This is a genomic window from Buttiauxella cochleicola, assembly GCF_021282405.1.
Taxonomy (GTDB): domain Bacteria; phylum Pseudomonadota; class Gammaproteobacteria; order Enterobacterales; family Enterobacteriaceae; genus Buttiauxella; species Buttiauxella massiliensis.
This window is the reverse complement of record NZ_JAJSOU010000018.1, coordinates 1-57,671: the sequence shown is the minus strand read 5'-3', so window position 1 is coordinate 57,671 and position 57,671 is coordinate 1. Positions and strand designations below refer to the sequence as shown.

The 57,671-nt window shown below is 49.2% G+C and carries 48 protein-coding genes, 1 pseudogene and 1 riboswitch (1 of these 50 running past the window's edge); of the genes and pseudogenes, 27 read left to right on the top strand and 22 right to left on the bottom strand.

The window, feature by feature from the left end:
• Positions 1-297: the final stretch of an undecaprenyl-diphosphate phosphatase gene (gene bacA, locus LVQ79_RS19695; protein WP_232866263.1), read on the top strand. 522 nt of this gene lie to the left of the window's left edge; 297 of the gene's 819 nt are visible here — the last part of the coding sequence; its start codon lies off the left edge, out of view; the stop codon is at positions 295-297.
• 79 nt (positions 298-376) lie between these two features.
• On the opposite strand, the gene LVQ79_RS19690 is transcribed toward bacA, so the two are convergent.
• The gene (locus tag LVQ79_RS19690) at positions 377-1,630 is read right to left on the bottom strand and encodes a multifunctional CCA addition/repair protein (protein WP_232866262.1); all 1,254 of its coding nucleotides are present in this window, start codon (positions 1,628-1,630) and stop codon (positions 377-379) included.
• Positions 1,631-1,690: 60 nt separating this feature from the next.
• Positions 1,691-2,311: a TIGR04211 family SH3 domain-containing protein gene (locus LVQ79_RS19685; protein ID WP_064516062.1), complete on the bottom strand. Its 621-nt coding sequence runs from the start codon at positions 2,309-2,311 to the stop codon at positions 1,691-1,693.
• Between the two features lie 243 nt (positions 2,312-2,554).
• Between LVQ79_RS19685 and LVQ79_RS19680 the strand changes: the two genes are divergently transcribed.
• From LVQ79_RS19680 to hldE, 3 genes are all read left to right on the top strand, one after another.
• A complete protein-coding gene (locus LVQ79_RS19680) occupies positions 2,555-3,853 on the top strand; it encodes a CYTH domain-containing protein (RefSeq protein WP_232866260.1) in 1,299 nt (432 codons plus the stop codon).
• A gap of 146 nt (positions 3,854-3,999) precedes the next feature.
• Positions 4,000-6,852, top strand: a complete 2,853-nt coding sequence (gene glnE, locus LVQ79_RS19675) for a bifunctional [glutamate--ammonia ligase]-adenylyl-L-tyrosine phosphorylase/[glutamate--ammonia-ligase] adenylyltransferase (protein ID WP_232866259.1) — start codon at positions 4,000-4,002, stop codon at positions 6,850-6,852.
• Between the two features lie 55 nt (positions 6,853-6,907).
• A complete protein-coding gene (gene hldE / locus LVQ79_RS19670; protein ID WP_232866257.1) occupies positions 6,908-8,341 on the top strand; it encodes a bifunctional D-glycero-beta-D-manno-heptose-7-phosphate kinase/D-glycero-beta-D-manno-heptose 1-phosphate adenylyltransferase HldE in 1,434 nt (477 codons plus the stop codon).
• Positions 8,342-8,546: 205 nt separating this feature from the next.
• Here hldE and LVQ79_RS19665 read toward each other — a convergent pair.
• From LVQ79_RS19665 to ubiK, 3 genes and pseudogenes are all read right to left on the bottom strand, one after another.
• Positions 8,547-10,175: pseudogene (locus LVQ79_RS19665) on the bottom strand (flotillin family protein); the annotation flags it as partial.
• Between the two features lie 13 nt (positions 10,176-10,188).
• Positions 10,189-10,824 carry an OB-fold-containig protein gene (locus LVQ79_RS19660; RefSeq protein WP_232866255.1) on the bottom strand — a complete coding sequence of 212 codons (636 nt, stop codon included), beginning with the start codon at positions 10,822-10,824 and terminating at the stop codon, positions 10,189-10,191.
• Positions 10,825-11,065: 241 nt separating this feature from the next.
• The gene (ubiK, locus tag LVQ79_RS19655) at positions 11,066-11,350 is read right to left on the bottom strand and encodes a ubiquinone biosynthesis accessory factor UbiK (RefSeq protein ID WP_232866253.1); all 285 of its coding nucleotides are present in this window, start codon (positions 11,348-11,350) and stop codon (positions 11,066-11,068) included.
• 124 nt (positions 11,351-11,474) lie between these two features.
• A riboswitch (FMN riboswitch) is annotated at positions 11,475-11,622 on the top strand.
• A 96-nt stretch (positions 11,623-11,718) separates the two neighbouring features.
• Here ubiK and ribB point away from each other — a divergent pair.
• Positions 11,719-12,372 (top strand): 3,4-dihydroxy-2-butanone-4-phosphate synthase, encoded by a 654-nt coding sequence (ribB, locus tag LVQ79_RS19650; protein WP_232866251.1) that lies wholly within the window; start codon positions 11,719-11,721, stop codon positions 12,370-12,372.
• A 49-nt stretch (positions 12,373-12,421) separates the two neighbouring features.
• Here the strand turns inward: ribB and zupT are convergent, their stop codons facing one another.
• Complete coding sequence (gene zupT / locus LVQ79_RS19645; protein ID WP_064516072.1) at positions 12,422-13,189, bottom strand: zinc transporter ZupT; 768 nt, start codon at positions 13,187-13,189, stop codon at positions 12,422-12,424.
• A 199-nt stretch (positions 13,190-13,388) separates the two neighbouring features.
• On the opposite strand from zupT, the gene ygiD reads away from it, so the two are divergent.
• Positions 13,389-14,177, top strand: a complete 789-nt coding sequence (gene ygiD / locus LVQ79_RS19640; protein ID WP_232866250.1) for a 4,5-DOPA-extradiol-dioxygenase — start codon at positions 13,389-13,391, stop codon at positions 14,175-14,177.
• Between the two features lie 158 nt (positions 14,178-14,335).
• On the opposite strand, the gene LVQ79_RS19635 is transcribed toward ygiD, so the two are convergent.
• The 3 genes from LVQ79_RS19635 to tolC all read right to left on the bottom strand — a co-directional run bounded on the left by LVQ79_RS19635 (position 14,336) and on the right by tolC (position 17,840).
• The gene (locus LVQ79_RS19635; RefSeq protein ID WP_151995984.1) at positions 14,336-15,496 is read right to left on the bottom strand and encodes a glutathionylspermidine synthase family protein; all 1,161 of its coding nucleotides are present in this window, start codon (positions 15,494-15,496) and stop codon (positions 14,336-14,338) included.
• A 6-nt stretch (positions 15,497-15,502) separates the two neighbouring features.
• Positions 15,503-16,177, bottom strand: coding sequence for a DUF1190 family protein (locus LVQ79_RS19630; RefSeq protein ID WP_064516077.1), 675 nt, complete (start codon positions 16,175-16,177; stop codon positions 15,503-15,505).
• A gap of 169 nt (positions 16,178-16,346) precedes the next feature.
• On the bottom strand, positions 16,347-17,840 hold the full coding sequence (tolC, locus tag LVQ79_RS19625; protein WP_151995983.1) for an outer membrane channel protein TolC: 1,494 nt from the start codon (positions 17,838-17,840) through the stop codon (positions 16,347-16,349).
• A gap of 207 nt (positions 17,841-18,047) precedes the next feature.
• On the opposite strand from tolC, the gene nudF reads away from it, so the two are divergent.
• From nudF to parE, 5 genes are read left to right on the top strand one after another with little or no spacing between them, the layout of a single operon-like run.
• Positions 18,048-18,680 carry an ADP-ribose diphosphatase gene (gene nudF, locus LVQ79_RS19620; RefSeq protein ID WP_151995982.1) on the top strand — a complete coding sequence of 211 codons (633 nt, stop codon included), beginning with the start codon at positions 18,048-18,050 and terminating at the stop codon, positions 18,678-18,680.
• A 2-nt stretch (positions 18,681-18,682) separates the two neighbouring features.
• Positions 18,683-19,105: a DUF1249 family protein gene (locus LVQ79_RS19615; RefSeq protein ID WP_151995981.1), complete on the top strand. Its 423-nt coding sequence runs from the start codon at positions 18,683-18,685 to the stop codon at positions 19,103-19,105.
• Between the two features lie 25 nt (positions 19,106-19,130).
• Entirely contained in the window at positions 19,131-19,958 is an 828-nt protein-coding gene (gene cpdA / locus LVQ79_RS19610; protein ID WP_232866248.1) for a 3',5'-cyclic-AMP phosphodiesterase, read from the top strand.
• Complete coding sequence (gene yqiA, locus LVQ79_RS19605; protein ID WP_034461016.1) at positions 19,958-20,533, top strand: esterase YqiA; 576 nt, start codon at positions 19,958-19,960, stop codon at positions 20,531-20,533. Before cpdA ends, yqiA begins: the two co-directional genes overlap by 1 nt.
• A gap of 44 nt (positions 20,534-20,577) precedes the next feature.
• Positions 20,578-22,473 carry a DNA topoisomerase IV subunit B gene (parE, locus tag LVQ79_RS19600; RefSeq protein ID WP_232866246.1) on the top strand — a complete coding sequence of 632 codons (1,896 nt, stop codon included), beginning with the start codon at positions 20,578-20,580 and terminating at the stop codon, positions 22,471-22,473.
• Positions 22,474-22,649: 176 nt separating this feature from the next.
• Here the strand turns inward: parE and LVQ79_RS19595 are convergent, their stop codons facing one another.
• Entirely contained in the window at positions 22,650-24,428 is a 1,779-nt protein-coding gene (locus tag LVQ79_RS19595; RefSeq protein ID WP_232866245.1) for an EAL domain-containing protein, read from the bottom strand.
• Between the two features lie 406 nt (positions 24,429-24,834).
• Here LVQ79_RS19595 and LVQ79_RS19590 point away from each other — a divergent pair, with 406 nt between their 5' ends.
• The 6 genes from LVQ79_RS19590 to LVQ79_RS19565 all read left to right on the top strand — a co-directional run bounded on the left by LVQ79_RS19590 (position 24,835) and on the right by LVQ79_RS19565 (position 30,527).
• Positions 24,835-25,515 carry an N-acetylmannosamine-6-phosphate 2-epimerase gene (locus LVQ79_RS19590; RefSeq protein ID WP_232866244.1) on the top strand — a complete coding sequence of 227 codons (681 nt, stop codon included), beginning with the start codon at positions 24,835-24,837 and terminating at the stop codon, positions 25,513-25,515.
• Positions 25,516-25,528: 13 nt separating this feature from the next.
• Positions 25,529-26,404 carry an N-acetylmannosamine kinase gene (gene nanK, locus LVQ79_RS19585; RefSeq protein WP_232866243.1) on the top strand — a complete coding sequence of 292 codons (876 nt, stop codon included), beginning with the start codon at positions 25,529-25,531 and terminating at the stop codon, positions 26,402-26,404.
• Between the two features lie 66 nt (positions 26,405-26,470).
• Positions 26,471-27,952 carry a sodium:solute symporter family protein gene (locus LVQ79_RS19580; RefSeq protein ID WP_151995975.1) on the top strand — a complete coding sequence of 494 codons (1,482 nt, stop codon included), beginning with the start codon at positions 26,471-26,473 and terminating at the stop codon, positions 27,950-27,952.
• Between the two features lie 11 nt (positions 27,953-27,963).
• Positions 27,964-28,428 (top strand): N-acetylneuraminate anomerase, encoded by a 465-nt coding sequence (nanQ, locus tag LVQ79_RS19575; RefSeq protein ID WP_232866241.1) that lies wholly within the window; start codon positions 27,964-27,966, stop codon positions 28,426-28,428.
• 179 nt (positions 28,429-28,607) lie between these two features.
• A complete protein-coding gene (locus tag LVQ79_RS19570) occupies positions 28,608-29,489 on the top strand; it encodes a MurR/RpiR family transcriptional regulator (RefSeq protein ID WP_232866239.1) in 882 nt (293 codons plus the stop codon).
• Positions 29,490-29,636: 147 nt separating this feature from the next.
• Positions 29,637-30,527 (top strand): dihydrodipicolinate synthase family protein, encoded by an 891-nt coding sequence (locus LVQ79_RS19565; protein ID WP_064516102.1) that lies wholly within the window; start codon positions 29,637-29,639, stop codon positions 30,525-30,527.
• A gap of 74 nt (positions 30,528-30,601) precedes the next feature.
• Here LVQ79_RS19565 and LVQ79_RS19560 read toward each other — a convergent pair whose 3' ends face one another.
• The 6 genes from LVQ79_RS19560 to qseB form a co-directional block, all read right to left on the bottom strand.
• The gene (locus LVQ79_RS19560; protein ID WP_232866237.1) at positions 30,602-35,047 is read right to left on the bottom strand and encodes an autotransporter outer membrane beta-barrel domain-containing protein; all 4,446 of its coding nucleotides are present in this window, start codon (positions 35,045-35,047) and stop codon (positions 30,602-30,604) included.
• A 228-nt stretch (positions 35,048-35,275) separates the two neighbouring features.
• A complete protein-coding gene (locus tag LVQ79_RS19555; protein WP_232866235.1) occupies positions 35,276-36,202 on the bottom strand; it encodes a LysR family transcriptional regulator in 927 nt (308 codons plus the stop codon).
• A 144-nt stretch (positions 36,203-36,346) separates the two neighbouring features.
• The gene (locus tag LVQ79_RS19550; RefSeq protein ID WP_232866233.1) at positions 36,347-36,664 is read right to left on the bottom strand and encodes a putative quinol monooxygenase; all 318 of its coding nucleotides are present in this window, start codon (positions 36,662-36,664) and stop codon (positions 36,347-36,349) included.
• 30 nt (positions 36,665-36,694) lie between these two features.
• On the bottom strand, positions 36,695-37,276 hold the full coding sequence (locus tag LVQ79_RS19545) for an NAD(P)H-dependent oxidoreductase (RefSeq protein WP_034461002.1): 582 nt from the start codon (positions 37,274-37,276) through the stop codon (positions 36,695-36,697).
• Positions 37,277-37,397: 121 nt separating this feature from the next.
• Positions 37,398-38,753, bottom strand: a complete 1,356-nt coding sequence (qseC, locus tag LVQ79_RS19540) for a quorum sensing histidine kinase QseC (RefSeq protein WP_232866232.1) — start codon at positions 38,751-38,753, stop codon at positions 37,398-37,400.
• Positions 38,750-39,409 (bottom strand): quorum sensing response regulator transcription factor QseB, encoded by a 660-nt coding sequence (gene qseB / locus LVQ79_RS19535; RefSeq protein WP_154151561.1) that lies wholly within the window; start codon positions 39,407-39,409, stop codon positions 38,750-38,752. Before qseB ends, qseC begins: the two co-directional genes overlap by 4 nt.
• 192 nt (positions 39,410-39,601) lie before the next feature.
• Between qseB and LVQ79_RS19530 the strand changes: the two genes are divergently transcribed.
• From LVQ79_RS19530 to LVQ79_RS19510, 5 genes are all read left to right on the top strand, one after another.
• Complete coding sequence (locus tag LVQ79_RS19530; RefSeq protein ID WP_034460999.1) at positions 39,602-40,006, top strand: YgiW/YdeI family stress tolerance OB fold protein; 405 nt, start codon at positions 39,602-39,604, stop codon at positions 40,004-40,006.
• Positions 40,007-40,291: 285 nt separating this feature from the next.
• The gene (gene parC, locus LVQ79_RS19525) at positions 40,292-42,562 is read left to right on the top strand and encodes a DNA topoisomerase IV subunit A (RefSeq protein WP_232866230.1); all 2,271 of its coding nucleotides are present in this window, start codon (positions 40,292-40,294) and stop codon (positions 42,560-42,562) included.
• A gap of 179 nt (positions 42,563-42,741) precedes the next feature.
• On the top strand, positions 42,742-43,497 hold the full coding sequence (locus LVQ79_RS19520) for a 1-acylglycerol-3-phosphate O-acyltransferase (RefSeq protein WP_232866228.1): 756 nt from the start codon (positions 42,742-42,744) through the stop codon (positions 43,495-43,497).
• A 94-nt stretch (positions 43,498-43,591) separates the two neighbouring features.
• Positions 43,592-45,004, top strand: coding sequence for a cell division protein FtsP (gene ftsP / locus LVQ79_RS19515; RefSeq protein WP_232866226.1), 1,413 nt, complete (start codon positions 43,592-43,594; stop codon positions 45,002-45,004).
• Between the two features lie 141 nt (positions 45,005-45,145).
• Positions 45,146-47,503 (top strand): YgiQ family radical SAM protein, encoded by a 2,358-nt coding sequence (locus LVQ79_RS19510; protein WP_502258317.1) that lies wholly within the window; start codon positions 45,146-45,148, stop codon positions 47,501-47,503.
• Positions 47,504-47,615: 112 nt separating this feature from the next.
• Here the strand turns inward: LVQ79_RS19510 and dkgA are convergent, their stop codons facing one another.
• Both dkgA and yqhD read right to left on the bottom strand, forming a co-directional pair.
• Positions 47,616-48,443, bottom strand: coding sequence for a 2,5-didehydrogluconate reductase DkgA (gene dkgA / locus LVQ79_RS19500; RefSeq protein ID WP_232866224.1), 828 nt, complete (start codon positions 48,441-48,443; stop codon positions 47,616-47,618).
• A 105-nt stretch (positions 48,444-48,548) separates the two neighbouring features.
• A complete protein-coding gene (yqhD, locus tag LVQ79_RS19495; RefSeq protein ID WP_232866223.1) occupies positions 48,549-49,712 on the bottom strand; it encodes an alcohol dehydrogenase in 1,164 nt (387 codons plus the stop codon).
• 193 nt (positions 49,713-49,905) lie between these two features.
• On the opposite strand from yqhD, the gene LVQ79_RS19490 reads away from it, so the two are divergent.
• A complete protein-coding gene (locus tag LVQ79_RS19490) occupies positions 49,906-50,796 on the top strand; it encodes an AraC family transcriptional regulator (protein WP_232866221.1) in 891 nt (296 codons plus the stop codon).
• A 48-nt stretch (positions 50,797-50,844) separates the two neighbouring features.
• Here LVQ79_RS19490 and LVQ79_RS19485 read toward each other — a convergent pair whose 3' ends face one another.
• Complete coding sequence (locus tag LVQ79_RS19485) at positions 50,845-51,504, bottom strand: DedA family protein (RefSeq protein WP_232866219.1); 660 nt, start codon at positions 51,502-51,504, stop codon at positions 50,845-50,847.
• A gap of 180 nt (positions 51,505-51,684) precedes the next feature.
• The gene (gene metC, locus LVQ79_RS19480) at positions 51,685-52,875 is read right to left on the bottom strand and encodes a cystathionine beta-lyase (RefSeq protein WP_232866217.1); all 1,191 of its coding nucleotides are present in this window, start codon (positions 52,873-52,875) and stop codon (positions 51,685-51,687) included.
• Between the two features lie 188 nt (positions 52,876-53,063).
• Here metC and exbB point away from each other — a divergent pair, with 188 nt between their 5' ends.
• The 3 genes from exbB to LVQ79_RS19465 all read left to right on the top strand — a co-directional run bounded on the left by exbB (position 53,064) and on the right by LVQ79_RS19465 (position 56,023).
• Positions 53,064-53,798 carry a tol-pal system-associated acyl-CoA thioesterase gene (gene exbB / locus LVQ79_RS19475; protein ID WP_151994909.1) on the top strand — a complete coding sequence of 245 codons (735 nt, stop codon included), beginning with the start codon at positions 53,064-53,066 and terminating at the stop codon, positions 53,796-53,798.
• Between the two features lie 4 nt (positions 53,799-53,802).
• The gene (exbD, locus tag LVQ79_RS19470) at positions 53,803-54,228 is read left to right on the top strand and encodes a TonB system transport protein ExbD (protein WP_232866215.1); all 426 of its coding nucleotides are present in this window, start codon (positions 53,803-53,805) and stop codon (positions 54,226-54,228) included.
• A gap of 343 nt (positions 54,229-54,571) precedes the next feature.
• Entirely contained in the window at positions 54,572-56,023 is a 1,452-nt protein-coding gene (locus LVQ79_RS19465) for a methyl-accepting chemotaxis protein (RefSeq protein WP_232866213.1), read from the top strand.
• Between the two features lie 69 nt (positions 56,024-56,092).
• Here LVQ79_RS19465 and LVQ79_RS19460 read toward each other — a convergent pair whose 3' ends face one another.
• On the bottom strand, positions 56,093-56,485 hold the full coding sequence (locus LVQ79_RS19460; RefSeq protein WP_232866211.1) for a cytoplasmic protein: 393 nt from the start codon (positions 56,483-56,485) through the stop codon (positions 56,093-56,095).
• Positions 56,485-56,883 (bottom strand): hypothetical protein, encoded by a 399-nt coding sequence (locus LVQ79_RS19455; protein ID WP_232866209.1) that lies wholly within the window; start codon positions 56,881-56,883, stop codon positions 56,485-56,487. Before LVQ79_RS19455 ends, LVQ79_RS19460 begins: the two co-directional genes overlap by 1 nt.
• A gap of 103 nt (positions 56,884-56,986) precedes the next feature.
• On the opposite strand from LVQ79_RS19455, the gene LVQ79_RS19450 reads away from it, so the two are divergent.
• Entirely contained in the window at positions 56,987-57,490 is a 504-nt protein-coding gene (locus LVQ79_RS19450) for an ESA_00282 family adhesion-associated protein (protein ID WP_232866207.1), read from the top strand.
• Positions 57,491-57,671 lie beyond the last annotated feature (181 nt).

Below are 57,671 nucleotides of genomic sequence, written 5' to 3'. Positions count from 1 at the left end.
GGTGCGACAATTTCAGGTGGGATGTTAATGGGTGTTAGCCGTTATGCAGCATCTGAGTTCTCGTTCTTGCTAGCGGTGCCGATGATGATGGGTGCCACGGTGCTGGATGTGTATAAGAGCATCGGTTTCCTAACCATGGCTGATTTGCCAATGTTTGCCGTTGGTTTTATTACCGCATTCATCGTTGCGCTGATTGCGATTAAAACCTTCCTGCAAGTTATTAAACGCATCTCCTTTATCCCGTTCGCAATTTATCGCTTTGCGGTCGCAGCAGTGGTTTATTTCGTCTTCTTCTAAAGTTCTCCACTCAGTAATAAAAAAGCCACTCATATTGAGTGGCTTTTTGTTTGGCGTCTTCGTTTGTGGCAGATATCCATCAGCTAGCGGATGGTAAAGGCGTGGTCAACCCCGCTTCTTTTTTCCATGCTTCCACGGCGGCAATACGGCGGCGCGTTAATTCATCGCGAATTGCGGGTCCGCTAAAACCATCATCAATCACTTCTTTGTTGGTGACGCTTTGCGCCGCATTCCAGGCCGCTCGCAGCAACCTGCCTTGTGGATAATCACTGGCTTCAAAACCAGTGCGCCCACGAGCATCGGCTTCACTGGTTAACGCCACCTGTTCGACGCGCTGTGGTTTGCGCCATGCGTCGATGGCATCGAATAATTTGATGATGGTTTTGGGTTGCAGGATAGAAATCGTATGAATCAGATCGTGATATTCGGCAACCAGTTTGGCGAGGTCACGAATTTCATTCGGCACACGCATGCGCTGGCATAACCGTTCGACAAGTTTTACCCCTGCCGGGCCATGCCCATGGTGACGCGGCCAGAACTCTTTTGGCGTGAGCCCTTTACCGAGATCGTGGCACAGCGTGGCAAAGCGTACGTCAACGTCCGGGCTGAGCTGGGCGGCAATCGCCAGCGTCATCAGAACGTGAATACCGGTGTCGATTTCCGGGTGCCACTTTTCTGGCGCAGGCACACCAAATAGCGCGTCGATTTCCGGGAACAACACTTTCAATGCCCCGCATTTGCGCAGCACATCGAAATAAACCTGTGGGTTACGGCTAGTGAGGGCGTTTTCCGTCTCTTTCCACACGCGCTCCGGCGTGAGGTGCTCAAGTTCGCCGTTAGAGGCCATGGAGGACATTAGCGTCAGGGTTTCTGGGGCAATCTGGAAACTAAGATGGGCGTAACGTGCAGCAAAACGCGCCACGCGTAAAACGCGCAGCGGGTCTTCATTAAAAGCGGGAGAAACATGGCGCAGCAGACGTTTTTCGATATCGGCACGCCCGTTGTAAGGGTCGATAAATTCGCCGTGTTCGTCCTGGGCAATCGCATTGATGGTCAAATCGCGGCGCAGCAAGTCCTGCTCAAGCGTGACATCAGGCGCGGCATAACAGGTAAAACCTGTATATCCCTGGCCTGATTTACGTTCAGTACGCGCGAGTGCATATTCTTCACGTGATTTAGGGTGCAGGAACACCGGGAAATCTTTCCCTACCTGCTGGTACCCAGCATCAAGCATCTCTTGTGGTGTTGCACCAACAACCACCCAATCTTTATCTTTGACCGGTAATCTCAACAACCCATCACGTACTGCACCACCGACCAGATAAATCTTCACGCTTTAATGCCCCTGCATCCAATTACGATAATACGTAAGTGTAGGATACAGGGTTGCAGATTAGTTCATCCAGCGATCTTTCTTCTTGCGGCTTGGGATCATGTGAGGCAGCAACAGGCCGAGCAGCAGACCGAAACCAGCGACGCCGCCGCCATACATAAACCACTGCATAATGATGGCACGTTGCTTGTCATCCAACTGAACATTCGCGGCATCGACTTTCTTCTTTGCGACGATCAATTGGTTCTTAAGTTGTTGATTTTCTTCTTTAAGACCAGTAATTACGCTGTCACTCTGTGCAACTTTCTGCTGCATTTCAGCCGTGCGCTGATTCCAGGTGGTATCGATATTTGTGAGCTTGTCAGTCAGCGTCTTAACCTGGTTTTCAAGGTCCGGCACACGCGTACGCAGGCTTGGATTGGTGCTCAGTTGCGCCAGTGGGATCCAGGAGGTACGGCCATTACTGTCGCGCACCTGGCCATATTTAGTTTCTTCATTGCTTTGCAGCAATGTCACTTCTTCGCCCGCATTTACGGTGCCAAGCAAGCGGTAATTATCCCCAGGACCACTACGCACCCAAGTGTTCAATTCGTCAGATACATAACGTTTTTCATCGGCATGAGCCACTACGGAAACGCTAAGGGAGAGCAAAGTAAGGCAAATTAGGCGGAATTTGTGCATGATTTCGTCGTTATTGTCATAAATAGTGGAACGATAGTAGTGGCATCAGTCTGACGGTGCAATCCGTAAACCTGAATGAGAATCATCCTGGTGTGAATTTGACCAATTGCTCACAGCTTATGGCTCGTCAAAATGCGCGCCACTCATGGTAATTTGGCGAAAAATATTATCTACTGACACCCATCAAACGATTAAGTTCGTCAGGCATTAGCCCGATGTGACACAACCAAAAGTAAAATGACGATGACTCAGGAAATCGAACTCAAATTTATTGTTAATCCAGCTGTACTGGATTCTCTTCGTAACACATTAAATTCGCTGGAAAGCCAGCATAGTGAACCCCGCCAGTTGCTCAACATCTATTATGAAACCGCCGACAACCAGTTGCGCCGTCATGATATGGGTTTACGCATCCGTGGCGATAATGGCCGCTATGAAATGACGATGAAAATCGCAGGCCGTGTCACTGGCGGGCTGCACCAGCGCCCGGAATATAATGTTGAGCTTAGCAAGGCTGAGCTTGACCTGTCGCTGCTGCCAAAAGAAGTCTGGCCTGAGGGCCTTTCTCCGGACGATTTGCAATCCCAGCTAAACCCACTTTTCAGCACTGATTTTGCCCGCGAAAAATGGGTGGTGACGTACGGCAAAAGCCGTATCGAACTGGCGCTGGATCTCGGAGAAGTGAAAGCGGGTGAACTGTCTGAGCCATTGTGCGAGCTGGAACTGGAATTACTCGAAGGCGAGACGGCAGACGTTTTAGCCTTTGCGAAGCAACTGGTTGCTCAACCGGGTTTACGTCAGGGCAGCCTGAGCAAAGCCGCGCGTGGATACCATCTGGTGCAGGGAAATATGGAAAGAGAAATTAAGCCGTTAACGGTATTACGCGTTCCCCCGAAAGCGACGGTTGAACAAGGACTGGAAGGTTCACTGGAACTGGCGCTTAGCCACTGGCAATACCATGAAGAGCTGTGGTTGCGTGGTAACGGCAAAGCGAAAGCACAGGTTCTGGAAGCGGTTGGCCTTGTGCGCTACGCACTGGCGCTGTTTGGCGGCATTATTCCACGCAAGGCGAGTACGCAAGTTCGTGAACTGGTCGCAACTTACGAAACCATGCTGGCCTCTGACCTTAAAGCGCAGGAGCTGGCTTTCAGCGCCGAAAGTAGCCAGGCCAAACTGGCGCTGACCGAGTGGTTGGTAGGGCGTCAATGGCAGAAATTCACCGACGAAAAAGCTAACGTCAAACTGGCGGGTTCGTTTAAGCGTTTTGCGGATACTCATCTTTCGCGCCACGCCGCAGAACTGAAAGAAACTTTCCAGCGCCCGTTAGGTGACAGCTATGCTGATCAACTGCCGCGTCTGGCGCGTGAAACTGGCTCTATCCGTCTGCTGGCAGGCGTTTATGAAGATGCGAAAACGCAACCGTGGTTGGACAACTGGCAAGGGCTGCGTCATGCCATTGCGACGCGCCAACAAGTAGAAATCGAACATTATCGTAATGAAGCTATTGCGCAGGCCCCATTCTGGCTGCATAGCGGAAAATAATCCCCGTCATACTTCGAGTCGCAGGGTTGTTGGCCGCAGGAACTCACCCCAGTCACTTACTCTTGTAAGTTCCTGGGGATTAGTTCCCTTGCCGCCTACCTGCAACTCGAATTATTTAGGGGATACTGTTAACAAGGGATACGACCATGATGTCGCAAGCGCCACTATTACAGCAGCATTTGCAGGCGGCGCTGGCGCGTCTGCCACAAGAGATTGACCGCCAGACGCTAAGCCCTGAGGCTCAGGCTGTGCTGGCGTTTAGTGATTTTGTTTGTGACAGCATGGCAGCTCACCCCGCATGGCTCGAGGAATTACAGCACTCAGCGCCGCTTGCCGACGAATGGCAGCACTACGCGGCCTGGCTGCAGCAAGAGTTGCAGGGGGTCGATAGCGAACTCGCTTTAATGTCCGCACTGCGCCTGTTCCGCCGCCGCATGATGGTGAGAATTGCCTGGTCGCAGGCCTTACAGCAAGTGCCAACTGAAAGCTCTCTCCAGCAGTTGAGTGCGTTGGCAGAAACGCTGATTATCGCCGCCCGTGACTGGCTCTATGCCGCATGCTGCCGCGAATGGGGCACGCCGTGTAACCAGGCGGGTGTCGCACAACCGCTGATGATTCTTGGTATGGGCAAACTTGGCGGCGGTGAGCTGAACTTCTCCTCGGATATCGACCTGATTTTTGCCTGGCCGGAAAACGGTTCTACCCTGGGTGGGCGCCGTGAACTGGACAACGCCCAGTTCTTCACACGCCTCGGCCAGCGCCTGATTAAAGTCCTCGACCAACCGACACAAGACGGCTTTGTTTATCGCGTCGATATGCGCCTGCGTCCGTTTGGCGACAGCGGCCCGTTGGTGGTGAGCTACGCCGCATTAGAAGATTATTACCAGGAACAAGGCCGTGACTGGGAACGCTACGCGATGGTTAAAGCTCGTATCATGGGCGATAACGACGATGTGTGGAGTCAGGAGCTGCGCAACATGCTGCGTCCTTTTGTCTTCCGCCGTTATATCGATTTCAGTGTGATCCAATCCTTGCGAAACATGAAAGGGATGATCGCCCGTGAAGTCCGCCGCCGTGGGTTGACCGATAACATTAAACTTGGCGCGGGCGGCATTCGCGAAACCGAGTTTATCGTTCAGGTATTCCAGCTGATTCGTGGCGGCCGCGAGCCCTCTTTGCAGTCACGTTCGTTGCTGCCGACCCTTAAAGCTATTCAACATTTGCACCTGCTGCCAGAAGGCGATGCCGTCAAACTGAATGAGGCCTATTTATATCTTCGCCGCCTCGAAAACCTGCTGCAAAGCATCAATGACGAACAAACTCAGACGCTGCCTGGGGATGAGCTGAACCGCGCTCGCCTTGCATGGGGCATGAACGCGCAAACCTGGGATGAACTGCAAGAAACGCTGCAACAGCATATGAATGCGGTGCGCCAGGTATTTAACGAGCTGATTGGCGATGATGAACCTGAACCGGGCGAGGATAAACTCTCTGAAGCTTGGCGTGAGTTGTGGCAGGACGCATTGGACGCTGATGCGAATACGCCAGTGTTGGAGCATTTAACGCCGCAAGCGCGTGGCGAAGTTCTGCGTCTGGTAAGTGATTTCCGCCAGGACACTGACAAGCGCACCATTGGCCCGCGTGGCCGCCAGGTGCTGGATCAACTGATGCCGCGCCTGCTGTGCGAGGCTTGTTCCCGCAGCGATGCGCCGTTGCCGTTGTCGCGCTTAACCCCGCTGTTACTCGGCATTGTCACACGCACCACCTATCTTGAGCTGCTGACGGAATATCCGGGAGCGCTGAAGCACCTGATCACGCTGTGTGCTGCGTCGCCAATGATTGCCAGTCAACTGGCACGTTATCCGCTGCTGCTGGATGAATTGCTAGACCCGAATACGCTTTACCAACCGACCGCCACCGACGCCTATCGTGATGAACTGCGCCAGTATTTGCTGCGCGTTCCTGATGACGATGAAGAACAACAGTTGGAAGCGTTGCGCCAGTTTAAACAGGCGCAGCTGTTACGCGTAGCGGCGGCTGACATTACGGGCACGTTGCCGGTGATGAAAGTCAGTGATCATCTGACCTGGCTTGCCGAAGCGATGATCGATGCTGTCGTCCAGCAAGCCTGGGCGCAAATGGTCTTGCGATACGGCCAGCCAAAACACTTACAGAACCGTGAAGGGCGCGGGTTTGCGGTGGTCGGTTATGGCAAACTCGGTGGCTGGGAACTCGGCTACAGTTCCGATTTGGATCTTGTTTTCCTGCACGATTGCCCGTCGGATGTGATGACTGATGGTGAGCGTGAAATTGACGGTCGCCAGTTCTATTTACGCCTCGCGCAACGCGTTATGCACCTGTTTAGCACACGAACCTCATCGGGCATTTTGTATGAAGTCGACGCGCGTTTGCGCCCGTCGGGTGCCGCTGGCATGCTGGTGACTACCGCCGAAGCCTTCGCTGATTATCAGCAAAATGAAGCCTGGACCTGGGAGCACCAGGCCCTGGTGCGCGCACGTATTGTCTATGGCGATCCGCTGCTTAAGCAGGAATTCGATGCAATTCGCCGCAAGATTTTATGTGTGCCGCGTGAAGGTCAAAAACTCCAGACCGAAGTGCGTGAAATGCGCGAAAAAATGCGTGCGCATCTGGGTGGGAAAACCCGTGAACGCTTTGATATTAAAGCCGATGAAGGTGGTATTACCGATATCGAATTTATCACTCAATATCTGGTTTTACGTTATGCGGCGCAGGCGCCAAAATTGACGCGTTGGTCTGACAATGTGCGCATTCTGGAATTAATGGCGCAAAACGACATCATGAGTGATGACGAAGCGAAAGCGCTGACGCATGCTTATGTCACGTTGCGCGATGAACTTCATCACCTGGCATTGCAAGAGCTGCCTGGAAACGTGGCAATGGATACATTCACTCAAGAGCGCGAGCAGGTATTAACAAGCTGGCACAAATGGCTGAGTGAGCCGCAAACACGCGCATAAGATTAATTGTGATATTATCCGCGACAAAATTTTATCCCTCTCTGGAGAGTCAGGAATGAAAGTAACGCTGCCCGAATACAGCCGTGCAGGCGTCATGGTAGTTGGTGATGTGATGCTGGATCGCTACTGGTATGGCCCTACGAGCCGCATCTCCCCGGAAGCTCCGGTGCCAGTGGTGAAAGTCGAGAATATTGAAGAACGCCCTGGCGGCGCGGCTAACGTGGCAATGAATATTGCTTCGCTGGGTGCAAATTCACGCCTGGTTGGCCTGACGGGCATCGACGATGCTGCACGCGCGCTCAGCCAGACGCTGGCCGGTGTGAACGTTAAGTGCGATTTCGTTTCGGTCCCGACTCATCCGACAATCACCAAACTGCGTGTACTTTCCCGCAACCAACAGCTGATTCGCCTCGATTTCGAAGAAGGCTTTGAAGGCGTTGACCCGGAACCTTTGCACGAGCGTATTAGCCAGGCTTTGCCACACATTGGCGCGCTGGTGCTTTCTGACTACGCAAAAGGCGCGCTGGCAAGCGTCCAGCATATGATTAGCCTTGCGCGTGCGGCCAATGTGCCAGTGCTGATTGATCCGAAAGGCACAGACTTTAATCGCTATCGCGGTGCTACGTTGTTGACGCCAAATCTCTCTGAATTTGAAGCGGTTGTTGGCAAGTGTAAGAACGACGAAGAGCTGGTGGAACGTGGTATGAAGCTAATCGCTGAATACGATCTTTCCGCTTTGCTGATTACTCGTTCCGAACACGGTATGACACTGCTTCAGCCTGGCATCGAGCCGTTCCATTTGCCGACGCAGGCGCAGGAAGTTTACGATGTGACCGGTGCGGGTGATACGGTAATTGGTGTGCTGGCGGCAACGCTTGCTGCGGGTAATTCGCTGGAAGAAGCATGCTACTTTGCCAATGCGGCAGCAGGCGTGGTTGTTGGCAAACTGGGTACTTCCACCGTTTCGCCAATTGAGCTGGAAAACGCTGTGCGTGGCCGTGCTGACTCAGGCTTTGGCGTTATGACCGAAGCTGAGCTGAAAGTGGCTGTGGCTAACGCGCGTAAGCGCGGCGAGAAGGTCGTGATGACCAATGGCGTGTTCGACATTCTTCATGCGGGCCACGTTTCGTATCTGGCCAATGCGCGCAAGCTCGGCGACCGTCTGATTGTTGCGGCAAACAGTGATGCTTCAACCAAACGCCTGAAAGGTGAAACCCGTCCGGTGAACCCGCAGGATCAACGCATGATCGTGTTAGCGGCCCTGGAAGCGGTGGATTGGGTTGTGTTGTTTGAAGAAGACACTCCGCAACGCTTGATTGGCGAGATCTTGCCTGACCTGCTGGTCAAAGGTGGCGATTACAAACCGGATGATATTGCCGGGAGTAAAGAGGTCTGGGCCAACGGTGGTGAAGTGATGGTGCTGAATTTTGAAGATGGTTGTTCAACCACGAACATTATTAAGAAGATTCAAAAAGATAGTGGTCAGTAATTGCCACTAAAAAAATGCCCCGGTAACAATAACCGGGGCATTTTTGCCAGAACTGTAGACTTTACTATTCCAGCTAGCGTAAGGGTTACTCTGCCACTACCGGCAGGGACTCAAGCTCTCTGTTGTCGGATTGTTCTTTCCTTTCAACATGTAAGTTCTTATCTACATCTGCAATCAATGCGGGCTGTGCTCTTTTTTCCAGGGCTTTCAATGGTTCGCTCAGTCCAGAAAGTGATCCGCCGGAAAGACCAATTTCATTGAGTAAAGAATCAATTAACGGAGCTTGAGTGCGGTAGGCTAACGCTGCAGACAACGCTTGTTCAGCCAGATTTCCACCCCCAATACCACCGCTAGAGGTTTCGTTGACTGCGCCGCCACGGTTCAAGCCATCAACCTGAATGATCTTAATACCTTCGATAGCTTTCATCGGTTCAACAGATTTTTCAATGACAGCTGGCAGGGATTGCAGCAGCGCCAGTTTGAACTTGAGGCTGGTCTGCTCATCGGAAAGCACGTTGATAGCATCGTTAAGTGCGCGCTGAGCCTCCGCTTCCGCGAGGCCTTTTTTACGTGCAGCTTCTGCCAGTTCAACAATAGCTGCAGCCTGCATTTCTGCCGCATCTTTCTCAGCTCTTGCGCGAACAGTCAGTTCCACAGCTTTAGTTTCCGCATCTTGAGCTGCTGCAATCAATGCCACTTGCTTTGCACGGTCCGCTATCGCGGTTTCTTTGGTTGTAACCACATTTTGTTCCGATCTCACGGCTTCCGAACGGGCATCGTTGGCTCGTGCCTCTGCCTGGGATTGCTGTTCTGATTTGCCTGCAATAGCGATCGCTTTATTTTGTTGCGCAATTTCGGTGACTTGCTGTTGGTCAATCTCTTTGATACGAATTTCTCGTTCGGCTTCAACCTTACGAGTCCGAACCATCTGCTCTCTTTCGATTTCACTTTCCTGGATCTGGCGTTCAGAGAGAATACGGCTTTGCTCCGCTTCCCGATGACGCTCGGCTTCGAACACCGCGATTTTAGCGTTTTGCTCAGCTGTACGGGTTTTAATCTGCTGTTCTTGTTCGAGCGACATAAAAGATTCTTGCTGCGTAATTTCGAGCTTACGTGACAATGCGTCACGGTTTTTCTCGCGTACAGCGACTTCAACATCCTGCTCGACTTCGTTTCTTTCTCGGCGCCTGCGTTCTGTTTCTTGAGTGAGCTTGGTCAGGCCTTCGGCATCAAAGGCATTATTAGGATTAAAATGTTCTTTCTCAGTTTGGTTGAAGTTAGTCAGGGATACACTTTCTAACTCCAGACCGTTTTTGGTAAGGTCTTCTGCAACAGTGTTCTGAACGCCCTGGACAAAGTTTTCGCGGGTGTCCTGGAGTTCATGCATCGTCATTTGCGCAGCGGTAGCTCGCAGCGCATCGACGAATTTATCTTCTACCAGAATGCGTAAATCTTCGGGAGAAAGTGTGCGTTGACCTAATGTCTGAGCAGCGGTGGCAATACCTTCTTTTGTCGGTTTGACTCGAACAAAGAATGCAACCACGACATCGACACGCATGCGATCTTTGGTAATTAAGCTGTCTTTCATCGCCCGGCTAACTTCAAGCTTTAGGGTGTTCATATTAATGACGATGATTTCATGGAAAACAGGCAGCGTAATGGCTCCCCCGCTCATCACAACTTTAAGACCGCCAAGCCCGGTTCTGACAAATGCCTGTTCCGCAGAAGCGCGGTTATATAATCGGGCAAAGATCAAACCGATTATAAAAAGCGTGACCACGACACTGATGGCAGTAACAAGCCACAAGGGCATGGAATTTATTCCTTCAAACATATCTCTTCCTTTTCTAAATTAAAATATCAGGCCAGGGGTTTTTCTCGGCCAAATAGCGTGTGCTCGTTAAACGTTCAATAATGATTATTCTGTCTCCTGAATGCAGTTGGGTTCCTTCTTCAGGTTCAACAAGTAAATAATGTATCTGCCCAAATTTATCTTTCAGCCTTGCTTCGCAAGGTTTACCTGCAATGGCGAGGGAGCCGGTAACGAATGCCAGGCATCCTATAAAACTTTCTTCTGAAACTGCGCTGCTTTCATCATGTGGTAACCAAGGGGCCAGTTTTATGCCCAAAGTATGGACCAAAGGACATGTGAGTATCAGGCTGAAAATAGAAACTAAAAAGGGCGAGAGAGGGGAGCCGAAGAATGTGATTATACAGTATTGACTACAGACGCCGATAAGCCCAAAACATCCCAGTACAAGGCATAGTACGACCATAAGGGGGATTCGACCTACGTTCAGATAGTCTAAAAATTGTATAGCCGGGGATTCATGAGTACTGATATGGATGTGCTCAAAATGAGCATCCAGCGCGCCCGATAAATACCATCCTAAAAGAAGTGAAATAAGCTCAGCAATACCCAGAAGAATTAATATGGTGAAGGCACATAAAAAAGGGCTGTAGTCATACGTAAGTAAATTCATGAGTGGAAATTTCCCTTTTTATAATATTCGCATAAGTTATAAATTAATTTAATACATAAATAATGTGAATTATAAAATTACGATGCGAATGAGTACTGGGAAAATATAGCCTTGGAAAGGCGCGGGTCAATCTTTTCTGAGGCAAACGAAGCTAATATTCAGAAGTTTCGCAACTAATTATGCGAATTAATCAAGGGATGAGAATCAGGAATACGCTCCCTGATGAAAAGGGAGCGAATTTTTACATCTGCGGTTCAGTTGGAGGAGTAACTTCCGGTGCCTGAACGCTACGATTCTCAAGCTCGGTTAAACGCTGCTCCAGTAAAGCCAGTTTTTCTCGGGTGCGCAGTAGCACTTGAGTCTGCACATCAAACTCTTCACGGCTCACCAAGTCCAGGCGAGTTAACTGCGACTGCAAAACCTGGCGAACTTTTTTCTCGACATCATCCCCGAATTCACGAATCCCTTTCGGCATTGACTCGTGGACCTGGCGTGCGATCTGTTCAATTTTTTTCGGGTCAATCATAGCGGCTTCCATAATCTTACGGGATTGTCTGCCTTAATTGTAATGCCTGCATGGCTGGTTAGAAACCCGAAATGTTATAAGGTTTGCCGTTGCCAGAGAAAATCATCGGCGTTATAGTAAGTCTGCTTATTCTCAGGGCGGGGTGTAACTCCCCACCGGCGGTAAATCAGCGAACGCTGAAAGCCCGCGAGCGCTCCAGAGCAATCTGGAGGTCAGCAGATCCGGTGTAATTCCGGAGCCGACGGTTATAGTCCGGATGGGAGAGAGTAACGACTAAGCTCAAGCTTTTAAGCCTGCTCACGTTATTTTTATAGCTCCTAAGACTGCCCTGATTCTGGTAACCATAATTTTAATGAGGTTTTTTTACCATGAATCAGACGCTCCTTTCTGCATTTGGCACCCCTACACAGCGCGTAGAACACGCTCTTGAAGCACTACGTGAAGGCCGCGGGGTTATGGTTCTTGACGATGAAGATCGCGAGAACGAAGGTGACATGATTTTCCCTGCGGAAACCATGACCGTTGAGCAAATGGCTCTGACCATTCGCCACGGTAGCGGTATTGTTTGCCTGTGCCTGACTGAAGAACGCCGTAAACAACTCGAATTGCCAATGATGGTTGAGAACAACACCAGTGCTTATGGCACCGGGTTTACTGTGACTATCGAAGCTGCAAGTGGTGTAACTACCGGTGTTTCTGCTGCAGACCGTATTACGACTGTGCGTGCCGCGATTGCTAATGGCGCAAAACCAAGCGACCTGAACCGCCCGGGCCATGTGTTCCCGCTGCGTGCTCAGCCTGGTGGCGTGTTAACGCGTGGTGGTCACACTGAAGCAACCATTGATTTGGTAACGCTTGCTGGTTTTAAACCGGCTGGTGTTTTGTGTGAACTGACCAACGATGATGGCACCATGGCGCGTGCACCTGAGTGCATCACCTTTGCTCGCCAGCACAATATGGCTGTTGTAACGATTGAAGACCTGGTGGAATACCGCCAGTCTCACGAACGCAAAGCAAGCTAACTAGCGAGCTAAAAAGCAAAAAGCCCGGTTATTACACCGGGCTTCTTTTTTAGCCGATTCCGTTGCTTTGCAGCAGCGTCAGGCTAAACCCCATCACCGCCATACCGCAAAGCACACCGTAACTTGGATTGTTATGTGGATCGATTTCTTTAGCGAGTGGCATTAGTTCATCAACTGACAATGCCACCATAATGCCTGCTACGGCGGCCATAATGGCAGCCATTAAAACTGGCGAAATCATCGGGCCTAAAATCAGCCAGGCGAGTACACCACCGAGAATTTCCGCAAGTCCCGAAATCCCTGCCCAGAAGATGGCTTTGCGTTTTGAACCCGTAGCCGCGTAGACCGGGCCCGCCACGGCCAAACCTTCAGGAATATTGTGCAATGCTACTGCGAGCGCAATCCCCATCCCTAATTCCAGGTTACTACTGGCAGTTACAAACGTTGCTACCCCTTCAGGGAAGTTGTGCAGGCTAATACCCAGCGTCAGCAGCAATGCGGTGCGGCGTAAATTACGCGGCTGTGGCTTGCTGTCCATCAAATCTTGCGGATGCGCATGGGGTAGGGCGCGATCGAGTGCGAAGTAGCCCAGCAAACCCAGCATAAACATGCCATAACCCAGTACCGGCGACATTCCCTCGGTATGGAGTGCGGCAGGCAGCATCTCCATTAAAGAGATAAGCAGCATAATGCCCGCTGCAAAGCCGAGGGAAAATGCCAGCACACGGTTTGATGGCTTCTGGCCGAGCACGCCAAGAAAAGCACCAATGAAAGTGGCTCCCCCTGCTAATAGGGTCAGGATCAAGGGTACTGACATTTATCACTCCTTTTGATAATGATTCTCATTCATATTAATGGGCGATGTGATAAAAATCGAGAGCCAGTTGAGAAGCTTTACACATCGCTTACATTCAAATTTCCTGAAGATCTTCATCATTCTTATCTGAGTTCTTCATAGCGTAAAAGCGCGTACTGTAGTTTTCATAAACTGAATGACCCGATTAAAGGACACCACCATGACAACTCAACGAATGCCTGCGCTCTTCCTCGGACACGGTAGCCCAATGAACGTGCTGGAAGATAACCAATATACCCAAGCCTGGCGCCATTTGGGAGAGACGTTACCGCGCCCAAAAGCTATTGTGGTGATATCTGCACACTGGTTCACTAAAGGCACGGGTGTTACGGCAATGGAAACGCCAAAAACTATCCATGATTTTGGTGGTTTCCCACAGGCTCTCTACGATACTCATTATCCGGCACCGGGTTCCCCTGAGCTGGCACAACAGTTGGTCGATTTGATGGCCCCCGTTCCGGTGATGCAAGACAAAGAAGCCTGGGGGTTTGACCACGGCTCCTGGGGTGTACTTATTAAGATGTACCCTAATGCCGATATTCCAATGGTGCAACTCAGTATCGACAGCACGAAACCGGCGGACTGGCATTTTGAAATAGGCCGCAAGCTGGCGACATTGCGCGATCAGGGCATCATGCTCATTGCCAGTGGTAACGTGGTTCATAACCTGAGAACTGCGCGCTGGCACGGTGAAAACACGCCATATCCGTGGGCAGAATCATTTAACCAATACGTTAAAGACAATCTCACCTGGCTTGGGCCGGTAGACGAACACCCATTGGTTAACTACCTGGAACATGAAGGTGGATCGTTATCTAACCCAACAGCGGATCACTACCTGCCACTGTTATATGTTCTCGGGGCATGGGATGGTAAAGAGCCAGTTACACTGCCGACAGACGGTATTGAGATGGGATCGTTGAGTATGCTTTCTGTGCAGATTGGCTAACTTACCCGTCATACTTCAACTTGCAGAGGTGTTGACTACGCTCACTCACCCCAGTCACTTACTCATGTAAGCTCCTGGGGATTTGTTCTCTTGCCGTCTACCTGCAAGCTGAATTATTTAGGGTAAGAATATGATGCTAGTTTCGAGTATTTTTATATTTACTCTACAAACACATGCGGATAGAAGCGCGAAAGATCCTGAGTGATCAGCTCGCGATCTTCACGAATGCCAATACCTGCAGGTTGATCGTTGATAAGCCAGCTACCGATCAGCACATAACTGTCGCCAAATTTAGGCAACTGATAGAATTCCTGCACGATCATGCCTTCTTCACCGTAAGGGCCATCGACACGGGCAATTTCTTCGCCGTTTTCGATGATCTTCACATTTGCACCTTCCCGGGAGAAGATTGGCTTCACCACGTATTTATCCATCGCCGGATAGTTATCTTCGGCGAAATAAGCAGGCAGCAAGTTTGGATGATCCGGGAACATTTCCCACAGCATTGGCAGCAATGCCTTGTTGGAGATAATGCTCTTCCAGGCAGGCTCCAGCCAGCGAACGCCAGCATCTTCGAGTTTGGTGGAGAACACTTCACGCAGCATGAATTCCCATGGATAGAGCTTGAATAGGTTACTGATAACCTGATCCTGCAAATCGGTGAACTGGCCTCTCTCGCCCAGACCGATATCTTCCATGTAGACGAATTCGCTCGCCACTTCTGCTTCAGCTGCACAATCTTGCAAATACTGAACCGTGCCGCGATCTTCTGTGGTGTCCTGGCAGCAGGCGAAATGCACCAGATTGAAGCCGTGTTGCTGTTTTAATTCAGCAAAACGTTCAATCAGCTTCTCTTGCAGGCTGTTGAACTGATCGCTTCCTTCAGGCAGATTCCCTGCCTGAACTTGGTCTTCAAGCCAGATCCACTGGAAGAATGCCGCTTCGTATAACGAAGTTGGGGTATCGGCGTTATTTTCCAGGAGCTTAGGTTCACCCACGCCATCCCACGCGATATCCAGACGGGAGTAGAGAGACGGCTGCTGCGAACGCCAGGACTGGCGCACAAATTCCCAGGTGTGTTTCGGGATGCGGAATTTGGCCAGCAGCTCATCACTGCTCACCACTTTTTCGACAACTTTCAGGCACATCTGGTGCAGTTCAGCGGTGACTTCTTCCAGGCGTTCAACTTGAGCGAGCGTTAGCTTGTAATATGCGTCTTCACACCAGTACGGCTCGCCATACATGGTGTGAAAGTTAAAACCGTATTCAGTGGCTTTCTCGCGCCAATCCGGGCGCTCAGTAATCGCAATTCTTTCCATAATTTCTTAGCCACCCATGGAGCGAGAAGAACCTGTTGCGCTGTTACTGCGCTGCATAGTTGATTGTTTGGCAACTGAGTCACCGAAACCGCCACGAGTCACTGTACTGGTGGTTGCAGGTTTTGGTGCCATGGCAGTTTTTGGAACTGTCGCGGTACGGCCAGGTGTGGCTGCACCATAGCTTTTGCCGGTGGCATCAGCATATTTACCGTAAGCCGGGCTTGCTGGATTTTTAGAGCTAAACAACGGTTGCTGCGCGAAACCCGCACCGCCGCCCATCAGGCGACCCATCATGTAGCCTGCCATCAGCGGCATCCAGAAGCTGCCACTTTGTTGTGGCTGAGCCTGAGCTTGTTCACCAGCCATACTGGCTTGTGCAGGGGCTTGCTGACATTGGCCTTCACCAAACTCAGCAATACATTCTTCGCGCGAAGCGTATTTCGGTGCGGTACGTTCTGCTTCTTTCAGCGCGTTGTTAAAGGCAGTAGTACATTCAGCACTTTTACCAGGGTTGGCCTGCGAGCAGTCATCCGCGTTTTGATACATGGAAACTGTTTCGTCATTTTGTTCGCAACCGGCAAGCATAAACACAGCGGTAACGGCCAGTGCGACCGGCGTTAAATGGCGAGCGTTCCAGCTTTTGCGGAACGATGCGTGATTTATGATTTTTGTCCGTTTCATTGTTCTGTCCTGAGCCCAAAGGAATGAAGCTAATATTGCGTTTAGAATAGGGGATGAATGGTTGAAATTAAAGCGATGACGGCTGTTTGGAGGGAGATCTTTACTTTGCCTTACGTTCACGTGCGTAAGTTGTGACGGGGGCATGTTGTCATGCCCCCGAAATACATGATCAGTTACCGAATGGGTTAGCTGATTTTTTGTTTGTTGCAGTGACCGGAGTGGCTTTTGCTGGTGTTGCCGTCTCAGTGGTTGCGGCTGTATCAGCGGAGTAACCATCTGCGCGAGCATTCTGGTCTGGCGTTTCTGGCGCGACGCTTTCGGCAGTAGTTGGTACTGGTTTGCCTAATGTGCCGTTCAACGCAATCAGATCTTGTTCGTTAAGCGTACCCAGAGCTGATTTAATATTCAGCTGGTTGATCAGGTAGTTATAACGAGCACTAGAGAGCTGTTGTTTTGCGTTATACAGCGTAGTCGTCGCATCCAACACATCAACGATGGTACGTGTACCTACGGAGTATCCTGCTTCCATTGCATCTAAAGAGCTTTGGGCAGAGACAACCGCTTGTTTATAAGCGTTGATGGTACTGATAGAGGCGTTAACGTTGTTAAACGAAGAACGAACTGTTTGCACCACGCTACGATGTGCACTTTCCAGTTGCTCACTTGCGCCTACAAAGTTGTATTGCGCTTGTTTCACCTGAGAAGTTACAGAACCGCCGCTATACAATGGCAAAGAGAAATTCAGACCGATTTTATTCTGACCAACACCCTTATCATCGTACGCCTGGCTGGTGGTTTTAGAGCCGCTGTAGTCAGTATCAGAAACACCTGTCGAAGCGGTTAAGCCCACGGTTGGCATATGGCCAGTTTCAGCGTAACGAATTTGCTCGCGCGCCAGGTCCTGAGACAGACGTGCCTGTAACAATGCCAGGTTACGCTTTTCTGCTTCTTTCAGCAGGTTATTCACCGCGTCAGGCTTGTTGGTTTTGAAGCCATCAACATTCAGCGAAGCCAGAGAAGGATAGTAGTTACCGGTGACCTGGCGCAGCGTTTCTACCGCGTTATCCAGATTATTCCGTGCAGTCACTTCGTTCGCTAATACGTTATCGTATTGTGCACGGGCGTTCTGAACGTCTGTGATGGCTACCAGGCCTACGTTAAAGCGCTGAGTAGTTTGATCTAACTGGCGATAAATAGCCTGTTTCTGCGCTTCTGTGTAGGAGAGGGCGTCAATGGCACTCAACACATTGAAATAGGCGGTCGCTGTATTCAGGATCAGCGTTTGCTGATCTGTCTGATAAGTGACGTCCTGGATACCAGCAGATTTTTCTTGCAGGGTTAGCGCACGCCATTTCGACATATCAAAAATAGTTTGCGTTAATTGCAAAGAGGCACTGGTCGTATTGGAGTCGATGCCATTCGAATCGCGGAAGCCATTGCTGTATTCATAATCAGCACCAAGGCCTAGCTGTGGCAGTAATGGACTACGTGCTTCGTTGATTTTTTCGAATGCGGCATCACGGTCAGCAGCGGACTTACGCAAGTCCGGGTTGCTTAAACGTGCCTGCTGATAAACCTGCATCAGGTTTTCTGCCTGGCTCATGGCACTGAAACCCGTTAGGCTCAGACCGATAAGAATTGGGAGCAGTTTCTTCATTTGCATTCCTTGTTGTGAAGCAGAAATTGTTTGTTAGCGCTGACAAGAGCCGAAAATGATCGCCGATTCTAGCAGAGTCTGCCAGCTGGGAAGCTTGGCGTAATGTGCCATCTGCCCTTAATTTTCATCAATCTACCACATAGGAAATGAAACGGCAGTCATACCAACTTGAATTCGCACATTTCATGACCATAAAAATATCAGGAAACCAATATGACTAAGCAAAAAGATCAACTTGTCACGTTAGGTAAAAACGATGTTGAAATTATTGCACGGGAAACGCTTTATAGCGGTTTTTTTTCGCTAGATCTTTATCGCTTTCGCCATCGCCTGTTTAATGGCGAAATGAGTGGTGAAGTTCGGCGTGAAATTTTAGAACGCGGGCATGCTGCAGTACTGCTACCCTATGACCCTGTGCGAGACGAAGTTGTATTGATAGAGCAGATTCGGATTGCTGCCTATGACACAAGTGAGAGCCCATGGCTGCTCGAACTGGTTGCAGGAATGATTGAAGAAGGTGAAAGCGTCGAAGACGTTGCGCGCCGTGAAGCAATCGAAGAAGCGGGTCTGGTAGTAGGTCGAACAAAACCTGTTATCAACTACCTTGCAAGCCCGGGTGGGACCAGCGAACGTTTATCTATCCTGGTGGGGGAAGTGGATGCTTCGAACGCGCAGGGTATACATGGTCTGGCAGATGAAAACGAAGATATTCGTGTTCATGTCGTGAGCCGGGAACAGGCTTATCAGTTAGTAGAAGAAGGGAAAATCGATAACGCAGCTTCAGTCATCGCACTGCTTTGGCTGCAATTGCATCATGAGAAATTAAGAGCCGAGTGGAACAACTAAACATGAAGCGCTACACACCTGACTTCCCGGAAATGATGCGTCTGTGCGAAACCAATTTCGCACAACTACGACGTCTGCTTCCTCGTAATGATGAGGTAGGTGAAAAAGTCACTTACCAGGTCAGTAGCGCCCAATATCGGCTCACTATTATTGAGTCGACACGTTATACAACTCTTGTGCAAATCGAACAAACGGCCCCAGCTGTGAGCTATTGGAGCCTACCATCGATGTCTGTGAGGCTATATCATGACGCGATGGTCGCGGAAGTGTGTTCAAGTCAGCAGATCTTTCGCTTCAAAGCGCGTTATGATTATCCTAATAAAAAGTTGCATCAACGCGACGAAAAGCATCAAATTAACCAGTTTCTAGCCGATTGGCTGCGTTATTGTTTGGCGCATGGAGCGATGGCGGTTCCGGTTTGTTAGTGAGGGTGAAACCTAAGGACACCATTTGGAAAGCCTGTTAAATCTTCCTGTGGCCGGTGGGGGCCAGATCAGGATCTTGCAAATTACAGATACCCACCTGTTCTCTGGAAAGAACGAAACGCTGCTTGGTATCAATACCTGGATGAGTTATCAGGCTGTTATTGACGCCATCCTCGCTGAGCAGCGTCATTATGACCTTATCGTTGCAACTGGGGATTTGGCCCAGGATCACAGTGCGCAAGCCTACCAACACTTTGTTGAAGGCATCGCGGAGATTCCTGCGCCCTGCGTTTGGCTCCCTGGTAATCACGATTTCCAACCGGCGATGTTCAGCTCGTTGCTGGAAGCCGGAATTTCCCCGGCTAAACAAGTTTTCTTAGGCGATAGCTGGCAGATTTTGTTGCTGGACAGCCAGGTATTTGGTGTTCCACATGGTGAATTGAGCGACTATCAGCTCGACTGGCTAGAGCGCAAACTCGCTGGTGCGCCTGAACGCCATACTCTATTGCTGTTGCATCATCATCCAGTCCCTGCGGGCTGTAGTTGGCTGGATCAACATAGCCTGCGCAATGCCGCTGAGCTTGATAACGTGCTGCAAAAATTCCCAAAAGTGAAAACTCTGGTGTGTGGGCATATTCATCAGGAGTTAGATCTCGACTGGAATGGTCGACGTATGCTGGCAACACCTTCGACTTGCGTGCAATTCAAACCTCACTGCTCCAACTTCACACTCGATACCATCGAGCCGGGTTGGCGTTGGCTGGAACTTCATCCAAACGGTGAGGTGACCACGGAGGTTTGCCGCCTGAAGGGTGCGGTATTTAACCCTGATACCGCGTCAGAAGGGTATTGATGTCAACGCTACTTTACTTACACGGCTTCAACAGTTCGCCGCGTTCAGCCAAGGCCACGAGTTTGAAAGCGTGGCTTGCGCAGAACCATCCTCATATCAATATGATTGTACCGGAACTCCCACCGTATCCTGCCGATGCGGCAGAGTTGCTGGAGTCGTTGGTGCTGGAGCATGGTGGCGAACCGCTAGGTGTAGTTGGCTCGTCTTTGGGCGGCTATTACGCCACCTGGTTGTCGCAATGTTTTACGCTCCCAGCGGTAGTGGTGAACCCGGCAGTCCGGCCTTTTGAACTGCTGGTGGATTATCTCGGCACCAACGAGAACCCCTACACCGGGCAGCAATATGTGCTAGAGTCTCGCCATATTTACGATCTTAAAGTCATGCAAGTTGACCCGTTAGATTCGCCAGATCTCATCTGGTTGTTGCAACAAACGGGTGACGAAGTGCTTGATTATCGCCAGGCGGTTGCGTACTACACCCCCTGTCGCCAGACGGTAGAATCCGGTGGCAATCACGCCTTTGTAGGCTTCGAAGATTATTTCACACAGATCGTCGACTTTCTTGGCCTGCACTAAGGCCTGATGTCGGATTCCTGTTTCGCTATCTGAACGAATAAACCATGACGCAATCCAGTTATAACGCCGATGCCATTGAGGTACTCACCGGGCTTGAGCCTGTTCGCCGCCGCCCCGGGATGTACACCGACACCACCCGTCCAAACCATTTGGGCCAGGAAGTCATTGATAACAGCGTGGATGAAGCGCTGGCAGGCCATGCGAAGCGTGTTGATGTTATTCTTCATGCCGATCAGTCATTAGAAGTTATTGATGACGGGCGCGGCATGCCGGTAGATATCCACCCGGAAGAGGGCGTTCCGGCGGTCGAGCTTATCCTTTGCCGCCTGCATGCGGGCGGTAAATTCTCCAACAAAAACTACCAGTTCTCTGGTGGTCTGCACGGCGTGGGCATTTCTGTCGTTAACGCCTTGTCCAAACGCGTTGAAGTCACCGTGCGTCGTGATGCGCAGGTTTACAGCATCGCGTTTGAAAACGGCGATAAAGTCCAGGAACTGGCGGTGGTCGGCACCTGCGGCAAACGCAATACCGGCACCAGTGTTCACTTCTGGCCAGATGCATCGTTCTTCGACAGTCCACGTTTCTCCGTTTCTCGTTTAAGCCATTTGCTGAAAGCCAAAGCGGTACTTTGCCCGGGTGTAGAGATCACTTTTACCGATAAAGTGAACAACACCGAGCAGCGCTGGTGTTATCAGGATGGTCTGCAAGACTATCTGTGCGAAGCGGTAAACGGCCTGCCGACGCTGCCTGAAAAACCGTTCGTCGGTAATTTTGCCGGTGACGTTGAGCAAGTTGACTGGGCGCTGCTGTGGTTGCCAGAAGGTGGCGAACTGCTGACGGAAAGCTACGTTAACCTAATCCCAACCATGCAGGGCGGTACGCACGTCAACGGTTTGCGTCAGGGTCTACTTGATGCAATGCGCGAGTTTTGCGAATACCGCAACATTCTGCCGCGTGGCGTAAAACTCTCTGCGGAAGATATCTGGGAACGTTGCGCTTACGTGCTCTCCGTTAAAATGCAGGATCCTCAGTTCGCGGGGCAAACCAAAGAACGCCTGTCATCGCGTCAGTGCGCTGCTTTCGTTTCCGGTGTTGTGAAAGACGCTTTCAGCTTGTGGCTGAACCAGAATATTCAGATTGCAGAACAACTCGCTGAGCTGGCTATTTCCAGCGCCCAGCGCCGTATGCGTGCCGCCAAAAAAGTGGTGCGTAAGAAACTGACCAGTGGCCCGGCATTGCCTGGCAAACTGGCTGACTGTTCTGCACAAGATTTAAGCCGCACCGAACTGTTCCTGGTGGAAGGGGATTCCGCTGGCGGTTCTGCTAAACAGGCTCGTGACCGTGAATACCAGGCGATCATGCCGCTCAAAGGTAAGATCTTAAACACCTGGGAGGTCTCGTCGGATGAAGTGCTGGCGTCGCAAGAAGTGCATGATATTTCTGTCGCGATCGGTATCGATCCGGACAGCGAAGATCTAAGCCAACTGCGCTACGGCAAAGTTTGTATCCTTGCGGATGCGGACTCCGATGGTTTACATATCGCCACGCTGCTGTGCGCGTTGTTCGTGCGCCACTTCCGCTCGCTGGTTCGCGGTGGTCACGTTTATGTCGCGATGCCACCGCTTTACCGTATCGACCTCGGTAAAGAGGTTTACTACGCGCTGGATGAAGAAGAAAAAGCAGGTGTGCTTGAGCAGCTTAAGCGTAAGAAAGGGAAACCGAACGTGCAGCGCTTTAAAGGACTGGGCGAGATGAACCCGCTGCAATTACGTGAAACCACGCTTGATCCAAATACTCGCCGCCTGGTGCAGCTCACCATTGACGATGAAGACAACGACAAAACAATGGCAATCATGGATATGTTGCTGGCGAAGAAGCGTTCTGAAGATCGTCGTAACTGGTTGCAGGATAAAGGCGATATGGCAGATCTCGACGTCTAATGTCCCTAAGAGTAAATTGATACATTAGCTTAGCTTTGAGCATGGAAGCTCTGGTCAGGCTGTAAAATATCAGAACCAGCTCGTAAGATTTAATTTGAAAATTATTTTTTGATTTCCGGCGATTATATGGAATTGTCGGAAATCGATTCTTTTGCGATATCGAAGTAAAACCCCTCCTATGCCCCCAATGTATCTAAAAAATCGGATAAAGGAACTGGGCGGTGATACAAATAGCCTTGTTGATAATCAACGTTGTTATCATGCAAATATTTTGCCTGTTCCTTAGTTTCAACACCTTCCGCAATAACTTTTAAATTCAGTGATTTTGATAATGAGACAACATTTTCTACAATATGGTGAGAGATAGCATCAAGACCAATCATTTTAATAAAACTACGGTCAATTTTAATATAGCTTACTGGGAATTTTTGGAGGTAGTGGTGAGTGGCATACCCTGTTCCAAAATCGTCAAGAGCAAAAAGTATATTGAGATTCTTAAGCGCCACAGCGCCCTTTATCGCAATTTTAGCATCAGTATTAAAGTTTCTTTCTGTTATTTCGAATATGGTAGTTATCGAATTACAACTTTCTTTAAATGATTTGCTTTTTGTAACTAGCTCTGGATCTTCTAAATGTTCAGGAGAGATATTAATTGATAAGTGAAAATCTTTTGGCAGTTTATGTGCTTTGTCTTGTAAGATTTTTTGCACATTTTCAAGTAATTGATGCGTTATCTTAATAATGATGCCACTTGATTCCATTGCCGGAATAAATGTATTTGGAGGAATGAGTCCCATTGTTGGATGTTTCCATCTAAGAAGTATCTCACAACCAATGATTTTATTGTTTCTTGTGTCTATTATAGCTTGTGCAAAAGGTATGAACTCATTTTTTCTCATCGCGCGAAGCATATATCTTTTAGAAAGAAAGTTATAGTGAGAAAACGATTGAAGGAATATAACGGAAAAAACAATAAATGTTATAATACCTATTGGTAATCCTGCTTGAGTTATTACTCTAATAACTTTTTCTTGTAGGGTTGTATATTGCTCAATATAGAGTATACCGCTTAATATCTCTTTGTTGGTATAGTTAGAGTAAACCCCACCTTTAGTTTCAACGATCGAGGAAATCGCGTTATTGGATGTATCATTATCACTAGAAATTATAATTTTATGATTCTTATCAAATACAGTAACATGATAATTATTGTCATTACTCTTGACTATTTTATTTATATAATTAAGGTTGAGATCAAGAGAAATAGCCCCTGTGAATTCATCTTTATTATAAACAGGTGCTGTAACCGTTAATATCTGCCCCTTTCCAGCAATATCAATATAAGGAGTCGTGATTTTGACCTCACGCTTCGGATTGTTTTCTGGTGTAATTAAATACCAGAATGGATCGGTATACATACCTGGATTAAAATAATAAGTACTAATCTCTTTTTTAGATGAATAAGGGGCTATATAGACGAATGAGTTTTTTGAGGTGTAGTAAATCCATGAATATAATTTGGTAAAGTAACCATCCCCTACATCAATGTTAAGAGACGCTGCAGCATTTGCTTCATTTTTTGTCTGAGGATTTAACTTCTCATAAGCACCAAGTCCACTAATCATCCCTCCGGAAATATTCTTGTGTGGTGTTATTTTAAAATGCCAATTCTCTGATGCGTTAATGTTCTTATTTGGCATTGAAATGGTGTTGTAGCTATTGTTAGATTGTAAATTGATTTCCATCTGTTTTCGTAGCATTTCGCATAATACAATACTGACATTTATTTTTTCACTTATGCTTTTTATATATGAATCAACAGTTTCATTTATACGTACAGTATCTTTTTCCCAATATGAGCCCAACATGGCAGCAACGCAAACCACCCAAATTACTAACAATAGATGCTTTTTATTCATTATTAATGAGACAGTTATGAGTTTTTTGTGCATCATTATATAAGTAATTTCATCTTCTATTCAATATATAGATTTGGATGTTTCTGGATGGTGTTATTTTACAAGTTTTTTTAAATTATATGAATTACCGAATTTTCATCAGTAGGGTAATTATTGAGTTATTCATTATATTTATTGCAGTAACCATAAAGCGATTGAATTATGGACTCATTATCCCGGCAGAAATCCTTGCTCTTTTTGAAAATAAAGACACCCATTTCGCTTTCCAAATCAGCCTTGCAGGTTAAAAATCTTCTCTGCTCGCTTCAATTCCTGACGGTTCCTTCTCCCCTTGCGCATGACCCTCCTCACATTTTTCCCGTTTGCAGCTTGAAATAGTAATACTCCATCCGCTATTCTTTTTTGGAGTTAAACTTCATTTGAATTTGCAAGGCGGAGCAGAATGTCACTACTAACAAAATTAGAACAAAGCGTGCGTGATTGTGGGGGGCTCATCGTCTCCTGCCAGCCCGTACCCGGAAGCCCAATGGACAGGCCCGATATCGTGGCAGCAATGGCGCAGGCTGCCGTATCTGCGGGGGCTGTTGCCATCCGCATTGAAGGAATCGCCAATCTGGAAGCGGTACGGCCACTTATTTCAGTTCCAATTATTGGCATTATGAAACGCGACCTGGAAGATTCTGCTGTGCGCATCACTCCGTTTTTGCATGACGTTGATGCGCTCGCAAACGCCGGGGCCGATATTATTGCCTTTGACGCAACATTCCGCCCACGCCCGGTGGCCATTGATGAACTGATTGCACGTATTCACCATCATGGATTACTGGCAATGGCAGACAGCTCAACGGTAGAAGAAGGCCTCAATTGCAAACACAAAGGCGTTGAGTTCATTGGCACAACGATGTCTGGGTACACCACTTCAGTTACGCCTGAAGGGCCGGATCTGATGATGGTGTCCGAGTTAAGCGACGCTGGCTGCCGCGTCATTGCTGAAGGTCGTTACAACTCCCCTGAGCTGGCATCACAGGCTATCAATCATGGCGCATGGGCTGTTACTGTTGGTTCAGCCATCACCCGTATTGAACATATTTGCCAGTGGTTCAGCGATGCTGTTAAGCGCTAAGCCGGAGAAGACGATGAACACACTTGCCATTGATATCGGCGGCACAAAACTGGCCGCGGCGCTTATCAACTCACAGCATGAAATCTCTTTACGCACGGAAATTCCCACTCCGGCTAATGCCAAGCCACAAGCTCTGGAGCAGGCTTTGGCTGATTTGGTTGCAGCCTATGAGGGGAAAGCACAGCGAGTGGCGATTGCCTCTACAGGTATTATTGATAACGGAATTCTTACCGCGCTAAATCCAGATAATCTCGGTGGCCTGAATCATTTCCCGTTGCAGGCAACCGTTGAACGCCTCACAGGGTTGCCGTGCGTGGTTCTCAACGATGCGCAGGCTGCCGCCTGGGCAGAATATTGCTATCTGTCAGATCAATTCAAACACGTTACGTTTATTACGGTTTCCACTGGAGTAGGTGGTGGCATCGTTATCAATGGCGAATTGCTAACGGGTCCTCATGCCTTCGCAGGCCATATTGGGCACACTCAGGCCGATCCGAATGGTCCAATGTGTGGTTGCGGACGCGTTGGTTGCGTTGAGGCTATAGCCTCCGGGCGCGCCATTGCAGCAGGGGCTCAGCACGATCTTTTGGGCAAAAATGCCCGTGAAATCTTTGCCTTGGCGCAAGAAGGCAACGAGCAGGCACAACAACTATTTGCGCGTTCAGCACAGGCGATTTGCCAACTGATCGCCAATCTTAAAGCCCTGCTGGATACCGAATGTATCGTGCTAGGCGGCAGCGTCGGGCTTGCTCCGGGTTACCGTATACAGGTGGAAAAGCAGCTCGCAACACTACCTGCGGCATTCTATGTTCCTGTTTATTCCGCTCACTATCAGCATGATGCTGGGTTAATGGGGGCTGCCCTCTGGTCTGAACATCACGCAGTCTGATCATTTATAAAATTTAAAATTCAGACAGTTACTTCATCCTAATAAAACCATAAGTAGGAAAGTGCCATAATGACTCACTCTTTCGGCATCTTTAATTACGTTGTTCTTTTCGGTTATTTACTGGCAATGATGTTAGTCGGTGTCTATTTTTCAAAGCGGCAGAAAACGGCTGATGATTATTTCCGTGGCGGTGGCCGAATTCCTGGCTGGGCTGCAGGTGTTAGTGTATTCGCCACCACGCTAAGCTCGATTACTTTTATGTCAATTCCAGCCAAGGCATTCACCACTGACTGGACGTTTATTCTCGGCCAATATCTGGTTATTGCTATTTTACCGGTGGTCTTTTATTTCTATATTCCATTCTTCCGTAAGCTAAAGGTAACCTCTGCCTACGAATATCTAGAAGCTCGTTTCGATGTTCGTAGCCGCTTGTTCGCCAGCCTCTCTTTTATGATGTTTAACATAGGCCGTATCGCCATTATCACTTACTTAACGGTGTTGGCTTTGCGACCATTTATTGGCATTGACCCAATCGTTTTGGTGCTGCTGATTAGTGTTATGTGCATTATCTATACCTGGATGGGTGGTATTGAAGGGGTTATCTGGACTGACGTTATTCAGGGGTTGTTGTTATCGGGCAGCGCGGTGCTTATTTTCATCGTGATTTGCTTCAAGGTGCAGGGCGGGTTCGGTGAGATTTTCACCGTGACACAACATGCCGATAAATTCTTCCCGGCGTCACAGTTCCGCTGGAGCTGGACGGAAAGCACTGTGCCAGTTCTGATGATTGGTTTCCTGTTTGCCAATATTCAGCAATTTACCGCCAGTCAGGATGTGGTCCAGCGCTATATCGTGACGGACTCCATTGAGGAGACGAAGAAAACACTGCTCACCAACGCTAAGCTAATCGCCATTATTCCAATTTTCTTCTTTGCTATCGGTTCGGCTCTGTTTGTTTACTACAAACAAAACCCAAGTCTGTTACCAGCAGGCTTTAACATCGGGGGGATCTTGCCGCTATTCGTGGTGACGGAAATGCCTACAGGTATTGCTGGCTTGATTATCGCCGCTATTTTTGCAGCTGCGCAGTCCAGTATTTCAAGTAGCCTGAACAGTATCTCCAGTTGCTTTAACTCCGATATTTATCAAAGACTGAGCAGCAAAAAAAGAACCCCAGAAAACAGTATGCGTATGGCTAAACTGGTGATCCTTATTGCCGGGCTATTTAGTAGCGCTGCGACGGTATGGTTGGTGATGGCGAATGAATCAGAAATCTGGGATGCCTTTAACAGCTTAATTGGGCTGATGGGTGGCCCTATGACTGGTCTGTTTATGCTGGGGATTTTCTGCAAACGTGCCAATGCGGGTAGTGCAACTCTTGGCATTGTGGTCAGTATTGTAGCGGTGCTGTTTGCTCGCTATGCCACCGACTTGAATTTCTTCTTCTATGGCGTGGTTGGCTGTCTGAGTGTGGTTATCAGCGGCGTTATTTTCGCCCCATTATTTGCTTCAGCGCCGGCGCTGACGCTTGATGAAACACGTGAGTAAAAGGTGACATCATGATTTTAGGACGAATTTCAGAGCTCAGCGCTCAGACTGGTATTGCACCTCAGTTACTGGCCATTATTAAGCAGGCGCTGGCGAAGCATCCGGAAACACTAAGTGCGGGCCGCCATGAAATAGACGGTGACGATATCTTTATGAATGTTATGAGCTTTGATACCTCAGAACCACAGAGCAAGCGTTACGAGCAGCATCGCGAATATCTTGATATTCAGCTGTTACTCAGTGGTCAGGAGCGCATTGATTTTGGCCCGATTGGTGCGGCAATAGAGCCAGATATTTATCACGAAGATGATGATTATCTGCTTTGTGATGAGGTGGCACCTTGCCAGACTTTGCATATGCAACCCGGAATGTTTGCGATATTCCTTCCGGGCGAGCCACATAAACCAGGTTGTATCAGCGAAACGGCGCAGTCTATTAGCAAGGTAGTCATCAAAGTGCATTATCGCTGTCTATAACACGATGTTTTAACGTCATAATAATATTAAGCAGTAAATGAGTTCTTCTTTGACGGCGCGATGTACGCATACCCCCTATGCTTACATCGCGCTTTTTTTCATGCCACAGACTTGTTACGCTCTCAACCATTCAATATTGCAGGCTTTTTGCCACATCACGTACTCAAGAGCAGGAAATTATGGAGTCTCAAGTCCAACGCCTTAAACCCGGAAAAATCCTCGACACACTTGGTGCGATGCAAAATAGCCTGACGCGTGTTTCACAGCGGATCGCGCACTATATTTTGACCTCTCCACAGCAGGTGACTCAGCTCTCTATCGCCGAGTTGTCACGCGAAACACAGGCTGGAGAAGCCACCGTCATTCGTTTCTGTCGCACCCTGGGTTATAAGGGTTTTCAAGATTTTAAAATGGATTTGGCTATTGAACTGGCCACGGTGGATACCGATAACAGTAGCCCGCTGTTAGATGGGGAAATCAATGAGTCAGACGATGCGCGCACCATTGGTTTGAAACTGCAAAGCACCATTAATAATGTGTTGTCTGAAACCCTGAATTTGCTGGATATGAATCAGGTTAATCAGGTCGTCGACGCATTACGCACCAGCAACTCGGTGTACATTTTCGGTGTCGGCTCGTCGGGAATTACTGCGGAAGATATGAAGCATAAGCTGATGCGTATTGGTTTGCGGGTCGATGCCGTTACCAATAATCACTTTATGTATATGCAGGCTACATTGCTCAAAGCGGGCGATGTGGCGATTGCTATCAGCCACACCGGTACATCTCCGGAAACGGTCCATGCCCTCAAGCTTGCCAGACAAGCGGGGGCAACCACCGTTGCTCTGACCCATAATTTAGGCTCCCCGCTAATTGAAGTAGCTGATTTTAGCCTGATCAACGGTAACCGCCAGGGGATGCTGCAAGGCGATTCGATTGGCACTAAGACAGCACAACTATTTGTGCTGGATTTGCTCTATACCTTGCTGGTACAGGCTGCGCCAGAGCAAGCTCGCGAAAGTAAGTTGCGTACCATGGATGCACTTAATATCGCAAAGTAATGCCACATTAGCGGCATTGATCACAGTTCAACGTATTAAGCCATTTTAGCGATGCCACGATGGTTGCATCACTCCATTTGTCGTCTTAATATAGAGTTAAACTTCATAATCACAAATCATTAGAAGTAAAACTCCAAAGAGGCTTGCATGGAAAAGTTAACTGGCTTAATCGCCGCGCCACACACACCATTTACCGCTGATGGAAGTGTTAATTATCCGGTTATTGACCAAATTGCCGCACATCTGATTGAGCAAGGTGTTAAAGGTGCCTATGTACTGGGCACTACCGGTGAGGGCATTCATTGCTCGGTCGATGAGCGCAAAAAAATTGCAGAACGTTGGGTGAGTGCAAGTGCGGGTAAACTGAGTATTACTTTGCATACAGGTGCTCTGAGTATCGCGGACTCCGTTGAACTTAGCCGTCACGCTGAAACTTTGGATATCTTCGCTACCTCAGTAATTGGTCCTTGCTTCTTCAAGCCGGGCAATATTGAAGATCTAGTGGAATACTGCCGTATTAATGCGGCCGCCGCACCATCTAAAGGTTTCTACTATTACCATTCCGGCATGTCGGGTGTGAATCTCGATATGGAGCAATTTTTACAGGTTGCAGCCGATCGTATTCCTAACCTCACTGGCATGAAGTTTAACTCCAGTGACATGTATGAGTATCAGCGCTGTGTGCGCGTGAATAACGGCCAGTTTGATATTCCATTCGGTGTTGATGAGTTTTTACCTGCTGGTCTGGCATGTGGTGCAGTTGGCGCAGTAGGCAGTACCTATAACTATGCAGCGCCGTTGTATCACCGCCTGATTGATAGCTTTAATCGTGGTGATCAGGCAGATGTTGCTGGTTGTATGGATAAGGTCATCGCTATCATCCGCGTGCTGGTGCAGTACGGTGGCGTTGCGGCTGGTAAAGTTGCGATGAAACTGCACGGCATTGATGTAGGTGACCCGCGTCGTCCGCTGCGCCCAATGACTGAGCAGCAAAAGCAAGATGCGCTGCAAGCCTTCCGCAAGGCTGATTTCCTTTAAGCTGCCCTAATTTTTCAGAGCGAATAAGTGTTACCCATTTGTCTGGTTTGCACTTATTCGCCCCATATCGTTTCTTAAAACTTAATTTTTAAGCCCACAATCCCGCCGTAATTGATGCTGTTACCTGTAAACGCTTTTTCAACGCTTAAAGAACCGGTAAGAGAAACCGACTTATTAAGCTGGTGATCAACGCCTGCATTTAACTGCCCCCATGTGCCAGCACTATTGGTGACGAAAGGAATATACCCGTCCTGTGAGGCAAAATTGGTTTTAGTCTCTCCCCTGAATTCATGCACAATCCCTGGGCGCAGCCATGCTGTGGTGCGAGTGCTCTTTTCCTGACTTTTTTGGGTGTTATTGTGGTTCCACGTCTGGTGGAAACGCAGGCTCACGCGGCCGGTAAGCGAATCGGCATTGCTGAAATTCACCCCGGAAGCGTCGTCATGGGTGTTATCCAGCTTAACCGTTGAGTAAATCAGCTGCGCCTGAGGTTCGATAAAACGTTGAACCTCTGCATCGGGCTGCCATGGGTAACCGGCTTCCAGCGAGGCGCTAAGCGCGTAACCTTTAGTTTTCATCGGGCTAAGATCGGTGGGGCTGGATTCCACATACAGCCGGTTGTACTGCGCGACCGCATCCAGATAACTTCCCGCAGGCGTAAAGTGCGTCCAATAGCCGCCGATTCCCCATGACTTCAGCGTGTTTCGACCTGCATTTTCACCGTCGGTGTGAGTGACTTTACTATTTATTTTGCCGATGTTTCCAAGCACGCCAGCAAAATTCGAACTTCCGTCGTCTTTGCTTTCTCGATACAAATCAATTCCTAACTGAATCGCATTAAGCGTAAAGCGCGATTGCGGCCCATCAAAGTCTGATTTGCCATTTTTATATATCACACGCCCCCAACTCATGTGTGGCGACTGCGTTGCCTGGGTGATCTTTTCTGCGCTGGCGAACTGTTCCCCGGTGCGTTCATGCAGGCTATCGACGAGCATTCGGCTGTAGAGCAAAGCCAACTGTGGGATATCCTGGTACAGCGAGGTTTCTGCTCGGTAGTTCGGGACTTCGCCAGCATGTTGTGGCGGTTCAGGATGCTGCGGCGTTTCTGGTTTTCCCTCCTCATCTGGTTTTACCTGTTCATCTGGTGCTGGTTGTTCATCAACCGGCGTGACGGGAGGGGGATTTACAGGAATCACTGGCGGTTTTATGACCGGTTTTTCTCCGGGCTTAGGTTCCGGGATTGGCTCTGGTTCAGGATCGGGTACGGGATCTGCTGGAGGAGGAGGAGGAGGATCATCATTCTTAACATCATCCGGTACATTTTTATGAGAGCGCAGATACCAGGCCTGTTTATTACTGTCATCAACACTTGAACGGTAAAGCGAATATTCATAGGGCCCAGCTTTAACCTTACTGAGCAAACTGAATGCTTCCGTTGCGGTGGTTGCGCCACTTATGGCATCGACGACCTTGATACCATTGCCATGTGTGAGTGCACCGCTACCATCGGTATTGGTAATTTTCAGGCTTGTGGATCCATCAGCCTTCCCGCCGTTAATAACGAGCAGATCCGTAGGTGAATCGTCGTCATGGAGATGGGTGTTTAACGCAATCGTTGAGTTGTCGCCATGGTAGTTATTCACCATCAGCGTTTTGTACTGGTTGTTTTCCGGAGTGCTGAAATTTATCAGGCTGTGGTTATTGGTAAGCTCGCTAAGCACAGAGTTACCGGTTAAAAACCACAGACTGGTATTGTTTAATGACACCTCAGACCATGCACCTGCATCTGTTAATGCCGCACCCGTGACAATACTCCCGGACATATCTACAGAAGCATTGCCTGGCACCACTCCAGAGCCATTCTTCACCTGTAGCCACTGGTTTTCGCCGTTAACATGGCTGTTTTGCATATCAATATCCGCATAGCCAGTAGTTTCAATGCCATAGCCATGATTACTGGACAAAATAGTATTGCTGATGCTGGCCTTTCCGGGTTGAGTTTCTGAACCCTGAACCGCCAGTGCCGCCGCGCCATCACCTTGTGTGGTAGCAATCGTATTCTCGGCAAAAACACTCCCTCCGTTACTGGCGAGGATGCCGTGCGCCAGCTCCCCTGATGTGGTGATACCTGTTTTGTTGAGCGACAATGTTGCCGTGTTATTCACCAGCGCACCTGTTGAGCCTGCGCCCATGGTTCGAATGACTGAGTTTTCGGCACTTAAGTCAGCGCCTGCTTCGGCCCAGATACCACGTGAGTTGTCCCCATGTGTCGTTAACGTGACGCTATCAAGTGCCATTTCAGCGGTTTCGGTTTTAAACTTGCGGCCAACAAAAGCACCCGTCGCGTTATTTCCAAGTGTCTCGACCGTGACATTACTTGCCGACAAGCTAACGCTGCCCGGTTTTGCCGCACCAATTCCGGCGTATAAACCGAGTGAATTATCCCCCTGCGTTTTGACCGACACATTTTTCAGGATGATATTGCCGCCGTCATCGGCGGTGGCTCCATAGGCCTGGGTGCCCGTGGTAAGAAGGCTGGTCCCTTCAATTGTCAGCAAAGAACCTGGGTTACGTGACGCGACTGCGTGTGGGAAGGTAAGGTTTGACGGTATGGTTGAGCCATTACCCGACGTGACGATACTACCACCCACGACTGTGACTGTAGCTCCCGCATCGGCAATAACTCCCATTGCATTATCATCACCTGATGTCGTGATGTGAGTGCCGGTTATCGTGGCCGTGGTGTTCGCGACGGCAATACCGGAGCCGTAGTTCCCGGAGGTGGTAATTCGAGAGGTATCAACCTCCAGATGACTGCCACTTGTGGCACTGATGCCTACGCTGGACTTTTGTGTGGTGCTGACATCAGTGTTGGTAAGGCTTAAGGATGAGCCCACCCCCTGAAGCAGTATGCCCGGCCCCCATGGGCCAGTTCCATTATCAGGAGCCGTTGTTTTGATAATTGAGCCGCTAATGTCAGCAGTTGCGCCATTTATGATATTGACCCCAGAGCTGCGCGCGCCGAACGTTTCGATAGTTGTATCGCTGATTTGTGCGTGAGAGCCGGCTCCTTCTGCTGAGACACCATGGCTTTGCATACCCAATGTGGTCATTGTTGAACGGTTAACAAGTACAGAGCCACCAGATATTGCGCGAGCTGCAGTTGATGTGGCTTCTGCGCCTCCGGCACCTTTCACCAGGATGTGGCTATTGTTCAGGTAAATTGAGCTACCATCACCCTCGGCACGTCCGCCTCCTTGATAATTCCCCGTGACGTTAGCAGTGAGGTCTGAACCGGTGATAGTGGCCCCTGACAATGCATGAAGGGCGGCGGTGCTGGTTGTGCTACCAGCACCGCCGCTACTTACAATCTCGCTTGCCTGCAAATTAATACGGGCATTATTCTCGGCTCGCGCGGCACTGGCGCTGGCGGCAGAAGTGGTCAAAAACACGCCCTGCGCGTCAATATCACTGCCGAACTCACTTGCCAGCAGGGTATGACTTAAGCTCAGGTTTTTTTCATTATCCAGCGGTGAAGCGGTAGATAGCGCGGCCCCAGAAGTGTTGATTCGTGTCCCTTGTTGCAGCGATACGTTTGCGCCGTTACGTGCCCATAACCCTGTCGCCCCTTTTCCTGTGGTTTGAATGCTGCTGCCTGATATTGTGCCGCTGGTGGCGTCCCCATCAAGCAAAATACCGTGGCCATTCGCTCCGCTGGTTGTGATAGTGGTTTCAGTTAAATTAAGCGCCGCACTATTTTCGAGTTTGACGCCATATGCTGAAGCACCAGTGGTAGTGATGGAGGTACTTTCCGCATAAAGTGTGCTGTCCAGACCATCAACGGCTGCACCATGACTGCCGCCGTTGCTGCCTCTTGCCCCCGTGGTCAGGATTACAGTTCCTTCAGAAAGATTGATTCGACCACCTTGAGTTGCTGAAACCGCCGGGGCTCCCCAGGATGAAGTCTGCACCGTGGATTTGCTGAGTGATGCCTTAGAATGCGGACCTGTTACGACAATCCCGAAGTTGTTATTTCCCTTAGCGCCGCCACCTACCGTCACGGTGGAGTTATCAAGATTGAGCTGCCCACCAGATTTCGCGACCAATGCAGTCATGTTATTTGCCGTGACGGTTGCTCCCGCTGCGGTTTTTGGATCAAGTGCTACTGTGCTGCCAGAAAGGGCAACTTGACCTCCCTCGAAAACATAAACACCAACTTGATCTTTTGATCCCGCCGCTGAGATTGCATTATTTTTAATGCTACCCCTGCTCAGGGTAACCGTGCCATCTTTGCCTATTTTGATGCCCGCGGTATTTGCAGCATTCATTTTTATTGTTTCATCGAAATATAAACCACTGGTATCAATCCCTGTTGATCCGGAAGTATTGACCAGTGTTTCTGCTCGGGTATCGACGTAACTAAAGCTCAGAACACCAGCGACCAGACTCGCCGATGTTTTAATAATGATTTTTCGTCTGTTTTGCTCGATGTGTGAGGGGGATATTTTGATGATTTTCATGCGAATGCCTCCATGAATCCTGATTACGGATATTCATGTTAGTAACTGTGCGTAAATGAATAATCACCAGCGACAATTTCGGCAGTATATTGAGAATATAATGGGGGGCGGTGGTGAATATAAATATTGAAGCCGGGTGGCTTAATGTGCTGGTGATTATACGTACAGTTTGCTTTGAGGGTATTACATGGCGTTAATTGCGGATTTATTTCTATTACATCGCTTGCTTTATTCGTTAACCCCCCGAATTGCTGCGAGTAGTTGCATAAAACTTGGCTTTTTCTCCATCTCTTTACGGTAAACTAAATAGACACCAATGAGTTGTAACGGGAATAATGGTGTTAGCTGTCGCAGTTTGAAAAGTACTTTATAGCGCGCAAAGGCTTCAGGCGTGAGAAACCCTACACAATCGGTCTCGGATAACAACGTGAGAAGCATCATTATTGAATTCGTTTCGAATACGATATGGGCATCTTTTAAGGTTGCCAGCAATGACTGTTTTCTTTGATATATCATTTCATCGCCAGTCAAATGGCTGACTAGATCCAGTTGCTTTAATTCATCGGTGCTAATTGTGGTCTTTTTAAATGGATTGTCTTCCCGGCAGACCATAACTGGGGTGAAATCACGCAGCAGGACACTGGTTAGTGTCGTGTTGATAACAGAAGTGGCAGAGAAAACAATATCGGCTTTACGTAAATTAAGCAGACCAACAGCATCTGGAATACCAAGAAGCGTTTCTATATATTTTATTTTATAATTTAATTTCGCCTCCTTGATCTTTAATACCGTGTCTGACAAATCATGTATTGCTACTGAAAAAGGAGAGTAAATAACCACTGTCTCTCGTTTATTTGTTTTTTTACTCCGCTCGACAGAATCACTCATTATTTCCAGAGACTGTTTAAGTTTAACGTACAGATCATCTGCAAATACAGTTGGTGCGATGGTATTGCCATGGCGAATAAATAACGGATCGGCAAAATGCAGACGCAGTTTACGTAACGAGTGGCTTATTGACGGCGGAGTTACATCCAATATTTCAGAAACTTCAGTAATACTGCGTGTGGAATAGATCAAACAGAAGGTGGTTAAAAGATTGAGATTAAAGTTGGCAAGGTTGATGATTTTATCGGAAACCGTGTTCGTCTTCATGTCCTGGCCTTGCTGAGAATATTGATTAAAGAATAGCTTAGCAGCATTTTCTCAATGTGAATGGCTCAGGGCAGCGTTTAGAATGCAGATACAAAAAGGGGGCAGATATGAAAGCCGCCCCCTTAAATCATTCGGTAAACCCAATTACTTAATTGCGTCTTCCAGAATATGGATATGAACGTCCAGAACGTCGTCTTTAACAGTGACGCTGTGATCTTTCATGTGTTTTGTTTGCAGGTGAGCTTCGAGGTGAGCCACGCTCTCCCATTTTTCCAGCATAAACACAGAATCTGGTGCAGTGGTCTGGAACGCGACTTGTGCGTTATGGTCGATGAGTGGCGCATAACCAAAGCAGCCTTCCTCTTCGAGCACAGTAGGAATAATTTTTGCAAACGCGTCCAGTACAGCCTGGCGATGGTGAACACCAGGGCGGGTACGAATTTCAGCTATTACTGTAATCATGTTCAACTCCTTGTTGTAGTCATAAGACAGTTAAGCAAAAACTCGGCCCAGATGCTCGCGGTATTCTGCAATAAAACGCGGTACATCAGGCGCTTTCATTACGTCGTTGGCGATAAATGTCGGCAGACCTTCCATTCCAAGGAACTGGTTAGCTTTGTGGAATGGCAGGTAAACACCATCAACTCCAACACCGTGGAAGAACTGTTCTTTGTCTTCAAATGCTTGCAGCGGGGCGTTCCAGGTCAGTGACAGCATATAAGTTTTGCCCTGGATCAGGCCGCCAGAACCGTATTTTTTCTCTGCATCAGAACGGGTACGACCATCGCTTGCATACAGTGAGCCATGACCTTCAGTAAATACATCATCAATGTATTTCTTCATGGTCCACGGTGCGCCCATCCACCAGCCTGGCATCTGATAAATCACAGTATCAGCCCACATATATTTCGCGACTTCTTCTTTAATGTCGTACTCACTGTCGGTACGTGTGACCTGAACATCATGCCCGAGGTCGCGCAAAAAGCTTTCCGCGACGTCGGTCAGGGTGTCGTTAAGTTGGCCATTAGAATGGGCGAATTTTTTCGCACCATTGATAATCAGAATATTGCTCATAGTTAGTCCTCGAATAATTGCGTCTGGCGCGGAGTTTACCGTGATGTATGTCACAATTAAATGCCGTATATAGGCAAAGACTTTTGCTAAAAACGCAATAATCAGAGGGCTGGAGCCGTTTTTACCAGCGTATTTGTACCTGAAATCCACCGCTGGGGGCGTTTAAGAAAATCGCCTGCATACTGTGTAATGCAGCGATTCGCCTGACGATAGATAACCCGAGGCCGCTGCCGGTTTTTTCCTGCCCGGGTGGACGGAAGAAGCGTTCACCAAGTGAGGTCAGATATTCAGGGCTGACGCCCGGGCCGTTGTCGGTAATCGTAATTTCGTGGCTCTGCAGAACGACATTGACTACGCTGCCGCGTGGGCTGTAGCGCACGGCATTGTCCAGCACGTTTCTGACCATCAAACTAAGTAGTAGCGGCTGACCCTGGCGTTTTACTTTTGCGTCCTGAATATCAAGGCGAATATCAATGCCTTCACGCTGCGCCTCGTGATAAGCATCCATCACCGCATTTTGCAGTAGTGGCTGGAAAGGCACGTCCTGGACATCATCCAGACCCGCTAAAGAATCCAGCCGCGATAAAGTCAGCAGTTGATCGACCAGACGAGTCGCGCGATCGATGCCTACGCTCAGGTTATTCAGTGCGTGATCGCGCATCGGTTCATCATTTTGTGCAAGCTGTGCCACTTCGGCCTGTACTTTTAATGCGGCGAGTGGGCTGCGTAGCTCATGTGCGGCATCAGAGGTAAAGCGCCGTTCGCGCTGCATAAATTCCCCGGTGCGGGTAAATAGCTGATTAAGCGCAATTACCAAAGGGCGTACTTCTTGTGGCAGGGTTTGCGTTGGCAGCTCACTGGCATCGTCTGGTTTGCGGCTACGTAATTGCAGTGCCAGTTTGTGAAGCGGGGAGAGTGCCCGGCTGACCAGCCATACCAACAACAGTAAGATCATCGGCGAGGCGATAAGCCATGGGGTGAGCTGAGACAAAACGATGTCCCGTGCCAGGTCTTCGCGGTATTCCCACTCCTGACCTACTACGATGCGGTATTTTCCGTCGGGTGTTGTCACCCAGACCATGCGCCACATATCGTCATCGCCCGCCAGTTTGCCATCAACAAATCCGTCACGCTGGTAGCGATAGCTGAGATACCTGCCGTTGTCGCCGTCGTTTAGCAGCAACTGCCCGTTGGCGGTATAAATGGCGAAGGCGAGGGTGTCATCATCTTGTTTGCCTCGATGATGCGAAATCATCTTTTTGGTACGAGGCAATTGTGTATCGTTTTGCACGCCATCAAGCTCTAACGCGCTCAGGCGTTTGGCAAACAGCACTTGTTGGGTATCAAAGAGTTTATTGAGGGTTTTGCTGGTTTGCTGCCAGGCAGCAACACTTGCGCCGACCCAGGCAACCAGCGTGAGCAAAATAAACCCGGCAATGAGTCTTGCGCGTAAACTCTGAGTCACTTTTTTTATCATTCTTCACCTAACGTATAACCGATGCCGTGTACCGTGCGAATAAACCCACTGCCGAGTTTGCGGCGTAAATGGTGGATATGTACTTCCAGCGCATTTCGGGAAACATCGTTCTCCCAGCTATAAAGTTTCTCTTCAATGAGCGTGCGCGGTAATACACGTCCTGTGTTACGCATAAACAGTTCCAGCAAGGCAAACTCTTTGGGTTTTAGTTGCAGTGGTTCACCGTCGCGGGTAACGGTTAATTTAATCGGATCAAGTTCGACACCAGCATGGCAAAGGGTAGATTGAGCCTGCCCATGGTTACGGCGGATTAAAACCTGTAAGCGGGTGGCAACTTCTATTAACGCAAAGGGTTTACACAAATAGTCATCGGCACCAAGTTGTAATCCCTCAACTCGTTGTTCCAGGGCATCGCGCGCGGTTAGAATTAACACAGGTTCAGTTCGGCCATTACGACGCCAGTATTTTAAGATATCCAGTCCGTCGATTCCCGGCAGACTTAAATCCAGCACCACTGCGTCGTAGGGGGCTAAACTCAGAGCTGACTGACCTTGAAGGCCATCTGTAAACCAGTCGACGGTAAACCCCATTTTTGTCAGCCCGGCTTTGAGTCCGTCGCCAATGAGCTTATCGTCTTCAATTAGTAATATGCGCATGGTGTTTCCCTTACTGCCCATTTGCGGGAAGTTAATAACTTTTGCGAGGGTGTGTACAGGGGAAAAATACGATGCTTCGGCATGGTGCGCAATTTACTAAAAAAAGCGATTTTTGATGGGAGAATTAAGATCGCGTTAAGATCTATCACGTTAAATAGCACTCATGAAATCATTCATAAAAGGAAAATTAAAATGAAAAAAATAGCCGCTATTATGACTATTCTCGCTATTACCGCAGCACCTGCACTGGCTGCAAATCAGGGCGGGTTCTCCGATCCGAACGCAGCTCCTGCCACCACACAAACTCAAACCGCAGGCGGTTTTGTCGGCCCAAGTGGCAGCAACACCACGGCGACACAGGCCAAGTCACTGTCTGACGATACCTGGGTCACTTTGCGCGGCAAGATTGAGTCACGTATCGGCGGTGACCATTACATCTTCCGTGATACATCTGGCACCATTAATGTCGATATCGACCATAAGCGTTGGAACGGCCAGACCATCACTCCGCAAGATACCGTTGAGATTCAAGGTGAAGTCGATAAGGACTGGAACTCTGTTGAAATCGACGTGAAGCAAATTACCAAAGTAAAATAATGCCCCAAATGAGCCGCAATTTGCGGCTCATTTCTTATCGTCTTACTTCACCTAAAGATACGCACTCCTCTGTGACTACGACTGCCAGATAAGGTACTATCGGCGGCAATTACGCCGTTTATACCCGTCATACTTCAAGCTGCAGATGCGTTGGCTGCACTCAGTCACCCCAGTCACTTACTTAAGTAAGCTCTTGGGGATTTCTGAGTTTGCCGCCTTTCTGCAACTCGAATTATTTAGGGTATGTGGCCACACTCGGCTCGTCAGTTTGAGGATGAATAATTAATGAGTGATTTAACTCATGATGGTGCAGAACGCCTTGCGCTGCACGAATTCACGGAAAATGCTTATCTCAACTATTCCATGTACGTCATTATGGACCGCGCTCTGCCGTTCATTGGCGATGGTTTAAAGCCCGTACAGCGTCGTATCGTCTATGCGATGTCAGAGTTGGGATTAAGCAATAGCGCTAAATTCAAAAAATCTGCCCGTACCGTTGGTGACGTGCTCGGTAAATACCATCCGCACGGCGACAGCGCTTGCTATGAAGCCATGGTATTGATGGCACAGCCATTCTCCTATCGCTACCCACTGGTTGATGGCCAGGGAAACTGGGGTGCGCCGGATGACCCGAAATCCTTCGCCGCGATGCGTTATACCGAATCGCGCCTGTCGAAATATGCTGAAGTCCTGCTTGGTGAATTAGGGCAGGGGACGGTTGACTATGTGCCGAACTTTGACGGCACCATGCAGGAGCCGAAAATGCTACCTGCACGTCTGCCGAATATCTTGCTTAACGGCACCACCGGCATTGCCGTTGGTATGGCAACCGACATTCCTCCGCATAACTTACGTGAAGTAGCGAAAGCGGCAATCACTCTGATTGACCAGCCGAAAACTACGCTCGATGAGCTGCTGGATATTGTTCAGGGCCCGGATTACCCGACAGAAGCCGAAATCATCACCCCGCGTGAAGAGATCCGCAAAATTTACCAGAACGGCCGTGGTTCTGTGCGTATGCGTGCCGTGTGGAAAAAAGAAGATGGCGATGTGGTGATCACCGCGTTACCACATCAGGTTTCCGGTGCGCGCGTGCTTGAGCAAATCGCCAACCAAATGCGCGCTAAAAAGCTGCCAATGGTTGAAGACTTGCGCGATGAGTCGAACCACGAAAACCCGACGCGTCTGGTGATTGTGCCACGTTCCAACCGTATCGACGTCGAGCAGGTGATGAACCACCTGTTTGCCACCACCGATCTTGAGAAAAGCTATCGCATTAACCTCAATATGATCGGTCTGGATAACCGTCCATCGGTGAAAAACCTGTTGGAAATTCTTACCGAGTGGCTGGTTTACCGTCGCGAAACGGTGCGCCGCCGCCTGAGCTATCGTCTGGAAAAAGTCCTCAAACGCCTGCATATCCTCGAAGGTTTGCTGGTGGCGTTCCTCAATATTGACGAAGTGATCCACATCATTCGTACTGAGGATGAGCCGAAGCCGGTGTTGATGTCGCGCTTTGAGTTAAGCGAAACTCAGGCTGAATCTATCCTCGAGCTGAAATTGCGCCACCTGGCAAAACTCGAAGAAGTGAAGATTCGCGGCGAACAAGCCGATCTGGAAAAAGAGCGTGACCAATTGCAGGGCATTCTGGCGTCTGAACGCAAAATGAATACCTTGCTGAAGAAAGAGTTGCAGGCAGATTCTGATGCCTATGGCGATGACCGCCGTTCACCACTGCGTGAACGTGGCGAAGCGAAAGCCATGAGCGAGCACGACATGACTCCGTCTGAACCGGTGACGATTGTGTTGTCGCAAATGGGCTGGGTGCGTAGCGCCAAAGGCCATGATATCGACGCGCAGGGGCTAAACTACAAAGCGGGCGACAGCTACCTCGGTTCTGCCAAAGGCAAGAGCAACCAGCCGGTGGCGTTTATCGACTCCACCGGGCGAAGCTACGCGCTTGACCCGATAACGTTGCCTTCGGCGCGTGGCCAGGGTGAACCTTTGACCGGTAAACTGACGCCGCCGCCAGGTGCAGTCGTTGAGCACGTATTAATGGCACCGGACGACCAGAAACTGTTGATGGCGTCTGACGCGGGCTACGGTTTTGTCTGCACCTTTAACGATTTGGTGGCACGCAACCGTGCGGGTAAAACGCTGATCTCATTGCCGGAAAATGCGAAAGTCATGCCGCCAATGGAAATTTCAAGTGTGGACGACATGCTGCTGGCGATTACCGCCGCAGGCCGTATGCTGATGTTCCCGGTCGGTGATTTGCCGCAGCTTTCCAAAGGTAAAGGGAATAAAATCATTTCGATTCCTTCGGCGGAAGCGGCAAAAGGCGAAGACAAACTGGTTCATCTATTTGTATTGCCGCCGCAAAGCACCGTTACTTTGCACGTCGGCAAGCGCAAAATTAAACTTCGTCCGGAAGAGCTTCAAAAAATCACTGGTGAGCGTGGCCGTCGCGGCACATTGATGCGTGGGCTACAACGCATTGATCGTGTTGAAGTTGATTCTCCGCTTCGCGCAAGTGTAGGTGATAGCGAAGAGTAATCAAAAAATGGCGGCTGAAAGGCCGCCAGATTGGTATATTTTACGCTTAAGCAAGTCGTACACCCGTCATCATTCAAGTTGCAGTGCCCTGACTACCCCCATACTTACAGTCTGGTGCTTTCCTGCATCGCGAATTATTTAGGGTATACTTGTCAGCGCTTTTGGCTTTTGAGGTTGTTATGCTATCCATCGTACGTTTTATTATCGTTATAATTTATTGCATCCTGGTGAGCATTTTTGGCTGTATTTATTGCCTGTTCAGCCCACGTAACCCGCGCCACGTTGCAACTTTTGGCCATCTGTTTGGGCGCCTGGCACCGGTGTTCGGTTTGAAAGTCGAAACCCGTTTACCTGAAGGTCATGAAAATCACCCGACGGCGATTTATATCTGTAACCACCAGAATAATTTCGACATGGTGACAGCTGCGAGTATTGTGCAGCCGCCGACAGTAACCGTCGGGAAAAAAAGCCTGCTGTGGATTCCCTTTTTTGGCCAAATCTACTGGTTAACCGGAAATATGCTGATTGACCGTGACAATCGCGCCAAAGCCCTGAGCACCATTTCCCAGGTGGTGGCGCAGATTCAGAAACGCAAAATATCGGTCTGGATGTTCCCTGAAGGCACGCGTAGCCGTGGTCGTGGCTTGTTGCCGTTTAAAACAGGCGCATTCCATGCAGCAATTGCTGCGGGCGTCCCAATTATTCCGGTGTGTGTTTCCAATACCAGCAATAAAATTAAGCTAAACCGTTGGAATAACGGTTTGGTGATTGTCGAAATGCTGGAGCCAATTGATATCAGCGGTTATGGCAAAGATCAGGCGCGTAAACTCGCTACTCATTGCCGCGATATCATGAGGGAAAAAATCGCCGAATTAGATAAAGAAGTCGCGGAGCGTGAAGCTTCCGGTCGAGTTGAGAAAAAGCAGGCGAATTAATCATTTTTATACCCCTGCAATTAGAGTATTACGGGGATATTTTGGCGGCACGTTTTGTGCCGCACTACGTAAGTCAGTTTCACATGGAGTAATTATGTCACTCAGTCGGCGTCAGTTTATTCAGGCATCAGGAGTCGCACTTTGTGCCGGCTCGGTGCCACTGAGGGCAAACGCAGCAGGGCTGCAGCAACCTTTACCCGTACCACCTTTATTAGAATCCCGCCGTGGGCAACCCTTGTTCCTTACGTTACAACGAGCACACTGGTCATTTACCGGTGGTGCTAAGGCACCGGTCTGGGGTTTGAACGGACGTTATCTCGGGCCGACCATCCGGGTATGGAGCGGTGATGACGTGAAGATGATTTACAGCAATCGTCTACAAGAAAATATCGCCATGACGATTGCCGGTTTGCAGGTTCCAGGTCCGCTTATGGGTGGCGCTGCACGCATGATGCAACCCAACGTCGACTGGGCGCCGGTTCTGCCAATTCGCCAGCAAGCGGCGACGCTTTGGTATCACGCCAACACGCCTAACCGTACCGCAAAGCAGGTTTACAATGGCCTTGCGGGCATGTGGCTGATTGAAGATGAAGTCAGCAAAAATCTGCCTATTCCTAACCACTATGGTGTCGATGACTTCCCGGTCATTATTCAAGATAAGCGCCTCGATAACTTTGGCGCGCCTGAATATGAAGAGCCAGGCAATGGTGGATTTGTGGGCGACACACTGCTGGTGAATGGTGTGCAGGGGCCGTATGTTGAGGTCTCTCGCGGCTGGGTGCGTTTGCGTTTGCTGAACGCTTCTAACTCACGCCGCTATCTACTGCAAATGAGCGATGGCCGTGCGATGCATGTTATTTCCAGCGACCAGGGTTTCCTGCCTGCACCGGTTTCCGTAAAGCAACTTTCACTGGCTCCGGGCGAACGCCGTGAGATTCTGGTGGATATGAGTGACGGCAAAGAAGTGTCGATAACCTGCGGTGAAGCGGCCGGTATCATGGATAGAATCCGTGGTTTCTTTGAGCCGTCGAGCATTCTTATTTCCACGCTGGTTCTGACGTTGCGTGCCACCGGTCTGCTGCCGTTAGTGACTGATACATTACCAATGCGCTTGCTGCCGGATGAGATTATCAATGGCAACCCGGCGCGTAGCCGTGAAATTACTCTCGGCGAAGATCCCGGTATTAACGGTCAGCTATGGGATATGAAACGCATTGATATTCAGACTCAGCAAGGCACCTGGGAGCGCTGGACCGTGCGTTCCGATATGCCGCAATCTTTCCATATTGAAGGCGTGAGTTTCCTGATTAAAAACGTCAATGGCGCAGCACCATTTGGTGAAGACCGCGGCTGGAAAGATACGGTTTGGGTTGATGGGCAGGTAGAGTTATTGGTCTATTTTGGCCAGCCTTCCTGGGAACATTTCCCATTCCTCTATACAAGTCAGACGCTTGAAATGGCAGACCGTGGTTCTATCGGTCAATTGCTGGTGCAGCCTGCGCCATAAACCATTTTAGGTCCTTTCCATCAGTGAAAGGGCCTTAGATTTTAACACGGCAATAACACTTCATTTTTGACCCCATACCAGCGTATAATCGCCGGCTTTGGTTATTTTTAAATCATTTTTTATTCATTTTTCGGAAGCATTATGAGCTCTATTAGCTTGATCCAGCCCGATCGCGAACTCTTTTCGTGGCCACAATACTGGGCAGCCTGTTTCGGCCCGGCACCATTTTTACCCATGTCACGCAAGGAAATGGACGAGTTAGGTTGGGATAGCTGTGACATCATTCTGGTTACCGGAGATGCCTACGTTGACCATCCAAGTTTTGGTATGGCGATCTGTGGCCGAATGCTGGAAGCCCAAGGCTTCCGCGTGGGCATCATTGCCCAACCAGACTGGAATACTAAAGAAGACTTCATGCGTCTTGGCAAACCGAATCTGTTTTTCGGTGTGACCGCAGGCAACATGGACTCCATGATCAACCGCTACACCGCGGATCGTAAGCTGCGCCATGACGATGCTTACACGCCAGATAACGTGGCGGGTAAACGCCCGGATCGTGCGTCGCTTGCTTATACCCAGCGTTGTAAAGAAGCCTGGCGCGATGTGCCCGTCATTCTTGGTGGCATTGAAGCGAGCCTGCGCCGTACCGCGCATTACGATTACTGGTCTGATACCGTTCGTCGCTCAATCCTGGTCGATGCGAAAGCCGATATGCTGATTTTCGGCAACGGCGAGCGCCCGCTGGTAGAAGTGGCTCACCGCCTGGCAATGGGCGAGAAAATCGATCAAATTTGCGATGTGCGTAACACCGCCATGATGCGTAAAGAAGCGATGCCGGGCTGGTCTGGTGTGGATTCTACGCGTCTGGATATGCCTGGCCGTATCGACCCGATTCCACACCCTTACGGTGAAGATTTGCCGTGTGCAGAAACCGGTAAACCGGATAAGCCAATTAACGAAGCTCAGGCTATCGTGGTTAAACCAGCGCCGATGAAGCCGTGGGAAAAAACCTACGTGTTGCTGCCGTCCTTTGAAAAAGTCAAAAATGACAAAGTGCTGTATGCGCATGCTTCACGTATTTTGCACCATGAAACCAACCCAGGTTGTGCTCGTGCGTTGATGCAAAAACACGGTGACCGTTATATCTGGATTAACCCGCCAGCCATCCCGCTTTCCACTGAAGAGATGGACAGCGTATTTGCACTGCCTTACAAGCGCGTTCCGCACCCTGCCTATGGCAAGGCGCGAATTCCTGCTTATGAGATGATTCGTTTCTCAGTGAACATCATGCGTGGCTGTTTCGGTGGCTGTTCATTCTGCTCCATTACCGAACACGAAGGCCGCATCATTCAGAGCCGTTCTGAAGATTCGATCATTAGCGAAATTGAAGCGATGCGCGATACCGTTCCAGGCTTTACTGGCGTGGTTTCGGATCTCGGTGGCCCAACCGCCAACATGTATATGCTGCGCTGTAAGTCGCCGCGTGCGGAACAGACATGCCGCCGCTTGTCTTGCGTGTATCCGGACATTTGCCCGCACATGGACACCAACCATGAGCCGACGATCAACTTGTATCGCCGCGCCCGTGAGATTAAAGGGGTTAAGAAGATCCTGATCGCATCCGGTGTTCGTTACGATATCGCAGTGGAAGATCCACGTTATATCAAAGAGCTGGCGACGCACCATGTTGGTGGTTATCTGAAGATTGCTCCGGAGCATACCGAAGAAGGGCCGCTATCTAAGATGATGAAGCCGGGTATGGGCAGTTATCAGCGCTTTAAAGAGCTGTTTGATACTTACTCCAAACAGGCAGGTAAAGAGCAGTATTTGATTCCTTACTTTATTTCTGCGCACCCGGGTACGCGTGATGAAGACATGGTGAATCTGGCTCTGTGGCTGAAGAAGAACCGCTTCCGTTTGGATCAGGTGCAGAACTTCTACCCGTCGCCGCTGGCGAACTCGACCACCATGTATTACACCGGCAAGAACCCGTTGGGTAAGATTGGTTATAAGAGTGAAGATGTGGTGGTGCCGAAAGGCGATCGTCAGCGCCGCTTGCATAAAGCGTTGCTGCGTTACCATGATCCAGCCAACTGGCCGCTGATTCGTGAAGCGCTGGAAGCGATGGGTAAAAAGCACCTGATTGGTGGCCGCCGTGAGTGCCTGGTGCCTTCGCCAACGATTGAAGAGATGCGTGAAGCGCGCCGTTATAACCGTGGAGCGCGTCCAGCATTGACGAAACATACGCCAATGACACATCAGCGTCGTGCACCTGGCGACACTAAGCCTGCTGCCGGTGGGAAACCTGTTGCTGGTGCGAAGCCTACGGCTGGAGCTAAACCTGTTGCTGGTGCGAAGCCTACGGCTGGTGCTAAACCTGTTGCTGGCGCGAAGCCTACAGCTGGTGCTAAACCTATTGCTGGTGCTAAAGCGGCTACTGGTGCAAGACCTGCACCTAAAGTTGTATCAAGGCCTACAAGCAGGAAACGCCCGGCTTAAGGATTGTAGTGAAACAGCCAGGGCGGATGTCGCAAACGACATCCGCCCTGGCGCTACAATATCTTTCCTGGATCGGATAAGCGTAAGCGCCATCCGACACTATGAAACAGTTTTACGAGCCAAACACATCAGGGTCTGGTCCCAGACGCTTATGACTATCCAGCTTCGCAATCTCGCTTAACTCGTCTTTATCAAGACGGAAATCAAACACGTCAAAGTTCTCAGCAATACGCGATGGGGTCACCGATTTCGGGATCACAACCAACCCGCTATCCAGATGCCAGCGAATGACAATCTGTGCCGGGGTTTTACCGTATTTATCGGCAAGGTCACGGATGATTTTCTTATCAAACACACCCTCTCCGCCCTGAGCCAGTGGGCTCCAGGATTCGGTCTGAATTTTATGTGTCGCATTCCAGGCATGAAGCTGGCGTTGTTGCAGAAGTGGGTGGAGTTCAATCTGGTTGATAACCGGCGAGACGCCCGTTTCATCAATCAGACGCTGGAGATGGTTGAGTTGGAAATTACAGACGCCAATGCTTTTGACCAGCCCTTGTTTTTGCAACTCAATCATACCTTTCCAGGCTTCAACATAGTGATCTTTGCTCGGCACCGGCCAGTGCATCAAATACAGATCGACGTAATCGAGCTGGAGCTTTTCAAGGCTGTCTTCCAGCGCCTGACGTGGCCTTTGCTGATCGTCATTCCACAGTTTGGTGGTGATAAACAGTTCGTCGCGCGCAATTTCAGCCTGTTTTAGTGCATTGCCCACGCCGTCTTCGTTCTTGTACGCCGCAGCGGTATCAATGGAGCGATAGCCGACTTCCAGCGCTTTATCGATGGCAATCAGGACTTGATCGTTGCTGGCTTGCCAGACACCGAGCCCCAATTGTGGCATTACATTTCCATCCTGAAGCTTTATTACTGTTGGATTTGCCATGTATTCCTCCTTAATAAGCGATACACCGGAAGGGGCTTCCGGTGTAACAATTGCATTTAAGTCTGGACCAAATACTCAGAAACGTGAAAAAAATGGCTAAATTACTTAGCGTGCTGCCTCGTAAATACGACGGCTTACGTCCAGAGTAATGTCCTGGCGCTCACCTAATTTAGTCATGCCTTTTTCTTCCAGTTTTACCAACAGAGCCGGGATGGTGCTGCCATCCAGACCATAGGCAGACAGGCGAGTTGGGGCACCCATTTGCTCGAAGAAATTACGGGTTGCAGCAATTGCCGCATCAATACGTTCTTCTTCGGAGCCTTCAGTGATATTCCACACGCGCTCAGCGTATTGCAGAAGTTTGCCGCGTTTCTCGTTACGTTTTTCATTCAACAAAGATGGCAGAACCACCGCCAGAGTCTGCGCGTGATCCAGGCCGTGCATCGCAGTCAGTTCATGACCCAGCATGTGAGTCGCCCAGTCCTGCGGTACGCCGGCACCGATCAGGCCGTTTAATGCCATGGTCGCCGCCCACATTACGTTGGCACGCACGTCATAGTTTTCTGGCTCTTTCAGTGCAATTGGGCCGTCTTCAACCAGCGTTAACAGAATACCTTCGGCAAAACGGTCCTGCACCTTGGCGTTCACTGGGTAAGTGATGTATTGCTCAACGGTGTGAACAAAGGCGTCGACTACACCGTTTGCAACCTGGCGCGGTGGCAAAGTGTAGGTGTAAACCGGGTCAAGTACCGCGAATACAGGCTGAACGTGTTCAGACATAAACGCTTGTTTGTCGCCTGTTTCACGGCGAGAAACTACGGCACCCTTGTTGGATTCAGAACCGGTCGCAGGCAGCGTCAGAACAGAACCCATTGGGATTGCGCTCTTCACATCGTTGCCATGAGTTAGCAGGATATTCCATGGATCGATATCAGCCGGATAGTTGGCTGCTGCGGCGATGAATTTAGTGCCATCCAGCACAGAACCGCCACCGACCGCTAACAGGAAAGTGACTTTCTGCTGGCGCACAACTTCTACCGCTTTCATCAGCGTTTCGTAAGTCGGGTTAGGTTCAATACCACTAAACTCCAGTACATCCAGCCCTTTGAGTTCGGCGTAAACCTGGTCCAGCACGCCGTTTTTCTTCACGCTGCCGCCGCCGTAGGTGATCAATACGCGGGCATCAGCAGGAATTTGTGCGCGCAATTCGGAAATAGCGCCTTTACCAAACAGGATGCGAGTTGGGGTATGTAGGTTGAAGTTGTTCATTATTTGATTCCTGTGGTTTGGATCGTTAGAGACAATACTTATCGAATTTGATGGTAGCCATTGTCGGCTTCGGCTGGCTATCTCTCAATGCTTATTCCTGCCTTTGTCTTGCCTATTTCTACTTACCTCTGGAGAAAAATATAAATTAGTCGCAGACTTATCACGTCATAAAAGCCATGTGGAGCGGAAGGGAATGAAGCGGGAAGCGATTTGCCAGCAATTAACAAATAAGATTAATTATTTGATACAAAAAGAAAATAGTGGTCTTTCTTCATTACCAAATGTCACTTTATTGTATGGCACTAAACCCTATGCTCGCACGCCAGTAATGTATGAGCCTGGAATCATTATTCTCTTTTCAGGGCAAAAAACGGGTTATTTGAACGATCGTGTGTTTCGCTACGATGCTAATGAATATCTGCTATTAACGGTGCCACTGCCTTTTGAATGTGAAACCTTTGCCTCACCTGAAATGCCATTGGCGGGCTTGCGGATTAATATCGATATCTTGCAGCTTCAGGATTTGCTTATGGATATTGGCGAGGATGATTTATCGCATCCGCATAACAACTCAACAGGGATTAACTCAGCCGAGATTTCCGAAGAGATCCTGTGTGCCGCCGAGCGTTTGCTGGACGTGCTCGAACACCCGCTTGATGCGCGAATTCTGGGAAAACAGATCATTCGCGAGATTCTCTACCACATTTTAATTGGGCCGTGTGGCGGGGCGCTGCTGGCATTGGTTAGCCGGCAGACGCATTTCAGCCTGATTAGCCGTGTGTTGCGTCGTATTGAAACGCAGTACACCGAGAACCTCTCAGTGGACCAACTAGCCGCTGAAGCGAATATGAGCGTCTCTGCGTTTCACCATAACTTTAAGTCGGTGACCAGTACTTCGCCGCTGCAATACCTCAAAAGCTACCGCCTGCATAAAGCGCGAATGTTGATTTTGCATGATGGGGTGAAAGCTAGCGCTGCGGCTATTCGTGTGGGATATGAAAGTGCTTCGCAGTTTAGCCGCGAGTTTAAACGCTACTTTGGGGTGACTCCGGGTGAAGATGCCGCTCGTATGCGAGTCATTTAAGCTGAAGCTTACAGAGTGGATAATTTCGCATTATCCACTCTGTAATTTTTATGCGGGGTTAAATCTTTTTTTGATAACCACAAATAGTGTACCTACCAGACCTGCGACCAGCAGAACCATCGGCAGAATCATCAGACAGGTCATCACCTGATCTTCGTGGCGTTTCACAAATGGAATCATGCTCAGGGCATAACCCAGGCTGGTGACGCTACCAACCCATAACAACCCACTAAACCAGTTAAATACCTGGAAGCGGCGATTGCTAAGGCCAGAAATGCCCGCCATGGTTGGCAGCAGTGTGCGCACAAACGCCAAAAAACGGCCAGCTAACAAAGCGAATAAACCGTGTCGGTCAAACATCACCGTCGCTCGCTCGTGATACTGCGGTGGGAGTTGTTTCAGCCAGCTTTTCACCACCCGGGTATTGCCGAGCCAGCGGCCTTGCACATAGCTCAACCAGCAACCGAGGCTTGCTGCCGCGGTTAAAATAACGATTGTCGGGACGAAATTCATAACCCCTTTTGCCACTAGCGCTCCTGCGAGTAATAGCAGACTGTCACCTGGCAAAAACGAGGCGGGCAGTAATCCATTTTCGAGAAACAGCGTCGCAAACATGACGCAATAAACCACTCCAACAACATGAGGGTCCGCGAGTGCAGCAAAGTCATGTTGCCAAAGCGCTTGAACGATATTGTGTATAACAGCCATGGCAAATCCTGTGGAACCGCTTTATTGAGCAGGCCTGAATCTACAGTAGTTAGATTAGGCACACCTTAGTTTTAGGAACTTAGTGTAACGCTAAAAAGCCTGCGACATCTTGATCACAGGCTCAACAAATCATTATGGGATAGCAAAAACTGTCCTTATGGGCGTCCACTTCTGGCAATTTTAGGCGATCCGTTGGAAACCTGCTTCAAGATCGGCGATGAGATCGTCAACATTTTCCAGGCCAATGTGAATGCGTACTAGCGTCCCGCTGAAGTCTACCCCGCCAGCCGGGCGGATCTCTGCGAGTTCTTCCGGTTGGTTGGCTAGGATAAGCGATTCATAGCCGCCCCAGGAATAGGCCATACTAAAATAGTGGAAATTATCCAGGTAGTGCTGATATTGCTCGTTATTTAAGCGACTCTTCAGCACAAATGAGAACAAGCCGCTGCTACCTGTAAAGTCTCGTTTCCAGAATTCATGCCCTTTGCTGCCGGGCAGTGCAGGGTGATTAACACGTTCAACCTGCGGGTGTTGTGCCAGCCATTCGGCAATTTTCAGACTACTTTCATGATGTTGACGCAGGCGCACACCAAGAGTGCGTAGACCTCTGCTCGTCATATAAGCGGTATCGGCATCCAACATTTGCCCCATCAGATAAGAGTTCTCGCGCAACTGATCCCAGCAACGTGCATTTGATACAGCTGTACCAACCATCGCATCCGAGTGGCCAATCAGGTATTTGGTGCCGGCCTGAATCGAAATATCGATACCGAAATCCAGCGCCTTAAAGAGAATGCCTGCCGCCCAGGTGTTATCAATCATGATGATGGCGTCTGGGGCAACGCTACGTACCGCCTGTACAATGGCTGGAACGTCATGTACTTCCATTGTGATAGAGCCAGGCGATTCCAGAAATACGACTTTAGTATTGGGTTGCACAAGTTCAGCAATGCCTGCGCCAATCATTGGGTCAAACCAGGTGGTGCTCACACCGAGTTTAGCGAGGATTTTGGTGCAGAAGTCCTGGCTGGGCTCGTAAGCGGAGCCGGTCATCAGCACATTGTCACCTTGCTCGACGAACGCCAGAATCGCATTGGCAACGGCTGCGGCGCCACAAGGGTAAAGCGCACAACCCGCACCACCTTCGAGCTCGCACATTGCTTCTTGTAAAGAGAAGTGGGTCAGGGTGCCGCGGCGACCATAAAAAAGTTCGCCTTTCGCGCGGTTAGCCGTCGCCTGCTTTTTGGCTTCAACAGTTTCAAAAACCAACGAGGAAGCGCGTTGAATGACGCTGTTAACCGAACCCTGGGTGAATTTTTTATCGCGCCCGGCATTAACCAGCGCCGTTTCAATGTGCTTCTTCGCAGTCATGTTCACTTTACCCTGTTTAACCATCTGGATGTCTAAATCTAACTTATCATCTTTTTGCTGCGTAAGCGCAAGGAATGCATAGACAATTTAAGGCACTCTTTAAATACTAATGAGAACTACTATCAATTCGATGCCGTTTTGATATTATTACGACCAGTTTTTGTATTGTTTCGTGGTGGAGAGTAAGAGTGACGAATAATTTGATGCAGACAGACCTCTCTGTCTGGGGCATGTATCAACATGCCGACATCGTGGTAAAGATTGTGATGATCGGCCTGATTATGGCCTCTGTCGTCACTTGGGCAATCTTCTTTAGCAAAAGTGTTGAGCTGTCATCGCAGAAGCGCCGTCTTAAGCGTGAACAGCAGCAACTGGCTAATGCCCGCTCTCTGGATGAAGCCAGTGAAATGGCCGAAACGTTTGATTCGAAAAGCCTCAGCACTATGCTTATCAACGAAGCACAGAACGAACTGGAGCTTTCCGCAGGCAGCGAAGATAACGAAGGCATTAAAGAGCGTACCGGTTTCCGCCTTGAGCGCCGTGTTGCGGCAGCGGGTCGCCACATGGGACGCGGTAACGGCTTCCTTGCGACCATCGGTGCGATCTCTCCATTCGTCGGCCTGTTTGGTACGGTCTGGGGCATCATGAACAGCTTCATTGGGATTGCTCAGTCGCAGACCACTAACCTGGCGGTTGTTGCACCTGGTATCGCAGAAGCGTTGCTGGCAACGGCTATTGGCCTGGTTGCAGCGATTCCTGCGGTTGTTATCTATAACGTCTTTGCCCGTGTGATTGGCGGCTATAAAGCGTCTCTGGGTGACGTTGCTGCTCAGGTTCTGCTGCTGCAAAGTCGTGATCTGGATTTAGCGGCTAGCTCTCAGTCTCGCCCAGTACGTACCGCTCAGAAACTGCGTGTAGGTTGATCCCATGGCAATGAGTTTTAACGAAAACCACGATGATAACGGCGAAATGCATGACATCAACGTGACGCCGTTTATCGATGTCATGTTGGTACTGCTGATTATCTTCATGGTGGCCGCACCGCTTGCGACAGTGGATGTGAAGGTTAACCTTCCTGCATCTTCAAGCCAGCCGCAACCGCGCCCGGAAAAGCCCGTCTATCTGTCCGTCAAAGCTGACAAAACCATGTTTATTGGTAACGATGAAGTGACCAAAGAAAGCATGATTAACACGCTGATGGCGGCGACCGAAGGCAAGAAAGACACCACGATTTTCTTCCGCGCAGACAAAACGGTTGATTACGAAACCATGATGAACGTGATGGATACGCTGCATCAGGCAGGGTATTTGAAGATCGGGTTGGTGGGACAAGAAGTCACTGCCGCCAAATAAGTTTTGCATGCTCTTACAACGGCCTGTTAGCTCAACTAACGGGCCGTTTTTCTTTTGTCCGCATTCCCGTCTGACTTAATTCAAATTTTAAAATCACACGAACGTATTATTGATAACGTGTGAAACTTATTCGCGATGAAACAATGTTTATCTATGCTATTTCTATGCCCGTCATAATTCGAGCCGCAGGGGTGTTGGCTGCACTCACAAACCCCAGTCACTTACTTAAGTAAGCTCCTGGGGATTTGCTCCCTTGCCGCCTACCTGCAACTCGAATTATTTTGGGTATATGCGGGATTATTCCGTCCTGAAAATATCTGATAACAGAAGCGTGGATAACCAAATGGCAACGATGACTGTTTTGCATACCGGCAATAAACAGCCCGACGTGGTGTCTCTGAGAAACATTTATCTGCATGCTGATGTTTTAATGTTTTGGGTCGTGTGGGGAATGTTTGTTATTTCGCTGGCGGTGGGGTGGGCTTATGATGCGCTACCGGTGGCGCTGGTAGTGGGCAGTTTACTTGCGTTGAGTTCCAGTATTATCAAAGTATTACTACCCGGTAAGCTATTTACCCGCTTGTATTATGCGTTCACATTAATCGGTTTTGCCGCATTGCTCATTCAATTAGGTGACGGTGAAACTGAATATCACTTTTCGGTTTTTGTATTGCTATCAGCATTATTAGCTTATCGCGATTATCGACCATTATTAATAGGGGCGATGGTTGCAGCGCTTCACCATGTATTATTTGCCTGGCTGCAAGCTAATGACTTATTTGGTATCACTTGCTTTATGCATCCCGGCATTCATATGGTGGTATTCCATGCCATTTTTGTGGTGGCGCAAACGGCAATCCTGATTTATATGGCATTGCGAATGGCAGACGATGCCCGTTCCGCCAGCGAAGTCGCGCAACTGGCGGCGCAGATTAACCGCCAGCCGGGTTGCCTGACCCTTACACGTAGTGAAAGAGAAAGCCGCACGCCGTTTGCTCAAACCTTTAATACTACGCTTACCACGATGAGAGACACGCTAAGCCATGTGAGTGCTGGTGTGGCATCAGTACTCACAGCTTCGGAAAGTATCATCCAACGTAATGCCGCACTGTCTAAACGTACTGACGAGCAGGCAGCCGCGCTGGCCGTTGCTGCCAGTGCCATGGAACAACTCAGCTCCTCCGCAGTCGCGACTAGTGACAAAGCGCAAAGTGCCAGGATGCTTGCCACTCAGGCAAGTAATCTCGCCAGCAAAGGTGGAGTCAGTATCGATGCTGCCACACACACTATGGAACAAATCCGCGAAGAGTCTGACCACATCAGCAATATTCTTGAACTGATCGATGGCATTGCCTTCCAGACTAATATTCTGTCGCTAAACGCGTCCGTTGAAGCAGCCCGGGCAGGCGCTCATGGTCGAGGGTTCGCGGTGGTGGCTGCCGAAGTACGCACACTGGCGTTACGTTGCGAAAATGCGGCCAAAGACATACGTCAGTTGATAAGCGTATCGGTAGAGTGTACTCGGACAGGCTCGGTACAAGTGGAGAACGCGGGGCAAACCATGCGTGAAGTGATTGGTTCCATCAATGCGTTGGCAGAGTTGGTGGAAGAGCTTTCTGATATGAGTGGACAGCAAAGTATCAGCATTACGCAAATGAATGAGAGCATCGCCAGTATCGATGAAAGCGTGAGGTATAACGTGGAACATACTGCGCAAACCGTACAGGCTGCGCGCCAACAACAGCAACAAGCTGATGATTTGCAGCAGGCAATCTCAGTATTTCGTCTGGCCTGATAACCGGTTCGTAAGCGTATTTATGTCGCCAAAGAAGAGCGCCTGCTTTTCGCATGCGCTCCAGAAATCTTATAAGTGCGGAGTTTTGTAGCTGTTTTCCAGCAATGCACGGGTACGTGAGAGTGTTTGTGTTTCTTCATCTCTCAACTTCTGATACACCGCCTCTAGTCGAGCCAGAACTTCGGTTTTAAGCCTGGGGTGGTGGCTGATGATCTCGCTGAGAACTGAGCCATAAATCTCATCTTTCACACGATATGGGTAAATTTGATGGCGGTTATGCCATTTTTGTTCAACCAATGCCGCAGTGATATTGATCTGACCTTGCGCGATGCGAGCAATATTTTCATTTTTAATCTGTACCAGCGCGGCAATATTTTCACGTAATAACGTATTATCAGACGCGGTATCGTCAGATGGTGCGGCCGTTTGAACTGGGGGAAATTGCAATTCTGACATTGGCATTACTCATCCAGAGAATAAAACAGAGGCCAGCTTTTTTCCTGAGTTAACTGATTGACCCAGATTTGCTGTGAATGGTGACTTATCTGCAATTTTTTATCTTCTATTAGCATTTGCAGATCGGCTGAGTTGATTTTTTCTTGCTCTATGAGTTCATTTAATACTGTTACTATCGCTTCAATTTTCACTGCATAAAACAAACGATCTTTTAAATGCCGGTCGTTCTCTTCAAGCAATGTATTTTTCGCTTGCCCAGCATAATGAGGGGCGCTCAGAATCGTTTTCTCCAGAACTAAAAGATTATCCTGAGGATTTAGCGTTAGAGCGCTATGTTCTTCTGATCCGGCAATATCAGCCTGAGAGACAGGAAGGGTCACTGGCACCAGGTTGTTGGGCAGCATTAGAGATGTCCTTTTATATCAATGGAATAAATTTTTACGGTTAACAGATGCCAGGTTGACTATATGTTGCCTCAAAATTACTATAAAAAAAACAGGAGTTCCCATGCAAAGCGTCTTTTATTCAATTGTATTAATATTGTTATTGCTGTGCGTAGTACTGGTGCTGATGCGTGAGATTTCGCATCCCAAAGTTAAATTAACCCCCGCTAGTATCCCTAAATTAAATTTATCTGAAATTGACGAGCGTGAAGATTATTTTGCTAAGTTAATGTTAAAAATAACGCCTGATTATTACTGGCGAGTGAGCCATGAATATGTGGATTTCAATCATGCCACTATCAAACGGATGCATATTGACGAACTTAGCGCTGACCTGACACTCTTTAACGCTCAGCGGCGTTGTAGTGATTTACACTCTGCCATCTACCGCTATTACGATAATCTCAGAAAGCGCTGTTCCGAGGGGGAGAAGGTACCTTTTGCTGATATCGAACTGCTGAATTTACGCCAGTGCTTTGATGAGTTCAGTCATGATGCTTACCCCGCGTTGGTTGCTTTGGTATGGCCGCATCTTCAGAGACCGGAAGTCTGTCTTGAGAATGTATAGTGCATTTTGCCAATTAGGCTGATTTGATATCAGGCTGTTTTTTAAACTAAAAAAAGACCCTGTAAATAATTCTGTGTAACTGCCAACGTATTAAAGGTGATCGCTCAGGCGGTCACCGAACTCGATAATAAAACGACTCATCGCCAGCCGCCAGTTTTGGATCGGCATACTCCATTTCTTT

Excerpts from the sequence above, each read along its gene's own strand:
- qseC (WP_232866232.1), bottom strand. The coding sequence starts at position 38,753 with ATGATAAAAAAAGTGACTCAGAGTTTACGCGCAAGACTCATTGCCGGG.
- zupT (WP_064516072.1), bottom strand. The coding sequence starts at position 13,189 with ATGTCAGTACCCTTGATCCTGACCCTATTAGCAGGGGGAGCCACTTTC.
- LVQ79_RS19490 (WP_232866221.1), top strand. The coding sequence starts at position 49,906 with ATGAAGCGGGAAGCGATTTGCCAGCAATTAACAAATAAGATTAATTAT.
- LVQ79_RS19510 (WP_502258317.1), top strand. The coding sequence starts at position 45,146 with ATGAGCTCTATTAGCTTGATCCAGCCCGATCGCGAACTCTTTTCGTGG.
- yqiA (WP_034461016.1), top strand. The coding sequence starts at position 19,958 with ATGTCAACGCTACTTTACTTACACGGCTTCAACAGTTCGCCGCGTTCA.
- LVQ79_RS19485 (WP_232866219.1), bottom strand. The coding sequence starts at position 51,504 with ATGGCTGTTATACACAATATCGTTCAAGCGCTTTGGCAACATGACTTT.
- metC (WP_232866217.1), bottom strand. The coding sequence starts at position 52,875 with ATGACTGCGAAGAAGCACATTGAAACGGCGCTGGTTAATGCCGGGCGC.
- LVQ79_RS19685 (WP_064516062.1), bottom strand. The coding sequence starts at position 2,311 with ATGCACAAATTCCGCCTAATTTGCCTTACTTTGCTCTCCCTTAGCGTT.
- glnE (WP_232866259.1), top strand. The coding sequence starts at position 4,000 with ATGATGTCGCAAGCGCCACTATTACAGCAGCATTTGCAGGCGGCGCTG.
- LVQ79_RS19460 (WP_232866211.1), bottom strand. The coding sequence starts at position 56,485 with ATGCCAATGTCAGAATTGCAATTTCCCCCAGTTCAAACGGCCGCACCA.
- LVQ79_RS19565 (WP_064516102.1), top strand. The coding sequence starts at position 29,637 with ATGGAAAAGTTAACTGGCTTAATCGCCGCGCCACACACACCATTTACC.
- LVQ79_RS19595 (WP_232866245.1), bottom strand. The coding sequence starts at position 24,428 with ATGATGCACAAAAAACTCATAACTGTCTCATTAATAATGAATAAAAAG.
- LVQ79_RS19545 (WP_034461002.1), bottom strand. The coding sequence starts at position 37,276 with ATGAGCAATATTCTGATTATCAATGGTGCGAAAAAATTCGCCCATTCT.
- LVQ79_RS19530 (WP_034460999.1), top strand. The coding sequence starts at position 39,602 with ATGAAAAAAATAGCCGCTATTATGACTATTCTCGCTATTACCGCAGCA.
- LVQ79_RS19520 (WP_232866228.1), top strand. The coding sequence starts at position 42,742 with ATGCTATCCATCGTACGTTTTATTATCGTTATAATTTATTGCATCCTG.
- LVQ79_RS19680 (WP_232866260.1), top strand. The coding sequence starts at position 2,555 with ATGACTCAGGAAATCGAACTCAAATTTATTGTTAATCCAGCTGTACTG.
- LVQ79_RS19635 (WP_151995984.1), bottom strand. The coding sequence starts at position 15,496 with ATGGAAAGAATTGCGATTACTGAGCGCCCGGATTGGCGCGAGAAAGCC.
- qseB (WP_154151561.1), bottom strand. The coding sequence starts at position 39,409 with ATGCGCATATTACTAATTGAAGACGATAAGCTCATTGGCGACGGACTC.
- LVQ79_RS19450 (WP_232866207.1), top strand. The coding sequence starts at position 56,987 with ATGCAAAGCGTCTTTTATTCAATTGTATTAATATTGTTATTGCTGTGC.
- LVQ79_RS19555 (WP_232866235.1), bottom strand. The coding sequence starts at position 36,202 with ATGAAGACGAACACGGTTTCCGATAAAATCATCAACCTTGCCAACTTT.
- nanK (WP_232866243.1), top strand. The coding sequence starts at position 25,529 with ATGAACACACTTGCCATTGATATCGGCGGCACAAAACTGGCCGCGGCG.
- ubiK (WP_232866253.1), bottom strand. The coding sequence starts at position 11,350 with ATGATTGACCCGAAAAAAATTGAACAGATCGCACGCCAGGTCCACGAG.
- LVQ79_RS19660 (WP_232866255.1), bottom strand. The coding sequence starts at position 10,824 with ATGAATTTACTTACGTATGACTACAGCCCTTTTTTATGTGCCTTCACC.
- tolC (WP_151995983.1), bottom strand. The coding sequence starts at position 17,840 with ATGCAAATGAAGAAACTGCTCCCAATTCTTATCGGTCTGAGCCTAACG.
- nudF (WP_151995982.1), top strand. The coding sequence starts at position 18,048 with ATGACTAAGCAAAAAGATCAACTTGTCACGTTAGGTAAAAACGATGTT.
- LVQ79_RS19560 (WP_232866237.1), bottom strand. The coding sequence starts at position 35,047 with ATGAAAATCATCAAAATATCCCCCTCACACATCGAGCAAAACAGACGA.
- LVQ79_RS19615 (WP_151995981.1), top strand. The coding sequence starts at position 18,683 with ATGAAGCGCTACACACCTGACTTCCCGGAAATGATGCGTCTGTGCGAA.
- LVQ79_RS19630 (WP_064516077.1), bottom strand. The coding sequence starts at position 16,177 with ATGAAACGGACAAAAATCATAAATCACGCATCGTTCCGCAAAAGCTGG.
- yqhD (WP_232866223.1), bottom strand. The coding sequence starts at position 49,712 with ATGAACAACTTCAACCTACATACCCCAACTCGCATCCTGTTTGGTAAA.
- ygiD (WP_232866250.1), top strand. The coding sequence starts at position 13,389 with ATGACAACTCAACGAATGCCTGCGCTCTTCCTCGGACACGGTAGCCCA.
- LVQ79_RS19590 (WP_232866244.1), top strand. The coding sequence starts at position 24,835 with ATGTCACTACTAACAAAATTAGAACAAAGCGTGCGTGATTGTGGGGGG.
- ftsP (WP_232866226.1), top strand. The coding sequence starts at position 43,592 with ATGTCACTCAGTCGGCGTCAGTTTATTCAGGCATCAGGAGTCGCACTT.
- hldE (WP_232866257.1), top strand. The coding sequence starts at position 6,908 with ATGAAAGTAACGCTGCCCGAATACAGCCGTGCAGGCGTCATGGTAGTT.
- nanQ (WP_232866241.1), top strand. The coding sequence starts at position 27,964 with ATGATTTTAGGACGAATTTCAGAGCTCAGCGCTCAGACTGGTATTGCA.
- LVQ79_RS19550 (WP_232866233.1), bottom strand. The coding sequence starts at position 36,664 with ATGATTACAGTAATAGCTGAAATTCGTACCCGCCCTGGTGTTCACCAT.
- parE (WP_232866246.1), top strand. The coding sequence starts at position 20,578 with ATGACGCAATCCAGTTATAACGCCGATGCCATTGAGGTACTCACCGGG.
- parC (WP_232866230.1), top strand. The coding sequence starts at position 40,292 with ATGAGTGATTTAACTCATGATGGTGCAGAACGCCTTGCGCTGCACGAA.
- exbD (WP_232866215.1), top strand. The coding sequence starts at position 53,803 with ATGGCAATGAGTTTTAACGAAAACCACGATGATAACGGCGAAATGCAT.
- LVQ79_RS19465 (WP_232866213.1), top strand. The coding sequence starts at position 54,572 with ATGGCAACGATGACTGTTTTGCATACCGGCAATAAACAGCCCGACGTG.
- ribB (WP_232866251.1), top strand. The coding sequence starts at position 11,719 with ATGAATCAGACGCTCCTTTCTGCATTTGGCACCCCTACACAGCGCGTA.
- dkgA (WP_232866224.1), bottom strand. The coding sequence starts at position 48,443 with ATGGCAAATCCAACAGTAATAAAGCTTCAGGATGGAAATGTAATGCCA.
- LVQ79_RS19570 (WP_232866239.1), top strand. The coding sequence starts at position 28,608 with ATGGAGTCTCAAGTCCAACGCCTTAAACCCGGAAAAATCCTCGACACA.
- LVQ79_RS19455 (WP_232866209.1), bottom strand. The coding sequence starts at position 56,883 with ATGCTGCCCAACAACCTGGTGCCAGTGACCCTTCCTGTCTCTCAGGCT.